Genomic DNA, 57,671 nt, shown 5'->3' with positions numbered 1-57,671 from the left:
CTGGTACAATACGCTCACGACCACCAGCAATACGGTCAACGTCAAGCCGGGAGGCGATGCCACGCTCGGCCTGCTGCTGAGCCGACAGTACCAGTCGACGACCAATTACGGTGTACGCGCGCGTGAGGAGCTCAAGCTTGTTCCATCGCTGACCGCGGCGGTGGGCATCGGCTGGGAAACGACGACCTTGAATGGCGTCAATACGGCGTTCGCATACCCAGTCATCAACAACCCGTCAGTCGTGGTCCCGACAGTTACGAGAGCCGCACCACAATTCACCAACACCGCGCCGGAATTCGCGCTGATCTATCGGCCGGATAGTGAATGGCAGTGGCGCGCGCGCGTCGCGACCGGCTATGGCACACCGCAGGTCAGCAACCTGTTTGTCCTGCCCAACGGCCTTCCGGGCAACAACACCGCGCTCAAGTCGCAGACCAACCTGGGCTACGATCTCGGCGCCGACTGGACTCCGAACAAGGACGTGACGTTGAGCGCGACAGCGTTCTACGAATTCTTCACGAACGAACTGGTGTCACAGGCAACACCGGTCGCCGGCATGAGCTTCTTTTTCAATGCGCCGCGTTCGGAACATCGCGGCGTCGAGCTCGCCGCGGGCTGGAAATTCCTGCCCGGCTGGCGGTTCTCCGCCGCCTACACCTATCTCGATGAGGTTTATACCGACTACGTCGAGAGCATCAGCGGGTTCAGCTTCAACCGCGTCGGCAACAAGATCCCCGGCATCTCACCGAACGAGCTCACCGCCCGGCTCGGCTACGATCAAATGTGGGGCCCGCTGCAGGGGCTCGGCGGCTTCGTCGAGGTGCAGTGGAAGGATGCCTTCTACATGGACAACGCCAATCTGTTGAAGGCGCCGGGATACGAGCTCGTCAATCTCAACGTCCACTACACGACCGATCTCATCTCCGACTACTTCAGAAGCCTGAACCTGTATCTCGAGGTGCGGAACGTGTTCGACCGGACCTATGTGGCTTCGGCCAACAACATCGCGAATTCGGTGACGGCGGCCGGCGTTCAAAATCCCGCGAGCGTACTGGCGAACACGACCGGCTCGATCTATGCCGGATCGCCGCGCGCGTTCGTGGCCGGCATGAAGATCGCGTTCAAATGAGGAGCGCATCGATGGGTCATCGCAACCCTCTGGTTCGAACCGCACTGGCGGCGATCATGCTGGTGGTGCTGCCCAGCCTTACCGCAGCGCAGATGAGCCATCAGCACGCCTCTGAAGCGGCATGCGAGGAGACTGATCTGCATTGCGCGACCAAGGTCACACCCGCCTTCGCGCCGGACGGCACATTGTGGCTCGCCTGGATGGCCGGCGGGCACATCTCGGTCGCGAGCTCGAAGGATCAGGGGGCAACCTTATCGACGCCGGTGCAGGTGACACGGGAGCGGCTCAATCTGGATTGGGGACCGGATGCGCGGCCGAAGCTTGCGATCGATGCCAAGGGCGACATCGCCCTGGCGTTCTCGATCTTCCGCGATCGGGCCTTCAACGGCCAGGTGCTGACCACGCGGTCGAGCGACGGCGGCCGCAGTTTCGATCCGCCGAAGCCGATCACTGCGAGCAATGAAAGCCAGCGGTTCGAGACGATCGGCTTCGATCCGTCCGGCGCGGTGTTCGCGGCCTGGCTCGACAAGCGCAACCGCGTGCCGGCGCAGCAGCGCGGCGAGAAATACGACGGCGCCGCGCTGTTCGTCGCGACCTCCAAGGATGGCGGTCGCAGCTATTCCGATGCGAAGCTGGTGGCCGACAATACCTGCGAATGTTGCCGGCTCGCCCTTGCCTTCGACGGCGCCGGCCGTCCGGTGGTCGTGTTCCGCAACATCTTCGAGGGCGGCGTGCGCGATCATGCGATCGTGACGTTCAGCGATCTGGCGACGCCCGGCGAGGTGCACCGGGTAAGCCGTGACGACTGGCAGATCGCGGCCTGTCCGCATCACGGTCCCAGCCTGAGCATCTCGCCCGCCGGCACTTACCACGTCACGTGGTACACCAACGGCAAGGCGCGCAAGGGATTGTTCTATGCGCAGTCGCGCGACGGCGGAAAGACCTTCTCCGATCCGCTGCCGATCGGACAGGCGAATCGCAGCCCGTCGCGGCCGCAGATCGCGGCGGGACCGCAGGGGCTGGTGATGGTCTGGAAGGAGTTCGACGGGCAGAAGACGACGGTCAATCTGATGATGTCGCGTGACGACGGGGCGACCTGGTCGAAGCCCGCGCCGATCGCGGACACGGCCGACAGCTCCGACCATCCGCTGCTCGTGTCGGACCGCCGGCATACCTACCTGTCGTGGATGACCAAGGCCGACGGCTATCATTTCCAGGCGATCGGGAGCGAACCATGATACGTCATTTGCTCGCAGCCCTCATCCTGCTCGGCTCGCTGGCGGCTGCGCCGGCGGCGGACGAGGGCGCGCTGAAACCATTTGAGCGCGGCAGCTGGCAGCAGCTGCTGCGCGCACATGCCGGGCATCCGACCCTGGTGCATTTCTGGGGCGTGACCTGCGGGCCGTGCAAGGTCGAACTGCCGCAGCTTGGCCAGTTCATGAAGGATCATCCCCAAATCGACGTCGTGACGATCAGCGCAGACCTGGTCCCCAATCTGCCGGACGCGACCCGGTCGATGCTGGATCGCGCCGGGCTGGCGTCGGCCGAGAACTGGATCTTTGGCGACGGCTTTGCCGAGCGGCTGAGATACGAGATCGACCCGGCCTGGCAGGGCGATATCCCGCGCACCATGCTGGTCGCGCGCGACGGAACGATCACCACGATCGAAGGCTCGGCCGAAATCGCCGATCTGAGCAAATGGTCCGACGCGCAGGCCGCAACTATCCGATGACAAGCAACATCAACCTAAAGGAATCCGTTGCCATGAAGACGCTCTCCCGCATCCTCGCGCTCGCCGCGCTGACAGCCGCGGTCGTGTCCACAGCCGCGCACGCCGAAGACGTTAAGGCCGGCGATCTCGTCATCACCCAGGCCTGGACACGGGCCACGCCGAACGGCGCAAAGATCGGCGGCGGTTACCTCACCATCGAGAACAAGGGATCGGCGCCGGATCGCCTGATCGGCGGCTCCGGCGACATCGCTGGCCGCGTGGAAATCCACGAGATGGCGATGGACAACGGCGTCATGAAGATGCGCCCGCTCGACAAGGGCCTCGCGATCGAGCCCGGCAAGACGGTGAAGCTTGCGCCCGGCGGCCTGCATCTGATGATGCTCGACCTCAAGAACCCGCTCAAACAGGGCGACAAGGTGCCGGTCACGCTGCAATTCGAGAAGGCGGGCAAGGTGACGGTCTCGCTCGACGTGCAGTCGGTCGGCGCGCAGTCGCCCGGCGGCGACCATTCCGGCCATGGCGGGCACAAGATGTGAGGCGGTGATGCGGACAGTAACATTCGTCGCCGGGGCGGTCGCCGCGCTCGCTGCATCGCCCGCGCTGGCGCACATTACGCTGGAAGGAAAGCAAGCGGCGGTCGGCTCGTACTACAAGGCCGTGTTCGCGGTGCCGCATGGCTGCGCGGGCTCGCCGACGGTCAAGATCCGCGTGCAGATTCCGGAGGGCGTGATCGGGGTGAAGCCGATGCCGAAGGCCGGCTGGACCCTCGACACGGTCACCGGCGCATACGCCGCGCAATACGACTATCACGGCGCCAAGCTCTCCGAGGGCGTGAAGGAGGTGACATGGAGCGGCGGCAAGCTCTCGGACAAGAACTACGACGAGTTCGTGATGCAGACCTTCCTCACCGATACTCTGAAGCCGAACACCGTGTTGTATTTCCCCGTCGTGCAGGAATGCGAGCAGGGCGTCAGCCGCTGGATCGACATCCCGGCCGAAGGGCAGGGCGGCGGCCACGGTCACGGCAGCAAGACGCCGGCGCCCGGCGTCAAACTGCTGCCGAAGACGTAAGCCGTGCGCCTCGTCGCAAGTCTCGCCGCGCTGCTGATCACGGTGTGTCTTGCGACCACGGCACATGCGCATGCCGTGCTGATCGGCGCCGAGCCGGCCGACGGCAGCGTGCTGGCCGAGGCGCCCAAGATGGTGGTGCTCCGCTTCAACGAGCCGGTTGCCCCGAGCGCAGTCAGCCTGCTCGACGCTGCAGGCAGGCCGCGCGACGTCGCTGCCCGCGCGGTCGACGAATCCGTTATGGTGACCGTGCCGGCCGGGCTGCCGCGCGGCACCCAGGTGGTCAGCTATCGCGTGGTGTCGCAGGACGGCCATCCCGTCGCCGGCTCGCTGCTGTTCTCGATCGGCGAGGTGACCGGCTCGGCGACGCCGTCCGGCGACCGCGTGGTTGACGCGCTGATCTGGCTGGCGCGGCTCGGGCTCTATGTCGGACTGTTCGCGGGCGTTGGCGGCGTGTTCTTCGCCGCCTGGATCGGGCAGGGCCCGGCGGGTGGACGGCTGATCACGTGGGCGCTGAAGATCGGCCTTGCCGGCGCAGTTGCCTCGCTCGGCTTGCAGGGTGTCGACCTGTTGAACCTGCCGCTCGCGGGCATCCTGACATGGGCGGCATGGGCCAGCGCGGCGGGCACCAGCCTGTTTCCGGCCTTGCTGCTCGCGATCGCCGCCATGCTGATCGCGGCGCTGGCCTGGCGCAGCCCGTCGTTCGGCGCGGCCTTTGTGCGCACCGCGATCGCCATGATCTGTGTCGGGCTGTCGTTTGCGGTCAGCGGCCATGCCGCGTCAGCGTCGCCGCAATGGCTGACCCGGCCCGCACTGTTCATCCACGGCATCGGCCTCGCGTTCTGGATCGGCGCGCTGGCGCCGCTGGCGGCGCTCGCCTGGCAGCGCAAGGATTCGCTGCTGCGGGTGCTGCGGCGCTTTTCGACGCTCGCGGTGCCGGCCGTCGCCTTGATCGCACTGTCGGGCTTTGTGCTTGGGATCGTGCAAGTCGACAGTGTCCGCGCGCTGATCGACACGCGTTACGGCAACATCCTGGTCTGGAAACTGGTGCTGGTGTCGCTGCTGCTGGTCTTCGCTGCGCTGAACCGGCTGGTCTTCACGCCGATGATCGAACGCGAATTCCACCGGACGCGGCCGCTGCAGCGCTCGATCGCGGTCGAGTTCGTGCTGATGATCGCGATCCTCGGCCTCGTGGCAAGCTGGCGCTTCACGCCGCCGCCGCGCGCGCTGGCGATGTCGACGGATGTTCCCCTCGCGGTCCATATCCACACCGATGCGGCGATGTTCCAGGTGCTGATCGCGCCGGGCCGGATCGGGCCGAATGATTTCACGCTGCAGTTGATGAACGGCGACGCCAGCCCGTTCGCCGCCAAGGAGGCGACGCTGACATTGAGCCTGCCGGAACGCGGCATCCAACCGATCGAACGCAGCGCCACGCTGGGGCCGGACGGCTACTGGCACCTGAGCAAGGTGCCGCTGCCGTTCCCTGGCCGCTGGCACATGCAGATTGACGCCCTGGTGAGCGATTTCAAGAAGGTGACACTGGAAGACGAGTTCGAAGTCAGGTAACGCAGGGCCCATGCGCCCGATGGCCGGTGCGGAGCGCAAGCCGCTCAAATGGCCGAAAATCGCCGGATTTGAAGGGTTTTTGATCTGAAGCGGCCTTGTGTTTTCGCACCCGATCCGGTTTCACTGCAGCTCTTCTGAAACACCCCTGATTCTCCGAGTAACCCCATGCGATTGTCGCGGTTTTTCCTGCCCATCCTGAAAGAGAACCCGAAAGAGGCGGAGATCGTCTCGCATCGGCTGATGCTGCGCGCGGGCATGATGCGGCAGGAGGCGGCTGGCATCTATGCCTGGCTGCCGCTCGGCTTCCGGGTGCTGAAGAAGATCGAGCAGATCGTCCGCGAGGAGCAGGACCGCGCCGGCGCGCTCGAGCTGTTGATGCCGACGCTGCAGCTCGCCGACCTCTGGCGCGAGAGCGGACGCTACGACGCCTACGGCCCGGAGATGCTGCGCATCGCCGATCGGCACAAGCGCGAATTGCTGTACGGGCCGACCAACGAGGAAATGGTCACCGAGATCTTCCGCGCCTACGTCAAGTCGTACAAGAACCTGCCGCTGAACCTCTATCACATCCAGTGGAAATTCCGCGACGAGCAGCGTCCGCGGTTCGGCGTGATGCGCGGCCGCGAATTCCTGATGAAGGACGCCTATTCGTTCGATCTCGACGAGGCCGGCGCGCGGCGCTCCTACAACAAGATGTTCGTCGCCTATCTGCGCACCTTCGCGCGAATGGGGCTGAAGGCGATCCCGATGCGCGCCGAGACCGGCCCGATCGGCGGCGACCTCAGCCACGAATTCATCGTGCTGGCGGAGACCGGCGAGTCCGGCGTCTACATCAACCGCGACGTGCTCGATTTGCCGGTGCCGGGCGAGGATGTCGACTATGATGGCGACCTGACGCCGATCATCAAGCAATGGACCTCGGTCTATGCGGCGACCGAGGACGTGCACGAGGCCGCGCGCTTCGAGAGCGAAGTGCCGGAAGCCAAGCGGCTCAACACCCGCGGCATCGAGGTCGGCCAGATCTTCTACTTCGGCACCAAATATTCCGACACCATGAAGGCGCTGGTGGCCGGTCCGGACGGCGTCGATGTGCCGATCCATGGCGGCTCCTACGGCGTCGGCGTGTCGCGGCTGGTCGGCGCGATCATCGAGGCCTGTCACGACGATGCCGGCATCAAATGGCCGGAAGCGGTGGCGCCGTTCCGCGCCGCGATCCTCAACCTCAAGCAGGGCGACAGCGCGGTCGATGCCGCCTGCGAGCAGCTTTATCGCGATCTCTCGGCCAAGGGCGTCGACGTGCTTTACGACGACACCGACCAGCGCGCCGGGGCGAAATTCGCCGCGGCCGACCTGATCGGGATTCCCTGGCAGATCCTGGTCGGGCCGAAGGGCCTCGCCGACGGCAAGGTCGAGATCAAGCGCCGCAGCGACGGTTCGCGCGACAACATGACTGCTGCCGACGTGGTCGCGAAGCTCGCGGTGTAAACATTATTCGCGGCGCGCTATCCCGCGGGGTAATACGGCCACATTTGCCCCGAATCATGGGATTATCGACAAATGGATGAGACCATGACCGAGCCAGTCCGGACCCCGCCGTTTGCGCCATTCGAATGGCTGCTGTCGGGACGCTATTTGCGCGCGCGCCGCAGGGAAGGCTTCATCTCGGTCATCGCCGGCTTCTCGTTCCTCGGCATCCTGCTCGGCGTCGCCACGCTGATCGTGGTGATGGCGGTCATGAACGGCTTCCGCAAGGAGCTGCTGGACAAGATCCTCGGCCTCAACGGCCACATCCTGGTGCAGCCGCTGGAATCGCCGCTGACCGACTGGAAGGACGTCGCCGACCGCATCAGCCAGGTCCCGGGTATCCGGCTCGCCGCGCCTGTCGTGGACGGGCAGGGGCTCGGCTCGTCGCCATTCAACGCCGCCGGCGTCTTCATCCGCGGCATCCGCGCCGACGACCTCAACAATCTCACTTCGATCGCCAGGAACATCAAGCAGGGCTCGCTCGAGAACTTTGACGAGGGGCAGGGCGTTGCGATCGGTCGTAGGCTCGCCGATCAGCTCTCGCTGCACGCCGGCGACATGATCACCCTGGTGGCGCCGAAGGGGGCGGTGACGCCGATGGGCACCACGCCGCGCATCAAGCCGTACAAGATCACCGCGGTGTTCGAGATCGGCATGTCGGAATACGATTCGACCTTCGTGTTCATGCCGCTGGCCGAGGCGCAGGCCTATTTCAACCGCAACAACGACGTCTCCTCGATCGAGGTGTTCACCACCAACCCCGATCGCATCGACACGTACCGCAAGCTGGTGACAGAAGCGGCCGGGCGACCGGTATTCCTGGTCGACTGGCGGCAGCGCAATTCGACCTTCTTCAACGCGCTGCAGGTCGAGCGCAACGTCATGTTCCTGATCCTGACCATGATCGTGCTGGTGGCGGCGCTCAACATCGTCTCCGGCCTGATCATGCTGGTGAAGGACAAGGGCCAGGACATCGCGATCCTGCGCACCATGGGCGCCTCGCAGGGTTCGATCATGCGGATCTTCCTGATCACCGGCGCCTCGATCGGCGTGGTCGGCACGCTGACCGGCTTCGCGGTCGGCATGCTGATCTGCCTCAACATCGAGTCGATCCGTCAGTTCCTGTCCTGGCTCACCAACACCGAGCTGTTCTCGCCCGAGTTGTACTTCCTGTCCAAGCTGCCGGCCGAGATCGATTTCGGCGAGACGCTCGCCGTCGTGATCATGGCGCTGACGCTGTCCTTCCTAGCGACGCTCTACCCGTCGTGGCGCGCCGCGCGCCTCGATCCGGTCGATGCGCTCCGGTACGAGTGAGGCCGGGCATGACGGAGGGGGCGGAAGATACGCCGGTCATCTATCTCCACGACATCAAGCGGGAGTACCGGCAGGGCGAAGCGACGCTGACGGTGCTGGACGGCGCCAAGCTCGCGCTGTGGCCGGGTCAATCGGTGGCGCTGGTGGCGCCGTCAGGTTCGGGCAAGTCGACGCTGCTGCACATCGCCGGCCTGCTGGAGAGCCCCGACGACGGCGAGGTCTATGTCGCGGGCGCGCCGACCTCGCAACTGTCCGACATCGAACGCACCCAGATCCGCCGCACCGACATCGGCTTCGTCTACCAGTCGCACCGGCTGTTGCCGGAATTCTCGGCGCTGGAAAACGTCATGCTGCCGCAGATGATCCGCGGCCTGAAACGCTCGGAGACCGTCAAGCGGTCGACCGAGATCCTCGGCTATCTCGGGCTCGGCGACCGCATCACGCATCGTCCGGCCGAGCTCTCGGGCGGCGAGCAGCAGCGCGTCGCGATCGCGCGCGCGGTGGCCAATGCGCCGCGGGCGCTGTTGGCGGACGAACCGACCGGCAACCTCGATCCTGCGACCGCCGACCATGTCTTCAACGCGTTGATGCAGCTGGTGAAGGCGACGCGGGTCGCGATGCTGATCGCGACCCACAACATGGAGCTCGCGGCGCGGATGGACCGCCGGGTGTCGCTCTCGGGCGGACAGGTCGTCGAGCTGGAATAGGCGCGCGCCGCCAAATACCTAAAAACAACCCCATGCAAAGGAGCCGGCGGCTGCCGGCTTCAGCAGGGCAGCTTGCGACAAGGCAGCTTGACGCGTTGGGCAACTCAGGGGTATTATTCCAATATTCCGAAATGGCGCGAGCGCGGCCCTCGCGATCACCATTCAACCCAATCTCATCGCGCTTCAGTAGGCCTGACGGGGCCGCCGCGCCCGGCCCGGCGGCCGATCTGCAGCGGCGCGGCCGGCGTAATAGGGGTTGTTGAAGCAGATCGCCCCGACGCCCGTGGCCGCCGCCCGGCACTGCTCCAGCGACGCGTACCCGCAGTCGGTGTCTTCGCCGCCCCATCGGTAGTTGGTCTTGCAGACCGGTGACGTCGAATCGTACTTCTGCGCGTTCGCCGGCGTCGCTGCGACGGCGCCAAGGACCAGCAGTGCCAGAGTAGAACCGCGCATCGGAGGTCTCCTGTCGATCGGGGCGTCCGCAGCGCATCATACGCAAGACCATGCGCGCAAACATGCCCTTGGTGCGCAGCTCTGCCCGGCTTGTGCGCCCGATCGCGGATCGAGTCAGTGGATGAACAGGTCGAAGAAATTGCCTTCGCGGCGCTGACGCTCGGGAATGTTGAGGTAGGAGCGCGGATCGTCGTCGCCGGCGTAATAGGGATTGGCGATACAGGTCTGTCCGATGCCGGAAGCGGTGGCGAGGCACGCCTGATAGGAGGGATACGAGCAGTTGCTGAGGCCGGGATAGCGGTCGCCCTGAATGCAGAAGGGGTAGCGGACGCCGACCGCCTGCGCGGGAGCAGTTCCATAGGCCGCGAGCGCGAACACCGACGCCGCCGCGAGAATCATCGTCCGCATGTGCATTTCCTTCGCTGCGACCTCAGATCTTGATGATGATCCAAATCGAACAAGCGGGTTCCCGTCAACACGCATCTCACGCAATCGTGCACACCGCCCTGAATTGTGAGATTTGTGCGGCAGCGATGTGGCGAAAAGCGCAAGAGGTGCCTGTAACGCAGCATTAACTTACAATTTGAACGAAGTCGTTTGGGGGGCTCTGTTGCACCGAAGTTACAGCAATTTGGATCGAGACTGCTATGACGATGTCTCGCGGCCTTGGGGGCCAGTTACAAAAGTTGGAACGGGAAAAATGAAAAAGGTTTTGCTTGTCACGGCCAGCCTGATCGCGCTCGGCGCGGTCGCTCCGGCCTCCGCAGCCGATCTCGCGGCGCGCCCTTACACCAAGGCTCCGCCGCCCATGGTCGCTGCCGTTTATGATTGGACCGGCTTCTACATCGGTATCAACGGCGGTTGGGGCACGAGCCACAACAGCTGGACCAACACCGCGGTGGGTGGCGTTCCGTTCGCTCCGCTCGGCGAAGGCAGCCATGACGCAGACGGCGGCACGGTCGGTGGTCAGATCGGCTACCGCTGGCAGGCTGGCGGCTGGGTGTTCGGCCTGGAAGCTCAGGGCAACTGGGCTGACTTCAAGGGCTCCAACCCCAGCGCAGCGTTCCTGCTGACCAACCGCACCAAGATCGAAGCGTTCGGCCTGTTCACCGGCCAGATCGGCTACGCCTGGAACAACACCCTGCTCTACGTGAAGGGCGGTGCTGCGGTGACCGACAACAAGTACAGCGGCATCTCGGCTGCCGGCGCCCTCGTCGACAGCGCCAGCGACACCCGCTGGGGCGGCACCGTCGGTGTCGGTCTCGAATACGCCTTCGCTCCGGGCTGGTCGGCCGCGGTCGAGTACGACCATCTGTTCATGGACAACCAGACGTACACCCTGGTTACCCCGGCTGGCGTGAACAGCCGTACCGACACCATCAAGCAGGACGTCGACCTCGTCACCGTCCGCCTGAACTACAAGTTCGGCGGCCCGGTCGTTCCGCGCTACTGATCGCTCGCTTCGCTGCAAGCAATCTCGAGAACCCCGGGCCTCGGCCCGGGGTTTTTTGTTGGCCGTGCGCGATCCCGCGCGGCCTGCCGGAATATCAGCGCGTCAGAAGCCAGGCCACGCTGCCGATCAGGGCCGCGAACGACAGCGCTGCAGGCAACCTCGACGCCGTCTGGATGATGATTGGTTCTCACCGGCATGGTCGGCCCTCCTAGACTAGATCGGCACCCGTGGGCCGGATGACATCAGCCATTCTGTCAAATGCGCAGCTGTTTCTTCCTGCCGCGCCTTCTTCAACAGGTTCTCGCGCTCTCGGCTCGGGGGAAGCTTTCTGGCCCGTTCGCGCAGCGCTTGGGCTTCTCTGGTGAGGCGTTCTTCAAGGGGGAAAATCTGCTTAACCCGGCGTCGTCGCTTCATGGCTCCTCTCTCCAGAGCTGACGTTGCCCGCCCCAAAAACGGAATCATAAAGGCGGCAAGGGCAGCGGAAGTTCCATGGACCCCTTCATTTGCGAAGTTAACCAAGAGGACCGGTTTCCGAAGCTGAGCACCGCTCCGTCCCCGACGCTCGCTTGACTCCTAGAACAAAAAAGGAACAATGTTCTGTATACGTTCCAGTTCAGGGAGGCGGCCATGTTGAAGATTTTCGTGGAAGAGGCGGCGGCACTGGCGTCCATCACGCTGTTCGTCGGAATGATCGCGGTGTGGGCCCAGCTGATTCCACAGTTCTGAAATCTGGTAAGAAGAACAGGGGCATAGGCGCGCCTGTTGAAAACCGGGAGGAGCGGCGGTGATGCCGCCTCCGGCATGGACTTGGCGGGGCCGAGGCCCCACGATGGGGCAAGCGAGTCGGGCCTGACGCATCGAAGATGTCCGGCTTTGGCGCTCGCTCCACCCCTGACGCAGAGACGCTTCGCGCCGCCATGTCGAATCCCGGATTCGTTCATCTTCACGTCCATTCGGCGTATTCGCTGCTGAAGGGCTCGATCAAGATCGCCAAGCTCGGCGAGCTCGCCAAGGCCGACCGCCAGCCGGCGCTGGCGCTGACCGACACCGACAACATGTTCGGGGCGCTGGAATTCTCCGACAAGATGGCCGGCTATGGCATCCAGCCGATCGTCGGCTGCGAGATCGCGGTCGATTTCGGCGACGTCGATCCCAACGTGCGCAGCGTGCTGGCGGCGGGACCTCAGCGCATCGTGCTCTTGGCGGCGCGCGAGCGCGGCTACCAGAACCTGATGCGGCTCAACTCGCGGGCGTTCCTGGAGACGCCGGTCAACCAGACTCCGCACATCAAGTTCGACTGGCTCACCGACCATGCCGAGGATTTGATCGCGCTGACCGGCGGGCCCGACGGGCCGATCGCGCTGGCGCTGCGCGCCGACCAGGCGCAACTCGCCGCCACCCGCTGCGACCGTTTGGCCAGCCTGTTCGGCGATCGGCTCTACATCGAATTGCAGCGCCATGGCGTCGACAAGGAGCGGCGCAGCGAAAGCGGGCTGATCGATCTCGCCTACGGCAAGGGCCTGCCGCTGGTCGCGACCAACGAGCCGTATTTCGCAACCGCCGACGACTATGAATCGCACGACGCGCTGCTCTGCATCGCCGGCGGCCATCTGATCGCCGACACCGAGCGCGAGCAGTTGACGCCGGATCACCGCTTCAAGAGCCGCGCGGAAATGGCGGTGCTGTTCGCCGACATTCCCGAAGCGCTGGCCTCGACGGTCGAGATCGCCGAGCGCTGCTCGTTTCGGCCGAAGACGCGCAAGCCGATCCTGCCGTTCTTCACCGTCGGCGCCGCGCAGAGCGCCGATGCCGCCGCCGACGAGGCCGCCGAGCTGAAGCGGCAGGCCGAGGAGGGGCTCGCCAAGCGGCTGCGCGTGCACGGCCTGTCGCCGGGCATGACGGAAGAGGATTACAGCAAACGGCTCGCCTTCGAGCTCGACGTCATCACCCGCATGAAATATGCGGGCTACTTCCTGATCGTCTCCGACTTCATCAAATGGGCCAAGGCGCAGGGCATTCCGGTCGGGCCGGGCCGCGGCTCCGGCGCCGGCTCGCTGGTCGCCTGGGTGCTGACCATCACCGACCTCGATCCGATGCGCTTCGCGCTGCTGTTCGAGCGCTTCCTCAATCCGGAACGCGTCTCGATGCCAGACTTCGACATCGACTTCTGCCAGGACCGCCGCGGCGAGGTGATCCAGTATGTGCAGGAGCGCTACGGCCGCGACCAGGTGGCGCAGATCATCACCTTCGGGACGCTGCAGGCGCGCGGCGTGCTGCGCGACGTAGGCCGCGTGCTGCAGATGCCGTACGGCCAGGTCGACAAGCTGACCAAACTGGTGCCGCAGAATCCGGCGGCGCCGGTGACGCTGGCGCAGGCGATCGAGGGCGAGCCGAAGCTGCAGGCGTTCCGCGACGAGGATCCGGTGGTGGCGCGCGCCTTCGACATCGCACAGCGCCTCGAGGGCCTGACCCGCCATGCCTCGACCCACGCCGCCGGTATCGTGATCGGCGACCGCCCGCTGAGCGAGCTGGTGCCGATGTACCGCGATCCGAAATCGGACATGCCGGTCACCCAGTTCAACATGAAATGGGTCGAGCCCGCGGGCCTGGTGAAGTTCGACTTCCTCGGCCTGAAGACGCTGACGGTGCTCGACGTCGCGGTGAAGCTGCTGAAGCAGCGCGACATCCATGTCGATCTTGCGACGCTGCCGATCGACGATGCGGCGAGCTATCAGATGCTGGCGCGGGGCGATGTGGTCGGCGTGTTCCAGGTGGAAAGCCAGGGCATGCGGCGCGCGCTGATCGACATGCGCCCGGACCGGTTCGAGGACATCATCGCGCTGGTGGCGCTGTACCGCCCCGGTCCGATGGCCAACATCCCCACCTATTGCGCGCGCAAGCATGGCGACGAGGAGCCGGAATATCTGCATCCGATTCTCGAGCCGATCCTCAAGGAAACCTTCGGCGTCATCATCTACCAGGAACAGGTGATGCAGATCGCGCAGCAGATGGCCGGCTACTCGCTCGGCCAGGCCGACCTGCTGCGCCGCGCGATGGGCAAGAAGATCCGCGCCGAGATGGACAAGCAGCGCGACATCTTCGTCGCCGGCGCGATGAAGAACGGCGTCACCAAAGGGCAGGCCGAGACGATCTTCGAACTGCTCGCCAAATTCGCCGACTACGGCTTCAACAAGAGCCACGCGGCGGCCTATGCGCTGGTGTCGTACCACACCGCCTACATGAAGGCGCATTACCCGGTCGAGTTCCTGGCGGCGTCGATGACGCTCGAACTCAACAACACCGACAAGCTGTCCGAATTCCGTGCCGAGGCGCAGCGGCTCGGCATCAAGGTCGAGGCGCCGAACATCAATCGCTCCGGCGCGACCTTCGAGGTCAGCGAGAACACGATCTATTACGCGCTCGCCGCGCTGAAGGGCGTCGGCATGCAGGCCGTCGAGCAGATCATCCAGGAGCGTAACAACAAGGGCGCCTTCACCTCGCTCGCCGATTTCGCCTCGCGCGTCTCGCCGCGCGCCATCAACAAGCGCATCATCGAAAGTCTTGCGGCGGCGGGTGCCTTCGACACGCTGGAGCCGAACCGCGCGCGGGTGTTCGCCGGCGCGGACGCGATCCTCGCCGCGTGCCAGCGCAGCCACGAGGCCGCGACCTCAGGACAGAACGACATGTTCGGCAGCGCGCCGGATGCGCCCAGCATCATGCTGCCGCAGGTCGAGCCGTGGCTGCCCGCCGACCGGCTGCGCCGCGAATACGACGCAATCGGCTTCTTCCTGTCGGGCCATCCGCTCGACGATTACGCGACCGCGCTGAAGCGGCTGCGCGTGCAGTCCTGGGCGGAGTTCTCCCGGGCGGTCAAAACCGGCGCGACGGCGGGGAAGGTGGCGGCGACCGTGGTGTCGCGGATGGAGCGGCGCACCAAGACCGGCAACAAGATGGGCATCATGGGCCTGTCGGACCCGACCGGCCATTTCGAGGCGGTGCTGTTCTCCGAAGGGCTCGCGCAATATCGCGACGTGCTCGAGCCCGGCGCGGCCGTGCTGCTGCAACTCGGCGCCGAATTGCAGGGCGAGGACGTGCGGGCGAGGGTGCTGCATGCCGAGCCGCTCGATCACGCCGCGGCCAAGACGCAAAAGGGCCTGCGCATCTTCGTGCGCGACACCAAGCCGCTCGATTCGATCGCGCGCCGCCTCAACATGCCGGAGGCCGCGCCGGCATCAGGGGGCGCCGGCAAGGCGCCGGCGGCGAAGCCGGTGCCCGCGGCTGCACCGCTCGCGGGGGCGGACGGCGACGTCTCGCTGGTGATGATGCTCGACCTCGAAACCGAGGTGGAGATGAAGCTGCCCGGCCGTTACAAGGTCTCGCCGCAGATCGCGGGCGCGCTCAAGGCGGTGGCCGGCGTCGTCGACGTGCAGACGCTGTAAACTGGCTCAATCCGGCGCCATTTCGGCCGGAATCCGGCCGTTCGGGCCGGCATAACCGGCCGTATTTCCTTGCTTCTGGCGCAAATCGCGCTATATAGCGCGCCATCTCACACGGAAACATGGCTCTAAAGGCCGTCCGGTGGCAACCGGGCCAGTCAGGCCCGTTTGCTCACACGTTTCCGGAGGAACCAACCGGAGAATTAAAACCTATGGCGTTGCCCGATTTCAACATGCGTCAGCTCTTGGAAGCTGGCGTTCACTTTGGCCACCAGGCCCACCGCTGGAACCCGAAGATGCAGGATTACATCTTCGGCGCCCGCAACAACATCCACATCATCGACCTCGCGCAGACCGTGCCGATGCTGCACACCGCCCTGAAGGCGGTCAGCGATACCGTCGCCAAGGGCGGCCGCATCCTGTTCGTCGGCACCAAGCGTTCGGCGCAGGACGGCGTCGCCGAGGCGGCCAAGCGCTCGGCGCAGTACTTCGTCAATTCGCGCTGGCTCGGCGGCACGCTGACCAACTGGAAGACGATCTCCGCCTCGATCAAGCGCCTGCGTCACCTCGACGAGGTGCTGTCGTCGGGCGAGGCCAACTCCTACACCAAGAAGGAGCGCCTGACGCTGCAGCGCGAGCGCGACAAGCTCGACCGTTCGCTCGGCGGCATCAAGGACATGGGCGGTCTGCCCGACATGATCTTCGTGATCGACACCAACAAGGAAGACATCGCGATCCAGGAGGCCCAGCGCCTCAACATCCCGGTCGCCGCGATCGTCGACACCAATTCCGACCCGAAGGGCATCACCTATGTGGTGCCGGGCAATGACGACGCCGGCCGCGCGATCTCGCTGTATTGCGACCTCGTGGCGCGCGCCGCCATCGACGGCATCTCGCGGGCCCAGGGCGAGTCCGGCATCGACATCGGTGCGTCGGCAACGCCAGTCCAGGAAGACCTCCCGGCCGCGGCGCCGTCCGGCTTCCAGGGGCTGGCCGGTCCGCGCGGCACCGCCGACAACCTCAAGAAGCTGACCGGCGTGTCCGGTACGATCGAGAAGAAGCTCAACGACCTCGGCATCTTCCACTACTGGCAGCTCGCCGAGCTCGACCACGACACCGCGCACAAGATCGGCGAAGAAGTCGGTCTGCCAAGCCGCGCCGACGCCTGGGTCGCCCAGGCCAAGACGCTCGCCGAAGCGGAATAAAAGTTACGCGGCGTGGCCGGAACGCCCGGCCGCCGCTCTCTTCCACGAACAACGATTTCCTGTCGCTGACGGCGGCGCCATCCGGCGCCGCGGTTTCTCTACAGGCAAGAAGGACATTGAACGATGGCGACGATCACAGCAGCGATGGTCAAGGATCTCCGCGAGTCGACCGGCGCGGGCATGATGGATTGCAAGGCGGCGCTGACCGAGAATGCCGGCGACATGCAGGCCGCGCAGGATTGGCTGCGCAAGAAGGGCCTCTCGAAGGCCGCCAAGAAGGCCGGCCGCGTCGCGGCCGAGGGCCTGATCGGCGCGCTGACCTCGGGCACCAAGGGCGTGCTGGTCGAGGTGAACTCGGAGACCGACTTCGTTGCGCGCAACGAGCAGTTCCAGGGCCTCGTCAAGATGATCGCGCAGGTCGCGCTGCATAACGGCGCTGACGTCGACACCATCAAGGCCGCCAAGGTCGGCGACGTCACCGTCGAGACCGCGATCTCGGACGCGATCGCCACCATCGGCGAGAACATGACGCTGCGCCGCGCCGCCTCGCTCGAGGTCGGCAAGGGCGTGGTGTCGAGCTACGTCCACAACGCGGTGGTCGAAGGCGCCGGCAAGATCGGCGTCATCGTGGCGCTGGAGTCCACCGGGAAGACCGACGAGCTCGCGGTGCTCGGCCGCCAGCTCGCGATGCACGTCGCGGCGGCCAAGCCGCTGGCGCTCGACCCGGCCGGGCTCGATCCGGAGACCGTCAAGCGCGAGAAGGACGTGCTGGCCGACAAGTACCGCCAGCAGGGCAAGCCGGAGAACGTCATCGAGAAGATCGTCGATTCTGGCCTGAAGACCTATTACAAGGAAGTTTGCCTGCTGGATCAGGCCTTTATCCACGACAGCGGTAAGTCCGTCGCGCAGGCGGTGAAGGAAGCTGAGGGTAAGGTCGGCGGCCCGATCAAAATTGCGGGCTTTGTGAACTATGCTCTCGGTGAGGGAATCGAGAAGCAGGAAAGCGACTTCGCCGCCGAAGTCGCCGCCGCCAGCGGCAAGAAGTAACCGCTGACGCCATCAAAGCCATCCGGCGCATTCGCTGGATGGCTGTCCGCGCGGATAGGAAAGCGATCGCATCATGGCTGAGCCGGTCTATCGTCGCGTGGTGATCAAGCTGTCCGGCGAATATCTCGCCGGCTCCCATGCCTTCGGTATCGACCAGCCCACCGTCGACCGCATCGCCGACGACCTGATCGCGGCGCAGAAGCTCGGCATCGAGGTCGCGGTGGTGATCGGCGGCGGCAACATCGTCCGCGGCGTCGAAGTGTCCTCGCGCGGCGTGTCGCGGCCGACCGGCGACATCATGGGCATGCTCGCCACCATGATGAACTGCCTCGCGCTGGAGGCGGCGATCGAGCGCAAGGGGACGCCGGCGCGCACGCTGTCGGCGTTCGTGATGCCGGAGATTTCCGAGCTGTTCACCCGCACCGCAGCGCACAAATATCTCGCCGAGGGGCGGATCGTCCTGCTCGGCGGCGGAACCGGCAACCCGTTCTTCACCACCGACACCACCGCCGTGTTGCGTGCCGCCGAGATCGGCGCGGCGGCGGTGCTGAAGGCCACCAATGTCGACGGCGTCTACACGGCGGACCCGAAGAAGGACCCCAAGGCCAAGCGCTTCGACCGCCTGACCCATTCGCAGGCCATCGAGGGCGGCTACAAGGTCATGGATGCGACCGCTTTCGCGCTTGCCCGCGAGACGTCGCTGCCTATCATCGTGTTTTCGATCGCCGAGCCCGGTTCGATCGGCGCGATTCTGCGCGGGGCCGGACACGGCACGGTCGTTGCCGGCTGATTTGTCGCCTCGAGGGCGATGACAACCGGATATCTTGAGAAGGGAGAACGTCATGGCCGCACCTGGTTTTGACATCAATGAATTGAAGCGCCGCATGCAGGGCGCCACCCAGTCGCTGAAGCACGAGCTCGGCGGTCTGCGCACCGGCCGTGCCGCGGCCTCCATGCTGGAGCCGGTCCAGGTCGAGGCCTATGGCTCGCATATGCCGCTGAACCAGGTTGCGACCATCAGTGTGCCGGAGCCGCGCCTGCTGTCGGTGCAGGTCTGGGACAAGTCGATGGTGAAGGCGGTCGAGAAGGCGATCGTCGATTCCAACCTCGGCCTGTCGCCGGCGACCGAAGGGACGGTGCTGCGGCTGCGGATCCCCGAGCTCAACCAGGAGCGCCGCAAGGAGCTCGTCAAGGTCGCGCACAAATACGCCGAGGCGGCCAAGGTCGCGGTGCGCCATGTGCGCCGTGACGGTCTCGACATCATCAAGAAGCTCGAGAAGAATCACGAGATCTCCGAGGACGATCAGGAGCGCCTGTCGAACGAGGTGCAGAAGGCAACCGACGGCGTGATCCACGAAATCGACCAGCTGCTGGCCGCCAAGGAAAAGGAAATCCTGACGGTCTGACGCCCATTTTGTTTGACGCGCTTTCGTCTCGCGAACCGTTATCAGATCGCCTGAAAGCGCCACGGAACCTGCCATGCCGAACGCCGCAGCCCCTGCAACCGATGGACCGGATCGCTCCGCAAGTCCGCTGCATGTGGCTGTCATCATGGACGGCAACGGGCGCTGGGCCGCTGCGCGCGGCCTGCCGCGTGCCGAGGGCCATCGCCGCGGCGTCGAGGCGCTGCGCCGCGTGGTCCGTGCCGCCGATGAGCTCGGCATTCTCTATCTTACGATCTTCTCGTTCAGCTCGGAGAACTGGTCGCGGCCGGCGACCGAGATCGGCGACCTGTTCGGCCTGCTGCGGCGCTTCATCCGCAACGATCTCGCGACGCTGCACCGCGACGGGGTGAGGGTGCGGGTGATCGGCGAGCGCGACGGCCTCGAGCCCGACATCTGCGCGCTGCTGAACGAGGCCGAGGAGCTGACCAGGAATAACACCAAGCTCAACCTCGTCGTCGCCTTCAACTACGGCTCGCGGGCGGAGATCGCCTCCGCAGCGCGGCGGCTCGCGCGCGAGGTCGCCGAGGGCAAGCGCGATCCGGATACGATCGACGCCGACACGCTCGGGCAATATCTCGATGCGCCAGATATTCCCGATCCCGATCTGATCATCCGCACCAGCGGCGAGCAGCGCCTCTCGAATTTTTTGATGTGGCAGGCTGCCTATAGCGAGCTCGTGTTCGTGCCGATCCACTGGCCCGATTTCGACAAGGCGGCGCTTGAGAGCGCGATCGCCGAATACGGCAGGCGCGAGCGCCGCTTCGGCGGCCTCGCTGCGAAAACCGGCTCGTGAGCGAGGGCGAAGCCGCGCCGGCGGCAGCACGCGAGCAGCCGCCGGCAGCAAGCGAGCAAGGGTCGCGCAATCTCGTGATGCGCGTCGCGGCCGCGCTGGTGCTGGCGCCGGTCGCGATCGCGCTGGCCTATGTCGGCGGTCTCGCCTGGTCGCTGCTGGTGACGCTGGCGGCGATCGGACTGTTCGTGGAATGGCTGATGATCACGGGCCTCGTGCGCGAGCTTCGCGTGCTGGTGCCCGGCGTCGCGGCGCTGCTGCTCGCGGGGCTTTGCCTGATCGCCGGCCGGCCCGATGCGGCCCTTGTCGTCGTTGCTGTCGGCATGGTCGCACTGGCGCTGCTCTCGGGCGCGCAGCGCATCTGGGCGATTGCGGGCCTGCTCTATGCGGCGGCGGCCGAGCTCGCGTCGGTGCTGGTGCGGCTCGATGCGGCCAAGGGATTTGCTGCGCTGATGTTCGTGCTGCTGGTGGTCTGGGTCACCGATATCGGCGGCTATTTCGCCGGCCGCAGCATCGGCGGGCCGAAGCTGTGGGTGCGGGTCAGCCCAAAGAAGACCTGGGCCGGCGCGATCGGCGGCTTCGTGGCGAGCCTGCTGGTTGCCGCGGCCTTTGCCGCCTTCGAGATCGGCACGGCCGGGCCGCTGCTCGCGCTCGGCGCGGTGCTGTCGGTGGCGTCACAGCTCGGCGATCTCTTCGAATCCGCGGTCAAGCGGCGGTTCGGGGTGAAGGACTCGAGCCACATCATTCCCGGCCATGGCGGCCTTTTGGACCGCCTGGACGGGTTTGTCGCGGCCGTGATTGTTGCGGCGATTTTAGGTTTCGTTCGCGGCGGCGCCGATGGCGTCGGGCGCGGTCTTATGCTTTGGTGATCAGATGAGCGCAGTTCCGTTGCGTAACAACAAGGCCGCGGCCTCGGCCGTTCGGTCTGTGACCGTCCTCGGTGCCACCGGCTCGATCGGCGACAGCACCATGGACCTGTTGCGCGGCGCGCGCGACCGCTACCGGGTCGAGGCACTGACCGCCAACGGCAATGTCGAGGCGCTGGCCAAGCTCGCGAAGGAATTCGGCGCCCGGTTTGCCGCCATCGGCGATCCCGCAAAGCTTGCCGCGCTGAAGGACGCGCTGGCCGGCACCCGCATCGAATGCGGTGCGGGCGAGAGCGCGATCATCGAGGCGGCGGCTCGGCCTGCCGACTGGGTGATGGCGGCGGTCAGCGGGGCTGCCGGCTTGAAACCCGCGCTGGCGGCGGTCGATCGCGGTGCGTCGGTCGCTCTGGCCAACAAGGAATGCCTGGTCTGTGCCGGCGATTTCTTCATGGAGCGCGCCAAGAAGGCGGGCGCCTGCATCCTGCCGGCGGATTCCGAGCACAATGCGCTGTTCCAGGCGCTGGGCTCCGGCAACCGTGAAGAGCTGGTGCGGGTGATCATCACTGCCTCCGGCGGGCCGTTCCGAACCTGGGCGCCGGCCGATATCGAGCAGGCCACCCTGGAACAGGCGCTGAAACACCCCAACTGGAGCATGGGGCAGAAGATCACCATCGATTCCGCGTCGATGATGAACAAGGGCCTCGAAGTGATCGAAGCGTCCTATCTGTTCGCACTGTCGCCGGACGAGATCGACGTGCTGGTGCATCCGCAGTCGATCATCCACGGCATGGTCGAGTTCTCGGACCGCTCGGTGATGGCGCAGCTCGGCACGCCCGACATGCGGATTCCGATCGCCCACTGCCTCGGCTGGCCGGATCGCATTGTCGGCCCGTCGGCGCGGCTCGATCTCGCCAAGATCGGCCAGCTCACCTTCGAGGTGCCGGATTTCGCCCGCTTCCCCGGGCTGCGGCTGGCCTATGAGGCGCTGCGGACCGGGAAGGGCGCGACCACCGTCTTCAACGCCGCTAATGAGGTCGCGGTCGCTGCGTTCATCGCCGGCAAGATCAAGTTCGGCGCCATCGCCCGCCTGGTCGAGGCGACGATGAACGATTGGATTCGAACCGGGAATCGGTCACCGCTGCAGTCGGCGGATGATGCGATTTCCGTTGACCATGTTGCGCGAAATAGAGCTGCCGCCCTATTGCCTCAAATTGCCTTAAAGGCAACCTAGAGGGTTGGGGACGGAGCCTTTGGCTTTGTCGAGGGAAATCGGATGTCCGAATTTTTTCTTCATTATTTCAATACGTTGAGTCATGGGCTCGTCGGCTACATTATCCCGTTCCTGTTCGTCCTGACGATCGTCGTGTTCTTTCACGAGCTCGGCCACTTCCTGGTTGCACGGTGGGCCGGCGTGAAGGTTCTGACCTTCTCGCTCGGCTTCGGGCCGGAGCTCGCCGGCTTCAATGACCGCCACGGCACGCGCTGGAAGATTTCCGCGATTCCGCTCGGCGGCTACGTCAAGTTCTTCGGCGACGACACCGAGGCGTCGACCCCCTCGACCGAGACGCTCGCCGCAATGACGGCCGAGGAGCGCGCCGGCAGCTTCCATCACAAGAGCGTCGGAAAGCGCGCCGCGATCGTCGCCGCCGGTCCGTTTGCCAACTTCATTCTGGCGATCGTGATCTTCACCTGCCTGTTTACCTTCTTCGGCAAGCCGAGCACCACCGCGCGGGTCGACAAGATCGAGGCCAGCAGCGCCGCCGCGGCGGCCGGGTTCCAGGTCGGTGACATCGTGGTCGCGATCGATGGCTCGAAGATCGGCAGCTTCTCGGACATGCAGCGGATCGTCAGCATCCACGCCGGCGATACGCTGAACTTCACGGTCAAGCGGGGCGATTCCACCGTCCAGCTCCGCGGCACCCCGGAACTGCGCGAGGTCAAGGACCCGTTCGGCAACGTCCACAAGCTCGGCGTGCTCGGCATCACCCGTGCGGCCTCGCCCGGCGACGCCGTCACCGAGAAGGTCGATCCCGCGACCGCCCTTTGGCTGGGGGTCAAGGAGACCTGGTTCGTAATCGACCGGACCCTGGCCTATATCGGCGGCGTCTTCACCGGCCGTGAGGCCGCCGACCAGGTTGGCGGGCCGCTGCGAATCGCCCAGATCTCGGGGCAGGTGGCGACCATCGGCGTAGGGGCATTGATTCACCTGGCTGCCGTACTGTCGATCTCGATCGGCCTCTTGAACCTGTTCCCGGTTCCATTGCTCGATGGCGGCCACCTTCTGTTCTATGCGGTGGAGGCCATCCGGGGACGTCCGCTTTCCGAGCGGGCGCAGGAGATGGGGTTCCGGATTGGACTCGGTTTGGTGCTGATGTTGATGGTATTTGCGACCTACAACGACATCCTGCATCTGGCCGCGTCCTGATGGTGGCTTTTTTGAGGCGTTGCCGATGGGCAACGTCTTGGAACGAATTGGAAATACGGCTCCGTACTAAGTTTGCCGCCGTGGCAAATTTGGTTACAAGCTGGGCTCAAGTTGGGAATCTGTCGGGCTGTTGGGGAATGGTCCGGCATCTGAAGGATAGGGCGCGTTGCGCATGATGTTGGGAATGCGAGTGAGGGGGGGCTTGTTCGCTGCCCTGGTCATGTTCGCCGTGCCGGTGGCTGCCACCTTGGCGGCCGTAGCTGTGTCTGCGCCTGCGGTCGCCCAGACCGTCAATTCGATCACAGTTGAGGGCAACCGGCGTGTTGAACTCGAGACCATCCGCTCCTATTTCCGGCCTGGGCCGGGCGGCCGGCTCAGCCAGGCCGATATCGACGACGGCCTGAAAGCGCTGATCGAGACCGGCCTGTTCCAGGACGTCCGCATCGACAATCGCGGCGGACGCATCGTCGTGGTCGTGGTCGAGAACCCGGTGATCGGCCGCATCGCCTTCGAGGGCAACAAGAAGATCAAGGACGAGCAGCTGACGGCTGAAATCCAGTCCAAGCCGCGCGGCACCTTTTCGCGCCCGATGGTGCAGTCGGATGCGCTGCGCATCGCCGAAATCTACCGCCGGTCGGGCCGCTACGACGTGCGGGTCAATCCGCAGATCATCGAGCAGCCGAATAACCGCGTCGACCTGGTGTTTGAGATCAATGAGGGCGTGAAGACCGGCGTCCGCTCGATCGAATTCATCGGCAACAACGCCTATTCGGCGTCTCGCCTGCGCGACGTCATCAAGACGCGGGAATCGAACCTGCTCAGCTTCCTCGGCGGCAACGACGTCTACGATCCCGATCGCGTCGAGGCCGACCGCGACCTGATCCGCCGCTTCTATCTCAAGAACGGTTATGCCGACGTCCAGGTGGTCGCCGCGTTGACCGAATACGATCCGGAAAAGAAGGGCTTCCTGGTCACCTTCAAGATCGAGGAAGGCCAGCAGTACCGCGTCGCCTCCGTCAATTTCACCTCGTCGATCTCGACGCTTGATCCGAACGCGCTGCGCTCGTGGTCGCGCGTCAATGTCGGCTCGCTCTACAACGCCGAGGCGCTGGAGAAGTCGGTCGAGGAGATGCAGATCGAGGCGTCGCGCCGCGGCTATGCCTTCGCCGTGGTGCGGCCGCGTGGCGACCGCAATTTCGAGAATCACACGGTGTCGATCACCTTCGCGATCGACGAGGGCCCGCGCACCTACATCGAGCGCATCAACGTCCGCGGCAACACCCGCACGCGCGACTACGTGATCCGCCGCGAATTCGATATCTCCGAGGGCGACGCCTACAACCGCGCGCTGGTCGATCGTGCCGAGCGCCGGTTGAAGAACCTCGACTTCTTCAAGTCGGTCAAGATCACCACCGAGCCGGGTTCTTCCAGCGATCGCGTCATCCTGATCGTCGATCTCGAGGAAAAGTCGACCGGCGACTTCTCGGTGTCGGGCGGCTATTCGACCACCGACGGTGCGCTGGCCGAAGTCTCGGTCTCCGAGCGTAACCTGCTCGGCCGCGGCCTGTTCGCCAAGGCGTCGGTGACCTACGGCCAGTATGCGCGCGGCTATTCGCTGTCGTTCGTCGAGCCCTATCTGCTCGACTACCGCGTCGCGCTCGGTCTCGACCTGTACCAGCGCCAGCAGCTGTCCAACAGCTACATCGCCTACGGCACCAAGACGCTGGGCTTCAGCCCGCGGCTCGGCTTCAGCCTGCGGGAAGATCTCTCGCTGCAGCTGCGCTACTCGATCTACCAGCAGGAAATCTCGCTGCCGTCGACGCTGAACAACTGCGACAACACACGCTTCCTCGCTGATGGTGTAACGCCCAATCCTGCGTTCAACCCGAGTCCCGCATTTGCAAATCTGAACGGGATTGATCTGACGTCGACCAATGGTCTCGGCTGCTTCTACGACGGCGAAGCATCTCTGCCGGTGCGCAAGGAGCTATATGGTGGCAAGACGCTGACTTCGGCGCTCGGCTACACGCTGAACTACAACACCCTCGACAACAACAAGAACCCGACCGACGGCCTCCTGGTCGACTTCCGTCAGGACTTCGCGGGTGTCGGCGGCGACGTCAGCTACATCAAGACCGCGATCGACGCGAAGTACTACACCCCGCTGGTGTCTGATATCGTCGGCGTGATCCGCGCCCAGGGCGGCATCCTGAACAAGCTGGGCAGCACCGAACTGCGCATGTTGGATCACTTCCAGATGGGCCCGAACCTGGTCCGCGGCTTCGCGCCGAACGGCATCGGCCCGCGCGACATCAATCCCTACAGCACGCAGGATGCGATCGGCGGCACCAAATACTGGGGCGTGTCGGCGGAACTGCAGATGCCGTTCTGGTTCATGCCGAAGGAAGTCGGCCTCAAGGGCGCGGTCTACGCGGACGCCGGCGGTCTGTATGACTACCAAGGGCCGACCTCGTGGGATAAGACAGGCGAAGTCAACGTGCCCGGCTGTATCAAGCCGACGCAGAACCCGCCGACCCCCGGCACGTGCCTTGGTCTGCAGTACAACGACAGCAAGGTCGTCCGCACCTCGGTCGGTGTCGGCCTGATCTGGCAGTCGCCGTTCGGCCCGCTGCGCTTCGACTATGCGATCCCGCTGACCAAGGGCCAGTTCGACCGCACACAAGAATTCAGGTTTGGCGGCGGTACTTCGTTCTAAGACCGTTTGTCTGCCGGACTGCGACGGATGGAATGGCGCAGCCGATCTTCTTCAAGAGTCCTCCTTCGTCGACGCTGGCTGACATCGCCGCGCTGACGAAGGCGCAACTGGTCGACCCCTCACGGGGGGCGCAGGAGATCAGGGGGCTGGCTTCGCTTGACGAGGCCGGTCCGATGCACCTCGCCTTCTTCGATAATCTCAAATACGCCGACGAGCTCGCCGCGACCAAGGCCGGCGCCTGTCTGGTGCATCAGCGTTTCGAGGCGCGCGTGCCCGAGGGCGTCGCCGTGCTGCGGACCGCCAAGCCGTTCCACGCCTTCGTGGCGATCGCCCGCGAGTGGCACGCCGATGCGCTGCGGCCGCAATCCTGGTTCAATACCGAAGGCATCGCGCCGTCGGCGATCATCGATCCGACCGCGCGGCTTGAGGACGGCGTCATCGTCGATCCGCTGGCCGTGATCGGGCCCCGGGTCGAGATCGGCGCGGGCACCATCGTCGGGGCCGGCGCCGTGATCGGGGCCGACGTCAAGATCGGCCGCGATTGCAATGTCGGCGCCAAGACCACCATCCAGTTCGCGCTGATCGGCAACAACGTCCTGATCCACCCGGGCTGCAATATCGGCCAGGACGGCTACGGCTTCATCTTCTTCGGGCCGTCGGGCCACGTGAAGGTGCCGCAGACCGGCCGCGTGCTGATCCAGAACAATGTCGAGGTCGGCGCGGGTTCCACCATTGACCGCGGCTCGCTGCGCGACACCGTGATCGGCGAGGGCACCAAAATCGACAATCAGGTCCAGATCGGCCACAATGTGACGATCGGCAGGCACTGCCTGCTGGCGGCCCAGATCGGGCTCGCGGGCAGCTTGACGATCGGCGACCATGTCGCGCTCGGCGCCAAGGTGGGCATCAACAATCACCTCACCATCGGCGACGGCGCGCAGGTCACCGCGATGAGCGCGGTCAAGGACGACATTCCACCCAATGGTCGTTGGGGCGGACATTTCGCCAAGCCGACCAAGCAGTGGTTCAGGGAAATCATCGCGGTGGAGCGCCTGGTGCGCGACAACGAAGCGAAGGGTAAGGAAGAGGAGTGATGGAGGAATCCCCGGTCAGGTTCGAGCTCGTGGATATCAACGATATCCTGAAGACGCTGCCGCACCGCTTTCCGATGCTGTTGATCGACCGGGTCATCAATATCCGCGCCGACTACAGCGGCATCGGCATCAAGAACGTCACCTTCAACGAGCCGCCGTTCCAGGGGCATTTCCCCGAGCGCCCGGTCTATCCCGGCGTGATGATGATCGAGGCGATGGCGCAGACCGCCGGCGTGATCGGCATCAAATCGGTCGAGGGCACCGAGAAGCCGCGCGCGGTGTATTTCCTCACCATCGACAAGTGCAAGTTCCGCAAGCCGGTGATGCCCGGCGACACCGTCGAGTACCACATGCGTTCGCTCGGCCGCCGCAAGACGATGTGGTGGTTTCACGGCGATGCCAAGGTCAACGGCCAGGTCGTCGCCGAAGCCGATGTCGGCGCGATGCTGACGGACTAACAGCTCATGAAGTTAGGTCGAGTCGGTTTGGCCGCTCGGCTTACCTCTTCCCGAAGGGGAGAGGTCGATTTGCGGAGCAAATCGGGTGAGGGAGCCGCAGCACCAACGAGAGTCCGTAATCCCCTCGCCCGGCGCTGCGCGCCGACCTCTCCCAAGGGAGAGGTGGACCTACGATGCCGCTCCAGCTCAACCCAAATCTAGGTAGGGCAGGCGTAGCGGCCGTCGGCGCCCGCGATTCGCAACACGCGGTTGACGAAGATGCCCATCGACGGCGCATTCATCAGCGCGTCGAAGGTCGCAAGCGGCACGCCGCAATAGTGCTGGTAGTTGCCCCTGACCGCGACCAGCAGCGCGCGCTGGGCGGCGTCGTAGCAGACGCGCTGGACCATCGTGCTGCGATTGATGTCACGGCACTCGAAGGTCGAAAGATCGATCCTGCCATGCCGTCCGAGGTCGACCGTCTCCGGGCCGACCGGGGCGGCGAGCAGACCGAGGAGCAGCGTGGCGGCACGGACCATGGATCGGCAGCGACCCCGTTCGTTGCAACAGGCGGTCATGATACGTCACTGGACAGGGCAGGCAAAGTCGCGCTAACGACCCGCCGAGCCGGCGCCGTAGCGCCTTGGCGCCGTTAACGAATTCCGGACCGCAACTTCATGAGCATGATCGATCCCACCGCGCGCATTGCCGATGGCGCCGTGATCGGGGCCGGCACCGAGATCGGTCCGTACTGCATCATCGGCCCCAATGTCGTGATCGGCGAGAACTGCAAGTTGACGGCGCATGTCACGGTCAGCGGCCACACCACCATGGGCGCCGGCTGCATCGTCTCGCCGTTCGCCGCGCTCGGCGGGCCGCCGCAGGATCTGAGCTATCGCGGCGAGCCGACCCGTCTCGAGATCGGCGAGGCCTGCACGATCCGCGAGGGCGTCACGATGAATATCGGCACCGTCAAGGGCGGCGGGCTGACCCGCGTCGGCAGCCGCGGCTTCTTCATGAACAACAGCCATGTCGGCCACGACTGCACGGTCGGCAACGACGTGATCTTCGCGACGTCGGCGACGCTCGGCGGCCACTGCGAGATCGGCGACTTCGTCTATATCGGCGGCCTGTCGGCGGTGCACCAGTTCACCCGCGTCGGCCCGCAGGTGATGATCGGCGGCGTCTGCGGCGTGCGCGGCGACATCATCCCGTTCGGCCTCGCCAACGGCCAGTATGCCGTGCTCGATGGCCTCAACATCATCGGCATGCGGCGCCGCCACTTCACCAAGCAGCGGCTGGCGGCGGTGCGCGCGTTTTACCAGAAGCTGTTCCACGGCCCCGGCATCTTCGCCGAACGGCTCGCGGCGGTGCAGCCGCTCGCCGGCGAGGATCCCGCGATCGCGGAGATCCTCGCCTTCATCGGCGGCGCCAAGCACCGCGCGCTCTGCCTTCCCGCCAACACCAACTGAGCCCTGGATGGCCGCCCCCATGACGTCAGCGGCTTCCTCGCTCTCTTCGCCGGTCGGCGTGATCGCCGGCGGCGGCGGCATGCCGTTCGCGGTGGCGGATTCGCTTGCCGCGCGCGGCATCACGCCGGTGCTGTTCGCGCTGCGCGGTGCCTGCGATCCCGCCCGCGTGCAGAAGTTTCGCCATCGCTGGATCTCGGTCGGCCAGCTCGGGCGGGCGACCCGGCTGTTCCGCGACGAGGGCTGCCGCGACCTGATCTTCATCGGCACTTTGGTGCGTCCGGCGCTCTCGGAAATCCGGCTCGACTGGGGCACGCTGCGCCTGCTCGGCCATGTCGTGCGCGCGTTCCGCGGCGGTGACGATCATCTGCTGTCCAGTGTCGGCCGCATCCTCGAGCAGCAGGGCTTTCGCATGGTCGGGATCAAGGACGTCGCGCCCGATCTGTTGATGCCGGAGGGCGCGATCACGCGTGCTGCTCCCGATGGCGATGCACTCGCCGACATCGCGCGCGGCCGCGGTGTGCTCGACGCGCTCGGCCCGTTCGACATCGGCCAGGCCGCCGTCGTGATCGACGGCCACGTGGTTGCCGTCGAGGACATCGAAGGCACCGACGGGCTGCTCGCGCGCGTGGCGCGGCTGCGCGCCGAAGGCCGCATTCGCGCCAAGGCCGGCCGCGGCGTGCTGGTGAAGGCGCCGAAGAGCCAGCAGGATCTGCGCTTCGATCTGCCGACCATCGGCCCGCGGACGGTCGAGGGCGCGGTCGGCGCCGGGATCGCGGGCATCGCCGTGATCGCCGGCAACACGCTCGCCGCCGAGCCGCAGGCCCTGATCGAGACCGCCGACGCCAAGGGTCTCTTCGTCATCGGACTGGCCGGCTGATGCCCGCGCGCATGCCCACTGCCGGCCGCAAGATCTTCCTCATCGCGACCGAGGAGTCCGGTGACCGGCTCGGCGCCGCCCTGATGAAGGTGCTGCGCCAGCGCCTCGGCGACGCCGTGCAGTTCGCCGGCGTCGGCGGCCGCGGCATGACCCGCGAGGGCATCAACTCGCTGTTTCCGATCGAGGAGCTCTCGATCATGGGGTTTGCCGCGGTCGTCAAGCAGCTGCCAAAGATCCTGCAACTGATCCGCCGCACCGCGGATGCGGTGCTCGATGATGCGCCAGACATGCTCGTCATCATCGACAGCCCCGATTTCACCCATCGCGTTGCGCGCCGCGTCCGCGCACGCAACCCGAACATCCCGATCGTCGACTACGTGTCGCCATCGGTCTGGGCGTGGCGGCCGGGCCGGGCGCGCGCGATGCGGCGCTATGTCGACCACGTGCTGGCGCTGCTGCCGTTCGAGCCGGAGGAATACCGCAAGCTGCGCGGCCCGCCATGCAGCTATGTCGGCCATCCCCTGGTCGAGCAATTGGCTTCGCTGCGGCCGAACGCCGAGGAGCAGAAGCGCAGGGATGCCGAGCCGCCGGTGCTGCTGGTGCTGCCGGGAAGCCGGCGCAGCGAGATCAGGCATCACCTGGCGCTGTTCGGCGCGGCGCTTGGCCAGCTCGACCGGCGCACGACGTTCGAGCTGGTGCTTCCGACCACGCCGCATCTCGAGAAGATGGTGCATGACGGCGTCGCCGGCTGGCCGGTGGTGCCGCGGATTGCGGTCGGCGAAATCGAGAAGCGCGCCGCGTTCCGGCTCGCCCGCGCGGCGCTGGCGAAGTCCGGCACCGTGACGCTGGAGCTCGCGCTGTCGGGGATTCCGATGGTGACGGCCTATCGGGTCGGCGCCGCGGAGGCGTTCATCCTGCGCCGCGCGATCCAGGTGTCGTCAGTGATCCTCGCCAATCTCGTGATCGGCGAGGAGGTGATCCCGGAGTTCCTGCAGGAGAACTGCACGCCGGAGAAGCTCGCGCAGGCGCTCGGCGACATCCTCGGCGATACGCCGGCGCGCCGGCGGCAGGTCGAGGCGTTCGCGACACTCGACGCCAGGATGTCGACCGGGAACCAGCCGCCGAGCGCGCGCGCGGCCGATATCGTGCTGGCAACCGTGGCGCAGCGGCCTCGCTAGTCTAAGGGCGTTCCGGCTGCCGAAGCTCGACGCACTCGCCACCGAGATCGCCCGCGGCAAACGAAAACGGCGCCCTCAGCAATGAGGGCGCCGCTCTTGATCAGATCACAGATGCGACTTACTTGCGCTTGTCGATCGCGACATAGTCGCGGCGCGCGACGCCGGTGTAGAGCTGGCGCGGACGGCCGATCTTCTGCTGCGGATCCTCGATCATCTCGCTCCACTGGCTGATCCAGCCGACGGTGCGGGCGACCGCGAACAGCACGGTGAACATCGAGACCGGCAGGCCCATCGCCTTCAGCGTGATGCCCGAATAGAAGTCGACATTCGGGTAGAGCTTGCGATCGATGAAGTAGGGGTCGTTGAGCGCGATCTTCTCGAGCTCGAGAGCGACCTTGAGCATCGGATCGTCGCCGTGTCCGGTCTCCTTGAGCACCGCGTGACACATCTTCTGCATGATCTTGGCGCGCGGGTCGTAGTTCTTGTAGACGCGGTGGCCGAAGCCCATCAGGCGGACTTCGCTGTTCTTGTCCTTCACCTTGGCGATGAAGTCCGGAATGTTTTCGACCTTGCCGATGCCATAGAGCATGTTGAGCGCGGCTTCGTTGGCGCCGCCATGCGCCGGGCCCCACAGGCAGGCGATGCCGGCCGCGATGCAGGCGAACGGGTTGGCGCCCGACGAGCCGGCGATGCGCACCGTCGAGGTCGAGGCGTTCTGCTCATGGTCGGCATGCAGGATCAGGATCTTGTCCAACGCGTCGGCAAGCACCGGGTTGATCTTGTAGTCCTCGCACGGCACCGCGAAGCACATGTTGAGGAAGTTCTCGGCAAATGACAGCGAGTTCTTCGGATACACGAAGGGCTGGCCGACCGTGTACTTGTAGGCCATCGCCGCCAGCGTCGGGATCTTCGCGATCATCCGGATCGAGGCGATCTCGCGCTGCTTCGCATCGTTGATGTCGGTGGAGTCGTGATAGAACGCGGCGAGCGCGCCGACCGCAGCCACCATGATAGCCATCGGATGGGCGTCGCGGCGGAAGCCCTGGAAGAAGCGGGCCATCTGCTCGTGCACCATGGTGTGGTGCGTGACGGTGTAGTCGAAGTCCTTCTTCTGCTGCGGGGTCGGAAGCTCCCCGTAGAGCAGCAGGTAGCAGGTCTCGAGGAAGTCGCCGTGCTCGGCGAGCTGCTCGATCGGATAGCCGCGGTATTCGAGGACACCGGCATCGCCGTCGATGTAGGTGATCTTGGACTGGCAGCTGCCGGTCGAGGTGAACCCGGGGTCGTAGGTGAACACCCCGGCCTGTCCGTAAAGCTTGCCGATGTCGATGACATCGGGCCCAACCGTGCCGCTCAGGATCGGGAAATCATAATTCTTGTTGCCGATGGTGAGTGTGGCTGTCTTGCTGGATTTTGCGTCCATCGTGAGATCCCCGATGAATTCGTTGCGAAAACCGACCTTGCCCAGTCGCTGATTTGCGGCCCGTGCGGGGGCGGAACGGCTTGTGGAGAAAGCGTCCGGGGATGGGTAGCTTATTGCAATGTGCGCTGCAAGATGGACCCTCGGAGGGGTCCATGCAGGATCATGCCGCCTGATCGGCGAGGCGGGCAAGGCACTCCTGGCGTCCCAGCACCGCCAGAACGTCGAATATGCCCGGCGACGTCGTCCGTCCGGTTAGCGCCACCCGCAGCGGCTGGGCGACCGCGCCGAGTTTCAGATTGTTCTGCTCGGCGAAATTCCGCATGGCGGTCTCGGTGGTCTCCGCGGTCCAGTCGGTCACGGCGTCGAGCGCGGTGCGCAGCCGGCCGATCAGGGCGCGCGCTTCCGGCGTCAGCAGCGCCGCAGCCTTCGGGTCGAGTTCGAGCGGGCGGTCGGCGAAGATGAAATAGGCGCCCGAGATCAGCTCGATCAGCGTCTTGGCGCGTTCCTTTAGATTCGGCATCGCGCGCAGCAATTGCGCACGCGTGGTGTCGTTGAGCTTGGCCTTCAGCGCCGCACCCTCGGGAATATAGTCCAGCACGCTCTCGAACTGGGTCACGAGGGATTGATCGTCGCTCTGGCGGATATAGTGACCGTTGAGGTTCTCCAGCTTGGCGAAATCGAACCGCGCCGCGGAGCGGCCGACGCCGGAGAGGTCGAACGCGTCGATCATCTCCTGGGTCGAAAAGATCTCCTGATCGCCGTGGCTCCAGCCGAGCCGGACCAGGTAGTTGCGCAGCGCCGCCGGCAGGTAGCCGAGCGCACGGTAGGCGTCGACGCCGAGCGCGCCGTGACGCTTCGACAACTTCGAGCCGTCCGGGCCGTGGATCAGCGGAATGTGGGACATGCTCGGCAGCTCCCACTCCAGCGCGTCGTAGATCTGCTTCTGGCGCGCCGCGTTGATCAGATGATCGTCGCCGCGGATGATGTGGGTGACGCCCATGTCGTGGTCGTCGACCACGACGGCGAGCATGTACGTCGGGGTGCCGTCGCCGCGCAGCAGGACGAGATCGTCGAGGTTCTCGTTCTGCCAGACCACGCGGCCCTGCACCTGATCCTCGATCACGGTCTCGCCGGTCTGCGGCGCCTTCAGGCGGATGGTCGGCTTGATGCCTGATGGCGCCGTCGCCGGATCGCGGTCGCGCCACATGCCGTCATAGAGGCGGGTGCGGCCCTCGGCGCGCGCCTTCTCGCGCATCGCCGAGAGCTCCTCCGGAGAGGCGTAGCAGTAATAGGCGCGCCCGGCGGCGAGCAGGCTCTCGGCGACCTCGCGGTGGCGGGCGGCGCGGCTGAACTGGTAGATCACCTCGCCGTCCCAATCGAGCTCGAGCCACCGCAAGCCGTCCAAGATGGCGTCGATCGCCTCCTTGGTGGAGCGCTCGCGGTCAGTGTCCTCGATCCGCAGCAGCATCTTGCCGCCGTGCTTCCGGGCGAACAGCCAGTTGAACAGCGCGGTGCGGCCACCGCCGATATGGAGGAAGCCGGTCGGCGAGGGGGCGAAGCGGGTGACGACGGAATTGGTCATGAGCAACAAGGCGTATGCGTGAACGGCGGTGGTGTATAGCAGGAACCGGACATAACTAAAGCCTTAGCTGGACGATTTGGCCGGCCGGCAGGCTTGGCCGGACCGCACGAATTTGGCAGAACGTCCACCTGACTCCTCCAGGGAACCCTTTGATGACGAACGACACGGCGACGGCAGAGGCAGGGCGCGACTTCATCCGCGACATCGTCCAGGCCGATCTCTCCTCCCACAAGCACAGCCGGATCGTGACGCGCTTCCCGCCGGAGCCGAACGGCTATCTGCATATCGGCCACGCCAAGTCGATTGCCCTGAACTTCGGCATTGCCCAGGAGTTCGGCGGCCAGTGCAATCTGCGCTTCGACGATACCAATCCGACCAAGGAGGAACAGGAATACATCGACTCGATCCAGGCCGACGTGCACTGGCTCGGCTATGACTGGGGCAACAACCTGTTCTATGCCTCCGACTATTTCGACCAGCTCTACGACTGGGCCGAGGGCCTGATCAAGGCCGGCTACGCCTATGTCGACGACCAGTCGCAGGAGGAGATCCGGCTCGCCCGCGGCACGCTGACCGAGCCGGGCAAGAACTCGCCGTTCCGCGACCGTTCGGTGGAGGAGAATCTCGACCTGTTCCGCCGCATGAAAGCCGGCGAGTTTCCGAACGGCGCCCGCGTGCTGCGCGCAAAGATCGACATGGCGTCCGGCAACATCAATCTGCGCGACCCCGTGCTGTACCGCATCCTACACGCGCATCATCCGCGCACCGGCGACGCCTGGTCGATCTATCCGAGCTACGACTATGCGCACGGCCAGTCGGACGCCATCGAAGGCATCACGCATTCGATCTGCACACTGGAGTTCGAGGATCACCGGCCGCTCTATGAGTGGCTGCTCGACAAGCTGCCGGTGCCCTCGAAGCCCCGCCAGTATGAGATGGCGCGGCTCAACCTGACCTACACGCTGCTGTCCAAGCGCGTGCTGACCCAGCTCGTGCGCGACGGCCATGTCTCGGGCTGGGACGATCCGCGGATGCCGACCATCGCCGGGCTGAAGCGGCGCGGCGTGCCGCCGGCCGCGGTGCGCGAGTTCATCAAGCGCATCGGCGTCGCCAAGGCCAACAGCGTGGTCGACGTCGGCATGCTCGAATTCTGCATCCGCGAAGAACTGAACCGCACCGCGCTGCGCCGCATGGCGGTGCTGCGGCCGCTCAAGGTGGTGATCGAGAACTATCCGGAAGGGCAGGTCGAGGAGCTCGAAGCGATCAACCATCCCGACAATCCGGAGGCCGGCACCCGCAAGATCGCGTTCGGCCGCGAGCTCTATATCGAGCAGGACGATTTCATGGAGAACCCGCCGAAGAAGTTCTTCCGCCTGTCGCCCGGCAACGAGGTGCGGCTGCGCTATGCCTACTTCGTCAAGTGCACCGGCGTGGTGAAGAACGATGCCGGCGAGATCGTCGAATTGCGCTGCACCTACGATCCCGCGACCAAGGGCGGCAACGCGCCCGATGGCCGCAAGGTCAAGGCGACGATGCACTGGCTGTCTGCTGGGCAGTCGAAGCCGGCGGAGATCCGCGTCTACAACCAGCTGTTCGCCAACCCGAGCCCGGACGCCGGCAATTTCGCCGCCGACCTCAATCCGCAGTCGCTCGAAGTGCTGACGGATGCGCGGGTCGAGCCGGCGATCGCCGAGAGCAATTCGCCCGATGCAATGCAGTTCGAGCGGCAGGGCTATTTCGTGCGCGATCCGGATTCGACGCCGGACAAGCTCGTGTTCAACCGCACCATCGGCCTGCGCGACACCTTCGCGAAGGAAGTGGGCGGCAAGGGTTAGGGCGTCCGATTCGGCCATCAACGGAGGCGATCAATGCCAAGCGAAGCCGACGATATCGCCTCCGCCGCCATCGCCAGATGGTCGGCCGGCTTCAGCAAGCTCGACGCCGACGTGCTCTCTGCGCTCTATTCGAAGAGCGCGTTCTTCTTCGGCTCGAACCCGACGCTCTATCGTGGCCGCGACGGCGTTCGATCTTATTTCAGCGGCCTGCCGCGGTGGCGCGCCCAGCGCGTGCAGTTCAGCGACGTCAGAACCGAACGGGTGAACCCCGACCTCGTCAACATGGCCGGCATCGCAACCTTCTTCCTCGACAGCGATGCGCCGTCGCTCGCCGTCAAGATCACCTGGGTGATCGTGCGCGAGGACGGCGACTGGAAGATCGCCTGCCACCATGTCTCCTCGCAGACGCCGCTGATCTAGCCGCACACCCTGGTAGTGTTGTTGCGCCGCAAGCTCTGGCGAGCGCACCACATTCACAGCCTCGGGTAGAGTGTTTCGGTTCCGTTCACCTGTCGGCTGTCTGAGCCATCCGCTAGTTTCGTCTCCCGGCAGGGATCGCAAGCGGAATGGCGGAGCAGGGCATTACCCCGGGCGGCAAACGCGGCTATGCGGGGACGTGGCCGCCGCGCGCGGCTGCGCCGGCCGGCGGCTATGTGCCGGCGCCCGCCAGCATCTGGCCGCCGATCATCGAGACGCTGCGGCAATGGGCGCGCGCGGAGGCGGGCGCCGGCCGGTTACTGCCTTGGGTGCCGGTCGCGTTCGGCACCGGCATCGGGTTCTATTTCGCGGCCGAGCATGAGCCGATGCTGTCGGTTGCGGGCACCGTCGCGATTGCGCTCTGCGTGGTCGCGCTGCTGCTGCGGCGGCACAGAATGTTCGCGGCCGTCGTGCTGCTGGCGGCGGCTGCTGCAGGCTTTGCCACCGCGACCTGGAAGACGGCGCGCATCGCGCACGGCGTGCTGGCTCGGCCGATGTTCTCGGTGTCGCTGACCGGCTTTGTCGAGACGCGCGACATCAGGGAGAAGACCGACCGCTTCGTGCTGCGCGTGGTCACGATGGAGAGCCCGCGCGATACGACAAAGCTGGAGCGCGTGCGGCTCTCGGTACGGAAGGGCACCGCGCCCGAGGTCGGCAGCTTCGTCGAATTGAAGGCGCGGCTGCTGCCGCCGCTCGGGCCGCAGCGGCCGGGCTCCTATGATTTCGGCCGCGACCTGTATTTCCAGGGCATCGGCGCCTCCGGCTTCGTGATGGGCGCGGTCAAGACCACCGAGCCGCCGGCGAGCGGCGGCTGGAAGCTGCGTTACGCTGCGACCATGCAGGGCCTGCGCGACGCTATCGATGCGCGGATCCGCACCGCGCTCGATGGCGACCAGCGCGCGATCGCGACCGCGCTGCTCACCGGACGGCGCGATGCGATCTCGCCGCCGGTCAACGATGCGATGTTCATCTCCGGGCTCGGCCATGTGCTGTCGATCTCCGGCTATCACATGGCGGTCGTCGCGGGCGTGGTGTTCTTTGCGGTGCGCGCGCTGCTTGCGCTGTTTCCGGCGCTGAGCGCGGGGCATCCGATCAAGAAATGGGCGGCCGGGGCCGCGCTGGTTGCCGCGGCGTTTTATCTGTTGCTGTCGGGCGCGGAGGTCGCGACGCAGCGATCCTTTTTCATGACGGCGGTGGTGCTGATCGCTGTCATGGTCGATCGCCGCGCGATCACGTTCCGGACGCTCGCGGTCGCCGCCCTGATCGTGCTCGCGATCGCGCCGGAGGCGCTGGTGCATCCGAGCTTCCAGATGTCGTTCGCGGCGACGCTGGGCCTGGTGGCGCTGGTGCAGATCGGGATGCCGAGCCTGCTCGCATCACCGGACCATTCGGTGACCGCGCGTGTCGCGCTGTGGGGCGGGCGCGAGCTCGCGGTGCTGGTGCTGGCCTCGCTGGTCGCGGGGCTCGCCACCACGCCCTATGCCGCGTTCCACTTCCACCGGGTGACGCCCTATGGGCTGCTCGCCAATCTCGCGGCGATGCCGGTGGTGTCGGCGATCGTGATGCCGGCGGGCCTGCTCGGGCTGGTCGCGATGCCGTTCGGGTTCGACGGCGTGTTCTGGGCGATCATGGGCATCGGCATCGACTGGATGATCGTGGTGACACAATGGGTCGCCGCGCTGCCCGGTGCGGTCGGCCGGATGGCGGCGTTCGGCAGCGGGCCGCTGATCGCGGCGAGCGCGGGGATCATCCTGCTAGGGCTGCTGCGCACGCCGCTGCGCTGGTCCGGCGTGGCCCTGCTCGTGGTGGCGCTGGTCTGGGCGGTGCGGGCGCCGCAACCGGACGTGCTGATCTCCGCCGACGGCCGCAACGTCGCGGTTCGCGGCGGCGACGGGCGGCTGCATCTGATGCACGGCGGCAAGGATGCGTTTCTGGTCAAGGAGTGGCTGGCGGCGGATGCCGATGCGCGGACGGCGGCCGATCCCTCGCTCGGGGTCGGCGTCTCCTGCGACGGCAGCGGCTGCGTGACCCAGGCGGCGGGCGGCGGCATCGTTGCGCTGGCGAGCCGGCCGGACGCGCTGGCCGACGATTGCGAGCGGGCGGTGCTGATCGTGACGGCGCGGCCGGCTCCCGAGGGCTGCGCGGCCTCGGTGATCGATGCCGAGCGGCTGCGGCGCCACGGCGCGCTGGCGCTGCGCCGCATCAGCGGCGGCGGCTTTGCGATCGACGCGGTCAAGCCCGGCGGCATCGACCGTCCCTGGTCGCCAGCGGTTCCTGGCGACGGCGAGAGCGAGACCGTCCTGCGGCCGCCCGCCGCCACGTCGCGGCCGGCGGTCGACGCGACGCCCGCCGAGGCCGACGTCCGGGCGGATGATTAACGCATGATCCGGAAAGGCGCGAAGCGGTTTTCCGAAAAGATCATGCTCAAACAAAGAGCTAAAGCGCGATGACGATTCAACCAAATCTCATCGCGCTTTAGTGTTTTTCGGGCGAAGGGCCGGCCGGCAGCTCGAACAGGCCGAGATGATACTCGTCCGTGTCGGGGTCGGCGTCGGGCTTCTTGACGAGGGTGAAGACGGCTTCGGGAAACTGCTGCCAGACCTTGAGGTCTTCCGCCGTCACCGTCAGCCAGCCGAACCGGAACAGATAGCGGCCCGGTTTCGTGACGCGTCCAGCCTTTTGCCATGTGACCTTGTCGACCACTGCGCAGCTTTCCGAGAGTGCACGCGCGCCGATGATGCGCCAACGCGGCGCTCCGTGCAACAAGGCGGGCCGGACGCAATTCCCCAAGCTGCGCCCCGGAACCCTCACGGTCCGGGGTCGCTTGAAATCGCTTTGGTCACCTGCCGCGCAATGACAACTCATCCCGCGGCGATGATGCGCTCAACCCAAAAACAGTGATGCGAACGCGGAGGGCCGCCGCTCCACGGCCTTGGGCTTCTGCTGTTCGACGGGCGGATGCAGCGCCGGCAGTTGCAGCACGGTGCAGCGCTGGCCTTCGACGAGCTGGGTCACCAGCACATGGGTGCCGTCGGGGAATTCGATTGCGTCGTGATGACGGTCGGGCACGTCGGGCTCGACTTCGTTGAACACGCCGACGCGGAAGCCGATCGTCTTGGTCCAGATCCAGCGGCTGTCGTAGCGGACGTTCTCGGCGAAGGCGAGCTCGGTGCCCGGCAGCATGCAGACCGCGACGTTGGGATCGTTCTCCGAAGCAAAACCGCGGGTCGACGTGCCGCGGAAAGTCGTGCTGATCAGCGTCTCTCCGACCACGGCGGGACGCGATTGCACCGCATGCAGGCTATAGTCACACATCGGATGGCTCCTCTGTCGAGGTAGCGACCCATGCCTCTCCTTGAGGCGCAGGCCTCTACCAGAGTGGACGATAGCGAACGAGTGTTTCCTCGTTTCTTGGCGATTGTACGACTGGCCGTGAAAGGCCTCAATCACAAACACGCTATGGCGCAGCGCGTTGGTGGTATTGGGGCGCATCCGGGTGAAGTCACGCGTCGCTATCCGTCAAAGCAACGGTCCGATGTGCAGCTCTGTTCCTTCCCGCGCTCAGTATTTGCGATAGAGCCCGATCAGCTTGCCTTGGATGCGCACGCGGTTCGGCGGCAGGATGCGCACTTCATAGGCAGCGTTGGCCGGCTCGAGTGCGATCGATGCACCGCGGCGGCGGAAGCGCTTCAGGGTAGCTTCCTCCTCGTCGATCAGCGCCACCACGATGTCGCCGGTATTGGCGGTGTCGTTGCGCTGGATCAGGGCCATGTCGCCATCGAGGATGCCGGCCTCGACCATGGAGTCGCCGCGCACTTCCAGCGCGTAATGCTCGCCGGAGCCGAGCATGTCCGGCGGCACGCTGATGGTGTGGCTGCGGGTCTGCAGCGCCTCGATCGGGGTACCGGCCGCGATGCGGCCCATCACGGGGACGGCGACCGGACGATTGCCGTCGTCCTCGGCGACCGGCGGTGTCGCGGCGCGTCGGCCGAGCGTGCCTTCGATGACGCTCGGCGTGAAGCCGCGGCGGCCGTTGCCGCCGCCGGCGGACAGTTCGGGCAGCTTGATCACCTCGATCGCGCGGGCGCGGTTGGGCAGGCGGCGGATGAAGCCACGCTCTTCCAGCGCGGTGATGAGCCGATGGATACCGGATTTCGAGCGCAGGTCGAGCGCATCCTTCATCTCGTCGAAAGAGGGGGGCACGCCGGCCTCTTTCAGACGTTCATTGATGAAACGCAGAAGTTCGTACTGTTTGCGCGTGAGCATCTCGAGTATTCCCCCGGTTTGATAGCGTCGTTCGATTCCGAGACCTCGGCAGACCCGATCCTCAGGAGCGCTGTGCTCGCGATGATCTCGGGTGGTCTCCCGATTATGGACACCAGTACTCGAAACAAATCATGAACGGACACTATATGTTCGATATGTGTTCCGCAACCACTTAATTTCAGGTGAACGCGAAGGGCAATGCTTCAATCACGGTGCCGGCGACGCCTTATTCCGGCACGATCAGAATCTCGCAACTGTCACCCTTGAGGGCGGCGGGCGCGAATGGCGGACGGATGAGAAGTGCCCGTGCCGCAGCGAGATTCGCGAGCAGCGAGCTGTCCTGTTTCGTTACGGGCGTCGCGATCAGTGCGCCGTCCTCGCGCTCCGCGAGATGCGCGCGCAGATAGTCCTCGCGCTGGTCGTTGGCGGCGAGATCGCGGCCGAGCAGCGCGCGCTCGCGGACGTGATGAATCGCCTTGCGGCCGCTCAGGGCCCGAATCAGCGGCACCAGGAACAGGTACGCGCAGACATAGGACGACACTGGATTGCCGGGCAGGCCGATCACCCGCATCGCGCCGAGACGGCCGTGCATCATCGGCTTGCCGGGCCGCATCGCGATCCGCCAGAACGCCATGTCGACGCCCTCGGCCTCCAGCGACTGCTTGACGAGGTCGTGGTCGCCGACCGAGGCGCCGCCGGTGGTGATCAGGATGTCGGCGCCGGCCTCCCTCGCGCGGCGAATGCCCGACGTGGTCGACGCCACCGTGTCGGCGGCGATTCCGAGATCGATGGTGTCGGCGCCCTCGGCGCGCGCCAGCGCCCGCAGCGCATAGCCGTTGGAGTAGACGATCCGGCCGGGGCCGGGTTCGGTGCCCGGCATCACCAGCTCGTCGCCGGTGGCGAGCACTGCGACCCTGGGACGGCGGTGCACGGCGAGTTCCGGATAGTTCATCGCGGCGGCGAGCGAGAGCGCGCGGTCGGAGAGGCGGCTGCCGCCGGTCAAGAGCACGTCGCCTTCGCGGAAGTCGACGCCGGCGGGCCGGATATGCCGCCCGGGCGCCGCCGCCTCGGTGATGGTGATGTGGCTGCCGTCGACCCTGGTGTCTTCCTGAATGATGACCGCATCGGCGCCGGCAGGGATCACGCCGCCGGTGAAGATGCGCACCGCTTCACCCGGACCGACGGTCCGCTCGAACGGTCGGCCGGCGGCGACTTCGCCGATCACCTTCAGCCGCGCCGATAGGTCCGACGCATCGATCGCGCGGACGGCGTAGCCGTCCATTGCCGACATCGCCTCGGGGGGCTGGGTGCGGCGCGCCGCGAGATCGCGCGCCAGCGTGCGGTGGTAGGCGGCATCGAGCGCGACCATCTCCTCAGGCAGCGGCTCTGCACCGGCGAGAACGGCTGACAGGGCATCGGCAACCGGCATCAGGGCCACGCTGAGACCTCCTCGATCAAAGAGCTCAAATTCCAGAAGCTGAAATTCCAAGCGCGGTCAGCGCCTTTGCCACGTCATCCATCGATGTCACGTGGACGGCATGAAGGCCGCGCGCCCGCGCACCTTCGATGTTGGCGGCCGAGTCGTCGAAGAACAGGATCCGCGACGCCGGCACACCGATCTCTCTTACCACATGATCGAAGGCCTCTGCGTCGGGTTTGCGGAATCCGATGGTCGAGGACAGGAAGACGGTGCGGAAGTGGCTCAGCACCTCGGCATATTCCCTGGAGAAATATGCGATGTGAGCCGGATTGGTGTTGGAGAAGGCGTAGAGCGGCAGCCGCTGGCCGGCGGCCGCAAGCATGGCCGCGATCCCCGGCATCTCGCCGGTGAAGATCGCGTTCCAGCCTTCGAGGAACTGGGCGTCGGTGAGGCCGACGCCGAGCGTGCCGCGCAGGTTGGCGAAGAACGCCGCATCGTCGATCCGGCCGATCTCGTGATGCTTGAAACTGTCGTCGACGATGAAGCGCCGGGCGAGGTCCGCCGGCGCGCAGCCGGCATGCGTAGCCCAATTCGCCATCACCTTGTCGAAGCTGATGTCGAGCACCACGCGGCCGATATCGAACAGCAGCACGTCGACGGAATTGGCGGACAGCGAGGAGGTCATTGCGGGACCGGTGTACGAAAATTGCGGGCAGGCGGCAATGGTTGCGATGGGACGGGATGCTGACGATCTTTTGGCGCCCGAGCAAAACGGATGGATGGCACACGTGCGACCAGTCACAGCGTCGTCCTGTCGAAAGCCAGGACCCATAACCACCGAATCTGATTGCGAGCGGGATCGGGGCCTCCATTCCCGGTCATTCCGGGTATCGCGGAGCGAGAGCCCGGAATCCATCAGGCCGCATGTTCGGCGGTTCAATGGATTCCGGGCTCGCGCCAAGTGGCGCGCCCCGGAATGACGAGGGGATTGGAATCGGCAGAGCCAAGACTGGTCCGAGCAGAGTCCGTCCGATAGCATCGCTCGGATGGGACCGAACAGCCTCTACGACCGCCCGGACCTGTATGACCTGATGGCGCCGCGTGATCCGGTGCTCGAACGCTTCTACGTTGAGACGGCGCGCGAAAGGGGCGGCCGGGCGCTCGATCTCGCCTGCGGTAGCGGCCGTCTCAGCATTCCGCTGGCGCAGGCCGGCTTGCAGGTGACCGGCGGCGATCTGTCCGGCGCAATGTTGCAGCATGCGCGGCGCTTTGCCGAGGCCGCCGCGGTCGAGCTCGATCTGGTTCAGCTCGACATGCGCGATTTCGATTTGAACGGGCGAACGTTCGATACCATCATCGTCGCCGTCAACTCCATCCTGCACCTCCACAGCCTTGATGATTTCGAACGCTTCTTTCGATCCGTCGCGCGGCACCTGGCCGTGGAGGGCAGGCTGGTGTTCGACGTATTCCTGCCGAGCCTCGCCTTGCTCGGCCGCGTCCCGGGTCAGCGCCAACTGGTCGGCACAGCCGTCCATGACACGCTCGGCAAGGTCACGGTCGAGGAGGCGCTTGCCCGCTACGATCCGCTCGCCCAGATCAGCCACGTGGATTGGTACTGGTCGACCGACGAGCGCAAGGATTTCCTGAAGAACTCCTGGCAGATGCGCAGCATCTTCCCGCAGGAGATGCCGCTCCTGATCGCCGCCGGCGGAATGCGTCTCGTCGAGCGCTTTGGCGACTTCGACCGGCGGCCGCTGACGACGGAAAGCTGCCGACAGATTTGTGTTTGTGCGGGCCGTTCGCAGGATGGGTAGAGCGAAGCGAAACCCATCAAATCCGGATCCGCGCGATCAGGATTTCGATCCGGCTACGGCGGTCCGCACCTCCAGGTTCCCCGTGCGGCGGCCCGCGTGATCGCTTGCCGCCCAATCGGCGTCGCTGCCGATGCGCCGTCAGAAGCGCGCATCCGTTCACAACAGTTTTATTGCCGCCCGTCGCGCTCTTCGGCGCCCTCAACTGGGCGTCTCGCGCGTGTTGCTGTACCCTCCGGGACAACTGCACGGTTGCCGGGAGGAACTTCCATGACCACCGTCATGCTTAATCGCCGCTATCTTCTCGCCGCCGGCGGCGCCGTCCTGGCAACGACCGGGGCGTCGGGGCTGTTGCTGCCCGCCCGCGCAGAAGGCCTCGCACCGACGGCGTCGATGCCGGGCGGATCGAACAACTACCGCCAGGGCGCGCCGATCGTGGAGCGGATCGGCAAGGGCGGCTTCTGGATGAGCGGCACGGTGCGCCGTGCCGGCGACGGGGCTCCGCTTGCTGGGCAGCGTATCCAGATCTGGGCGCACACCACCGAAGGGCGGGAGCCGGACCCGCAGAGTCATGGCGCCACGCTGACCGACAAGAACGGCGTATTCCGTCTCGAGATGCCGCAGATCGTTCCCGTGTTCGGCCAGCCGCATGGTCATCTCGCCTATGACAGCGGCGAGTTCAAAACCGTGTTCCTGCGTCCCGTGATGGCGAGCGCCAAGGATACCAGCCTGGAGGCGCACTTCGTCCTGCAACCGGCCTGACCGACTTGCACGCGAGGGGTTGGAGATTGGCCCGGGTGGCCCTGATCTGGAGCGCCATCGCTCTGGCCGTCTGCGTGCCGCTTGCCGCCGCAGCGGTGAGCCCGCTCTTGGCGTGGCGCGATCCGGTCTACATCATCGCCGGATTCGCAGGGATCGTCGGACTTGGCATCATGCTGTTTCAGCCGATGCTGATCGGCGGATATCTGCCGGGACTGCCGGCGCGGATCGGACGGCGGGTCCATCTGTGGACCGGGGCCGCGCTGGTTGCAGCGGTGGTGATCCATGTCGGCGGCCTCTGGATCACCGGTCCGCCCGACATGATCGACGCGCTGCTCTTCACATCGCCGACGCCGTTCTCGCCCTTCGGTGTGATCGCGATGTGGGCGATCCTCGCCGTTGCGCTGCTGGCCGCGCTGCGCCGGCGGCTCGGACTGCGACCGCGCACGTGGTTTCGCGCGCACCGACTGCTGGCGATCGTCATCGTCGTCGGGACCGTGGTGCATGGCCTCCTGGTCGAGGGGACGATGGAGACGGTCTCGAAAGTGGCGCTGTGCGCGCTGGTCGTCGCCGCGACCATCAAGGTCATGGCCGATCTGTGGATGTGGCGGAAGCGACGGACGCTGCGCGACCGCATCGACATGGACGCAAGCTCGGCATGAGCCCCGTAGCCCGCATGAGCGCAGCGACATGCGGGACCACACGATCCGCGGATGTGCCGGCCCGGAATGTCGCTGCGCTCATGCGGGCTACGCTGGCGTAACGACGCATTTACCCTGCCAGCGCCTGGATTCGAGTCTGCGGGTGCGCCAGTCGCGCCTGCAAGCAGCGACTTGGCGCCTTTTAGTGCCGGCCTTAAGGGTTCATTTTCGCTGGCTATTTCATCATTCCAGACATGACATTCGCGGAATTCCTCGCAGCAGCCTTCTGGCCGACGGTCGTGCTGTTTGTGGTCCTGTTGACCAGGACGCGAGATTTCGTTCTTCGTCGCGCTTTCTTGACGGCAGCCCTTGTGGTCGGCTTCTTCTACTTCGGCCTGTGGGCCCTCTACGGCCAGAGCTCGATGGCTGCGATCTGGGATTCCTACCTGGTCGGAGCGCTGTTCGGCGTGCTGGCCGCGGCAGTCGCGTCGGTGCGGCTGTTCAAGCAATTCGATGCCAAGACCAGCCTCATGGCATGCGGCGGCTTGGTGATGGCGGCCTTCTTCTTCGGCATGCTGTACCTGGATTTCTTCGGTACCCGAACTGTGCTCGAGGGACGCGTGGAAAATCCACGGTATCAATCGCGCGCCTATGTCGTCGACATTGCCGGGCAAACCGTCAAGGTAACGACGCCGCTCTACAAGCGGCTGCTGTTCAAGCCGTATGTCCGCGCCGAGGTCGGCCGAGGCTCGAACTACATCCTCGGGATCGAACACCTCGCGAATTAGGAAGCCGCCACTCGAATCCCGATGGCCACGATGCGGCCGCGGCTCTATCGGCCCGCGCGCCGCGCGTATATCGTCTCGCGCCAACAGACGATCGGCCCGGCCGCTGCCGGGTAACGACGCCAATCGCGAGGAAGCCGATGACCGATACGCTGCTGTTTTCGCCGATGGCGATCCGCGGGGTGACGCTGAAGAACCGTATCGTGGTGCCGCCGATGCATCAGTATTCGGCCGAGCAGGGCTTTCCGACCGACTGGCATCTGATGAACGCCGGCAAGTTCGCGGCCGGCGGCGCCGGGCTCGTGATCGTCGAATCCACCAAGGTGGAACGGCGCGGCTGCGGCACGGTCGGCGATCTCGGCATCTGGGACGACAAGTTCATCGCGCCGCTGAGCCGGCTCGTGGGCTTCATCAAGCAGCAGAACGCGGTGGCGGGGATCCAGCTCGGCCATTCCGGCCGCAAGGCGCGGGCGAGCCGGCCGTGGGAGGGCGACCGTCCGCTCGAGCGGACGCCCGAGATCGCGGACTGGGACGCCTGGACGCCGGTGGCGCCGAGCGCGATTGCCCATAGCGCGCGCTGGCCGGTGCCGCGCGCGCTGGAGACGCATGAGGTGAAGGATCTGGTCGCGGCCTGGGGGCAGGCGGCACGGCGGGCGCATGCAGCCGGGTTCGAGGTGCTGGAACTGCACGGCGCGCATGGCTATCTCGTGCACGAATTCCTCTCCGAGCGCTCCAACCAGCGCAGCGACGACTATGGCGGCTCGGAAGCCAATCGGATGCGTTTCCTGATCGAGGTGACGGAGGCGGTGCGGGCGCACTGGCCGGCTGAGAAACCGCTGTTCGTGCGGCTGTCGGTCGAGGACAATGCCGGCTGGGGACCGGAGCAGAGCGCGCGGCTGGCGAGGCTCCTCAAGGCCAAGGGCGTCGACGTGATCGACTGCTCCTCGGGCGGCATCACCGAGGCGGCGCCGATCCTCGGCAAGGAGATCAAGTACAGCTACCAGGTGCCGCTGGCGGAATATATCCGCAGCCACGCCGATATCATGACCATGGCGGTCGGCCTGATCATCCACGGCGATCAGGCCGAACAAATCCTGCGTGATAAACAAGCAGATTTGATCGCCGTCGGCCGCGAAATCCTGAATAACCCCAACTGGCCGATGGATGCCGCGCTCAAGCTCGGCGTCGAAGGGCCGTTCCGCAACGTGCCGCCGCAGTTCGGCTACTGGCTCGGCACGCGGGCCAAGCGCGGCTTCGGCACCGCGCCGTCGACTTGGCAGAATGGGTTGCAGGGCGCGGAGAAGGCAATCGTGACAAGGCCGTAATGCTCCGGTGACGGAGCGGCCTTGATCCGACCAAAAAGCCGGTGTGTGGTGCCCCGGCCCGGGCGAGGCGGCCGCATGTTGCGAAACATTGCCGGCCATAGCGAAAAAGGATCGCAGATGCGCAAGAACGTTGGCTTTTTCCTCGGCACCGTTGCGGGGCGTGTCTGACCCTGCTCGTGACCTCGCCGCAGGGGACGCATCTGATCGACGTCGCCAAGGCCGCCGCGCGCTCCGACAACACCTATTCGCAGCTCAATTTGTTCGGCGAAGTGTTCGAGCGGGTCCGCACCGACTATGTCGAGAAGCCCGAGGACGGCAAGCTGGTCGAGGGCGCCATCAACGGCATGATCTCCTCGCTCGATCCGCATTCTCGCTACATGAACGAGAAGGGCTGGTCGGAGATGCAGGAGACCACGCATGGCGAGTTCGGCGGGCTCGGCATCGAGGTCACGATGGAGGACGGCTTCGTCAAGGTGGTGGCGCCGATCGACGACACGCCGGCCTCGCGCGCCGGCATCCTGTCCGGCGACGTGATCACCTCGATCGACGATGAGCAGATCCAGGGCATGACGCTCGACCAGGCCGTCAACAAGATGAAGGGCGCGCCGAACAGCTCGATCCGGCTCAAGATCGTGCGCAAGGACGCCGACAAGCCGATCGAGGTCGCGATTACCCGCGAGATCATCCGCGTCCGCCCGGTGAAGTATCACGCCGAGGGGGGCGACATCGGCTATATCCGCATCAGCTCGTTCAACGAGCAAACCACCGAGGGCCTGCGCAAGGCGATCGCGGATATCCAGAAGCAGATCCCGCAGGACAAGCTCGCCGGCTACGTCATCGACCTCCGCAACAATCCGGGCGGGCTGCTCGACCAGGCGGTCTCGGTGACCTCGACCCTGATGCAGCGTGGCGAGGTGGTCTCGACCCGCGGCCGCAATCCGGAAGAGACGCAGCGCTTCACCGCGCATGGCGGCGACATGACCAAGGGCAAGCCGCTGGTGGTGCTGATCAACGGCGGCTCGGCCTCGGCCTCCGAGATCGTTGCCGGCGCGCTGCACGACCACAAGCGCGCCACGCTGATCGGCACCCGCTCGTTCGGCAAGGGCTCGGTGCAGACCATCATTCCGCTCGGCGCCGGCAACGGCGCGCTGGCGCTGACCACGGCGCGCTACTTCACGCCGTCGGGCCATTCGATCCAGGCCCAGGGCATCAAGCCTGATATCGAGGTGCTGCAGGACGTGCCGGACGAGTTCAAGACCCGCTCGGAGATCAAGGGCGAGGCCTCGATGCGCGGCCATCTGTCGGCCGAAGGCGCCGAGCAGAGCGGCTCGCAATCCTACGTCCCGCCGGACGAGAAGAACGACAAGGCACTGGCCGCGGCGTTCAACCAGCTGCGCGGCGTCACCGTCAACGCCGACGCCAAGAACGCCGACACCAAGACCGCACAGAAGCGCCCGGTACCGAACTAGCCGGTCACGCGCGACCCGTAGCCCGGATGGAGCGAAGCGAAATCCGGGAAGGATTCTCCCGCTTGCAAAGGCCCCGGATTGCGCTTCGCTGCATCCGGGCTACGGGATCGTTCACGCCGCGCCGGCGACCGGCTCGCGCCTGTGGGCGCGGCCCGCACCCGCCGTGGCGCCCTCGCGGTGTGCGGCCAAGAGCTCGCGGATCTGCGCGGCCGGCTTCGGCGCACTGAACAGATAGCCCTGCATTTCCGAGCAGCCGAGCTCGCGCAGCATCTGCTGCTGCTGCGCGGTCTCGACGCCTTCCGCCGTGGTGGTCATGCGGCGCTCGGCGGCGATGTTGACGACGGCGGCGACGATGCCGGCCGAGCCTTGCGGATCGGCGATGTCAGTGACGAAGCAGCGGTCGATCTTGATCTTGTCGAACGGGAAGCGCTTCAGGTAGCTCAGCGATGAATAGCCGGTGCCGAAATCGTCCAGCGCGATTCTGACGCCGATGCCGCGGAGCTGGTGCAGCACGGCGAGCGCCGCCTCGTCGTCGCGGATCAGCACGGCCTCGGTGATCTCGAGCTCGAGCCGGGCGGCCGACAGCCCGGACGCGGCCAGCGCCGCAATCACCTTCAGCGCCAGCGTCCCGCTCTTGAACTGCACCGGCGAGACATTGACCGCGAGGCTGATATGGGCGGGCCAGTCGACGGCCTCCCTGCACGCCGTGGTCAGCACCCATTCGCCGAGCTGGTTGATCAGGCCGGTCTCCTCGGCGATCGGCACGAAATCGGCCGGCGAGATCATGCCGCGCAGCGGATGGCGCCAGCGCACCAGCGCCTCGCAACCGTTGATCTCGTTGGTCCGGAGGTCGAGGCACGGCTGGTAGTAGACCTCGAGCCCGCTGCCGCCGGCCGCGATCGCCTGGCGCAATTCCATTTCGAGCTCGCGGCGGGCGCGGGCGTCTTCATCCATCGCGGGCTCGAAGAACCGCGACGTGCGCCGGCCGGCCGACTTCGCCGCATACATCGCAAGGTCGGCGTTCTTTAGGATCTGGTCGAGGTCGGTGCCGTCCTGCGGCGCCAGCGCGATGCCGATGCTGGCGTCGGTGGAGACCTGGTGGCCGAGGCACTGATAGGGCGTGCGGATCGCCTCGTAGATCCGGCTGACGAGATCGCTGACCTCGTCCAGGCTCTTCACGGCGGTCTGGATGATCGCAAATTCGTCGCCGCCGAGCCGCGCGACGAAATCGCCGTCCCCGATCACGCTACTCAGCGTCTTGGCGACCGATTTCAGGAGCTCGTCGCCGACCATATGGCCAAGCGAGTCGTTGACGCCCTTGAACTCGTCGATGTCGATGTAGAGCACCGCAAGCTGTCTCTCCGGCGTGACATGCGTAAGCTCACGCCGGATCTCCTCGTGGAACAGGGCGCGGTTCGGCAGGTCGGTCAGGGCATCGTAATGGGCAAGATGGGTGATGCGCTCCTCGGTGCGGCGGCGCTCGGTGATGTCCTCATGGGTGGCAAGCCAGCCGCCGTCGGCCAGCGGCTCGTTGACGACCTGGATCGAGCGGCCGTCGGGCGTCGTGATCACCATGATGTTGCGGGTGCCGACGTCGCGCAGCACGAGGTTGACGTAGCGTTCGACGTCGCCCTCGAACGAGCCGGTCTGGTGGCGATGCGCGATGACGTCGTGGAAGCTGCAGCCGGGCCTGATGACGTCGGCCGACAGGCGGTACATGTCGATATAGCGTTTGTTGCAGATCACGAGGCGCTGCGACGAATCGAACAGCAACAGGCCCTGCGTCATGTTGTTGACAGCGGTGTCGAGCCGCAACTTCTCCAGCGTCAGGCGTTGCTGCTGGGCACGATGCTGCTGGATCAGCTTGCGCACCACCAGCGTCAGGAGCAGCGCGATCGCCAGCACCGAGACGCCGGTTATCGCGATCAGGCTGCCGATCTGCTCGCGCCAGTTGGCGAGCGCCGCTGCCGTGGTCGTCGTCGCGACGATCACGATCGGGAATTTGGTCAGCGCCCGCGACGACACCAGGCGGTCCCGGCCATCGATCGGGCTGGTCAGCCGCGCGGTGCTCTTCGGCAGCTCGAACACCGACTGCTGGCTGGGCGCGCCGGTGCGGAAGTTCTTGCCGATCAGCTCCTCGACATGCGGGTAGCGCGCCATTAGCGTCCCGTCGCGGTGGTGCATCGAGATCGAGGCACCTTCGCCAAGCGCGACGGTGGCGAAGAATTTCTCGAAATGCGTCGGCTCGATGCCGCGGCCGACCACGCCGAGGAATTCGCCGTTCGGACCGGTGACCTTGCGGATGATGATAGTGGTCCAGATGCCGGTGACCCGGCTGAGCACCGGCACGACGAGCATTTCGGGCGAATAGGGGCTCGACTTGAAGATCTGGAAGTAACTGCGGTCGGCGATGCGCGCCTGCGGCAGCGGCCAGGGAAGCGAACTGTTGATGAGCACGCCGTCGGCGTCGAACACGTTCAGGGTGCCGACGTTGGACAGCGCGTCCATCTTCGACTTGAGCATGGCGTGGATGTCCGCGCCGGACATCCGCTGCCGATAGCTCTCCGGCGTCGCGATACCGGTATCGCGCATGAAGGCGATCAGGTCCTTCTGGACGACTTCGAGATCGTCGAGGCGCTCGTCGAAATGCCGCGCCAGCAGCAGCACCGTGTTCTCCAGCTCGCGCTCGCTGTTGCGCAGCGCGCGCTCGCGAAAGTTTCCGCCCATCAGCGTCGCGCCGATCGCGATCGCGGCCATCAGCACGCCGCCGCCAAGGATCAGCCAGCGGATCGGACCGCTGCGAAACACCGACGCGATGTTGAACGAGGCGCTGCCGTCTGAACTCATATGTCGCAATCGCTTCCAGGCATTTCACCCGGAAGTAGGTTTGGCGTACCTCCGGCCCGCTGAAGTCGTAACCAATCGAAATGGACCTGCCGTTAGCAAGCTTGGTTAACGAACGGTTGCGGGGACCGGCGAAAGCAGGGCGGTGGGGCCGTCCGATGCAACGCGATCACGCGCCGGCGCGAAAATGCCCGGACTTGCCGCCGATCTTCTCGATTAGATGGATGGCGTCGATGCGCACGCCGCGCTCGACCGCCTTGATCATGTCGTAGATCGTCAGGCACGCGACCGAGACGGCGGTCAGCGCCTCCATCTCGACGCCGGTCGGGCCCGTGACCTTCACGGTGGCGCGGACGATGCAGCCGGGCAGCTTGGTGTCGGTCGCGATGTCGACCGTCACCTTGCTGAGCGCCAGCGGATGGCACAGCGGGATCAGTTCCGAGGTGCGCTTCGCCGCCATGATGCCGGCGATCCGCGCCGTCGCCAGCACATCGCCCTTCTTGGCCTGGCCGGTGGCGATCAGCGCCAGCGTCGCCTTGCTCATCAGGACGCGGCCCTCGGCGACCGCGGTGCGCTCGGTCGCCGGCTTGGCGGAGACGTCGACCATCCGCGCCTCGCCCTTGGCATCGATATGGGTGAGGGCGGCGCCGCTACCTGCGGCTTTGGCCTTCCGCGCCATTGCGTCAGCGCGTGCCGGTGGCGCGGGGCGCCTGCCGCGTCAGCAGCGCGCGGGTCGCCGCGGTGACGTCCTGCTGCCGCATCAGGCTCTCGCCCACCAGGAAGGTCGACATGCCGACGCGTTCGAGGCGGGCGAGATCGTCAGGCGTGAAGATGCCGCTCTCGCCGACCATCAGGCGATCGCGCGGAATCAATGGTGCCAGCGCCTCGCTGGTGGCGAGCGTGGTTTCGAAGGTGCGGAGGTTGCGGTTGTTGACGCCGATCATCGGCGAACGCAGTTTCAGCGCGCGGTCGAGCTCGGCGCGGTCGTGGATCTCGATCAGCACGTCCATGCCGAAGCCGAGGGCGGCGTCCTCGATATCCTCTGCGGCGGCATCGTCGAGCGCCGCCATGATGATCAGGATGCAGTCGGCGCCGTGCGCGCGGGCCTCCGCCACCTGGTAGGTGTCGAACATGAAGTCCTTGCGCAGCACTGGCAGATCGGTCGCCGCGCGCGCCGCGACCATGAAGTCGAGATGGCCCTGGAACGACGGCGCGTCCGTCAGGACCGACAGGCACGCCGCGCCGCCGGCCTCATAGGCTTTTGCAAGGACGGGCGGATCGAAATCGGCACGGATCAGCCCCTTCGAGGGGGAAGCCTTCTTCACCTCCGCGATCAGCGCGTAGTCGCCGCGTGCGTGCTTGTCCCTGAGCGCGCGGACGAAGCCGCGGGGCGGAGAGGCCGATTTCGCCTGCGCCTCGACCTCGGCGAGCGGACGCGCGCGCTTCGCGGCGGCGATCTCCTCGCGCTTGTAGGTCTCGATCTTGGTCAGGATGTCGGACATTGCGTTCTCACCCGTTGGAAACCGCGACCAGATGCTTCAGCCGCGCCGCCGCAGCGCCGCTGTCGAGCGACTGCGTGCCGATCGCGACGCCCTCCTTCAGATCATTGGCGCGGCCGGCCACGATCAGCGCCGCGGCGGCGTTGAGCAGCGCGACGTCGCGATAGGCGCTCGGCTTGCCCGCCAGCACGCTCGACAGCGCGACCGCGTTGGCGTCGGCATCGCCGCCCTTCAGCGCCTCACCCTCGACGCGGCCGAGGCCGGCGTCGTCGGGCGTCACCTCGAAGGTCCTGATCTCGCCGTTCTCGAGGCTCGCGACGAAAGTCGGGCCGGTGAGGGTGATCTCGTCGAGGCCATCGGAGCCGTGCACGACCCAGATCTTGTCGGCGCCGAGATTCTTCAGCACCTGGGCCAGCGGCTGCACCCATTGCCGAGAGAACACGCCGACCATCTGCCGCTTGACCCCGGCGGGGTTCGACAGTGGGCCGAGCAGATTGAAGATGGTGCGGGTGGCGAGCTCGACGCGGGTTGGGCCGACGTTCTTCATCGCCGGATGATGCGCCGGCGCGAACATGAAGCCGATGCCGGCCTCCTTGACGCAGCGGCCGACCTGATCCGGCGTCAGATCGATCCTGACCCCGAGCGAGGTCAGCACGTCGGCCGAGCCGGATTTCGACGACAGTGCGCGGTTGCCGTGCTTGGCGACCGGCACACCGGCGCCGGCGACGATGAAGGCGGCGCAGGTCGAGACGTTGACCGAGCCGGAGCCGTCGCCGCCGGTGCCGACGATGTCGACGGCCTCCGCCGGCGCCTTGACCCGCAGCATCTTGCCGCGCATCGCGGCGACCGCGCCGGTGATCTCCTCGACGGTCTCGCCGCGCACCCGCAGCGCCATCAACAGGCCGCCCATCTGCGAAGGCGTGGCCTCGCCGGACATCATGGCGTCGAAGGCGGACGCCGCCTCCTCACGCGTCAGCGTGGCGCCAGTGGCGACTTTTCCGATGATCGATTTCAGGTCGTCCATTCGCTGGCTCAGTCTGTTGTTGCAGCTCGATCTCCGCGCGAGGCCATCGCGTCGGCCGCGCGGAGAAGACAGTCTCTCCCGCGACGAACGCGAGGCGTTTGCGCTGGCATCATGCTCAATTATTGGCGCCTGTCACCTGTGCGAAGGCGGCCTGGTTGACGGTCACGCCGATGTCGGACTCGATCTTGGTGACGTATTGCGCCACCTGCTCGTCGCTGAGCGAGCGCCGCACCGCTTCCTTGAGCTGCTTGACCTCGTTGGACTCGAAATCGACCGCGGGCACCGTCACGTCGGTGACCCGGAATACGATCCACTGGCTGCCGCCGGCAGCCGGGGTCTGCCCGTCGCTGTCCTTGGCGGTGCGGAAGGCGGCGGTGATGACAGCCGCGGGCACGCCCGCCGGCTGGGCATCGCGGCGGAAGTTTGCGGCGGTCTCGACCTTGACGCCGAGTGCGGCCGCCTCGTCGGCGAGCTTGCCGCCGGCGTCGAGCTTCTGCACCAGCTCGGTCGCCTTGCTGCGCAGTCTATTCGAGATCTGGTCTTCGCGCCATTTCGCCTCGACCTGGGGACGAACCTCGTCGAGATTGCGCTCGCGCGACGGCGTGATGCCCAAGACGTCATACCAGACCCATCCGCCGGCAAACTGGATCGGATCGTTGTCGACGCCGACGTCGCTGCCGAACGCCTGCGACACCACGTCGAGGCCCTGCGGGATGTTGGGGACCGGCTGGCCGTTCGGCTGGCGGCCGGAGCGGTCGACGGCGTCGATGGTGACGGCGGTCAGGCCGAGCTTCTGCGCGGCCTCGACGACGCTCGAACCGCCGCCGCGTTCGTCTTCCATCTTGTCGCGCAGCTCGGCGACCTTGTTGCGGGCGCGCTCAGTGGCGATCTCGCTCTTCACCTGCGCGGCGACGCTTTCATAGGTCGGGGTCACGCCGGGCTCGATCTTGCCGACCTTGACCAGCGCCACGCCAAAGCGGCCCTGCACCGGCTGGCTGACCTCGCCCGACGGCAATTGGAAGGCGGCGTCGCTGACCGCGGGATCGAGAATCGCCGACTTCGCGACCAGGCCGAGATTGACGTCGGCCGCATTGAGGTTGCGCTCCTTGGCGATGTCGTCGAACGAGGTGCCCGAGGCGATGCGGGCGCGCGCGGCTTCGGCGTCGCCGAGATTCGGAAACACGATCTGCGATACCTCGCGCTTCTCCGGCGTGCTGATGCGGTCCTTGCGCTCCTCGAAGATCTTCTTGGCGTCCTCGTCGGAGACGGTCTCCCACTTGCCGATGGCTTCCGGCGTGATCGCGACGAAGGAGATCTTGCGGTATTCGGGCGCGCGGAACTGGACCTTGTGATCCTCGAAATAGGCGGCGAGCGCCTCGGGCGAGGGCGGGTCGATGGTGCCGGCCTGCGCGGCGCCGAGCGTGATGTAGTCGATCGAGCGCTGCTCGTTCTGGAAGCGCGTCAACGCCTCGATCATCGCTTTCGACGGCTCGACCCCGGCCGAGACGGTGCCGGCGATCTGGCGCCGCAACCCGACCCGGCGCTGCTCGGCGATGTAGCGGCCTTCGGTATAGCCGTAGTTGCGGATCACGGCCTGGAAGCGCTGCGCGTCGAACTGGCCGTTGAGGCCCTTGAAGTTCGGGTCGTTGTAGATCTGGCGCAGCACCTCGGCATCGGACTCATTGAGGCCCATGCGGCGCGCTTCCTCGTCGAGCGCGGCTTCGGCGAGCGTCTGCTGCAGCACCTGGCGGTCAATGCCGAAGGTGCGCGCCTGCTCGGGCGTCAGTGGACGGCCGAACTGGCGACCGACCTGCTGCAGGCGGTCGGTATAGATCTGGCGGAATTGCTCCGCCGAGATCTCGGTTCCGCCGATCTTGGCCAGCGACGACTGGCCGAATCCTTTGAAGATGTCCGCGATGCCCCAAATGCCGAAACTGACAATCAAAACGCCCATCACCACGGCCATAATCGTCTTGCCGAGCCAGTTTGATGAGGCTTTCCGCATTCCTCGAAGCATGGGTCCAACTTGTTTTGCAGGAGGGGAACCGGCTCGTGCCCAATGGCGGGATCAGGTCCCGCAGCAGGGCGTCACCGAATTGAAAACCCATCATAAAGTGGCCGCCGTCCCCCCGCAACCTTGACCGCGCGGATGGGTTGCAGCGGTTAATCGCCGCGCGGCGCGTTGCGGCTCTCTGGAAGTCGCCGCTTACCTCTGCTAGCGCAGGACCGCGCTTGATCGATGGGGAATTCTGACATGACCGACGCCGTCCGGCCGCTGATCACCGGCAACTGGAAAATGAACGGCCTGACATCGTCGATGGCCGAGTTCGAGGCGATGCTGGCGGGCGCCGGCCCGCTCGCCGCAAAGGCCGACCTTCTGGTCTGCCCACCGGCGACGCTGGTCGGAGCCTTCGCCGCCAAGGCGCGCGGCGGCAAGGTCGCGGTCGGTGCCCAGGATTGCCACCCGAAGCCGTCGGGCGCCCATACCGGCGACCTCTCGGCCGAGATGTTCAAGGATCTGGGCGCGACCGCCATCATCGTCGGCCATTCCGAGCGCCGCGCCGATCATGGCGAGACCGACGCGCTGATCCGGCAGAAGGCGGAGGCCGTCTGGCGGGCCGGACTGACCGCGATCGTCTGCATCGGCGAGACGCGCGAGCAGCGCGATGCCGGCAAGACACTCGATATCTGCAGCACCCAGCTCAAGGGCTCGCTGTCCGACGGCTCGACCGCGGCGAATCTGGTGGTGGCTTACGAGCCGGTCTGGGCGATCGGCACCGGCCTGACGCCGACCACAGCCGATGTCGAGGAGGTGCACCGGTTCATCCGCGGCGTGCTCACCGAGCGGTTCAAGGCCGAGGGCGCGAAGGTCCGCATTCTCTACGGCGGCTCGGTCAAGCCGTCGAATGCGGCGGAACTGATGGCGGTCGCCAACGTCAACGGCGCACTGGTCGGCGGCGCGAGCCTGAAGGCGTCGGACTTCCTGGCGATTGCTGCGGGCTGTTGAGGAGCCGGCGGCCGCGCATTTGCGCGGAGATGACGGAGATGCGGAGCCCTCCCCACGTGTCGTCCCGGCGAAGGCCGGGACCCACTACCACAGGGTTGTGTTGTTGAAGAATGCGGTGGCCCCAGCGTCGCGTAACCATGACCTTCGGTGGTTATGGGTCCCGGCCTTCGCCGGGACGACACCGAGTGTTTAGCGCCGCTCGTGAGGCATACATTCGCATTCTCTCAGGATGACGGGATTGGCAGATGTGAACTTGTCGCTGCTGCCGCCCCGATCCGCTTCCAGTAGATCAGCGTGCCCGTCAGGCCGCCATGTGGCTTCAGCGCGTAGTCCGGGATGAGGCCGGTGAGCTGGAAGCCGAGCCGCTCGTAGAGCCTGGCGGCACCTTCCTCTTCCGCGGTGTCGAGCACCAGCAGCGTGCGGCCATGCGCGATGGCCAGCCGCTCGGCGGCCTGCATCAGCGCCGTCGCGACGCCGCGATGGCGGTGGGCGACGTGCGTCATCATCTTTGCGATTTCCGCGCGATGCGGCTGGTTTGGCGGCAGTTTTAACAGCAGCGTTACGGTACCG

The 57,671-nt window shown here is 65.9% G+C and carries 51 protein-coding genes and 1 pseudogene (2 of these 52 cut by a window edge); 35 read left to right on the top strand and 17 right to left on the bottom strand.

Annotated features, from left to right (window positions below; translation table 11 throughout):
- From J6500_RS01545 to J6500_RS01505, 9 genes are all read left to right on the top strand, one after another.
- Positions 1–1,129 carry the 3' end of a TonB-dependent receptor family protein gene (locus tag J6500_RS01545; RefSeq protein WP_225710903.1) on the top strand. Its footprint begins 1,262 nt before the window's first position, so only the last 1,129 of its 2,391 coding nucleotides appear in the window; its start codon lies off the left edge, out of view; it ends in the stop codon at positions 1,127–1,129.
- Positions 1,130–1,140: 11 nt separating this feature from the next.
- Positions 1,141–2,367, top strand: a complete 1,227-nt coding sequence (locus J6500_RS01540) for a sialidase family protein (RefSeq protein ID WP_376707740.1) — start codon at positions 1,141–1,143, stop codon at positions 2,365–2,367.
- Complete coding sequence (locus J6500_RS01535; protein WP_225710902.1) at positions 2,364–2,861, top strand: TlpA family protein disulfide reductase; 498 nt, start codon at positions 2,364–2,366, stop codon at positions 2,859–2,861. The genes J6500_RS01540 and J6500_RS01535 overlap by 4 nt, the downstream gene beginning before the upstream one ends.
- A gap of 32 nt (positions 2,862–2,893) precedes the next feature.
- Entirely contained in the window at positions 2,894–3,397 is a 504-nt protein-coding gene (locus tag J6500_RS01530; protein WP_225710901.1) for a copper chaperone PCu(A)C, read from the top strand.
- Positions 3,398–3,404: 7 nt separating this feature from the next.
- Positions 3,405–3,932, top strand: coding sequence for a YcnI family copper-binding membrane protein (locus tag J6500_RS01525; RefSeq protein WP_225710900.1), 528 nt, complete (start codon positions 3,405–3,407; stop codon positions 3,930–3,932).
- 3 nt (positions 3,933–3,935) lie between these two features.
- Positions 3,936–5,498: a copper resistance CopC/CopD family protein gene (locus J6500_RS01520; RefSeq protein WP_225710899.1), complete on the top strand. Its 1,563-nt coding sequence runs from the start codon at positions 3,936–3,938 to the stop codon at positions 5,496–5,498.
- 165 nt (positions 5,499–5,663) lie between these two features.
- Positions 5,664–6,983 (top strand): proline--tRNA ligase, encoded by a 1,320-nt coding sequence (proS, locus tag J6500_RS01515; RefSeq protein WP_225710898.1) that lies wholly within the window; start codon positions 5,664–5,666, stop codon positions 6,981–6,983.
- 72 nt (positions 6,984–7,055) lie between these two features.
- A complete protein-coding gene (locus J6500_RS01510; RefSeq protein ID WP_225710897.1) occupies positions 7,056–8,336 on the top strand; it encodes a lipoprotein-releasing ABC transporter permease subunit in 1,281 nt (426 codons plus the stop codon).
- Positions 8,337–8,344: 8 nt separating this feature from the next.
- Positions 8,345–9,043: an ABC transporter ATP-binding protein gene (locus J6500_RS01505; RefSeq protein WP_225710896.1), complete on the top strand. Its 699-nt coding sequence runs from the start codon at positions 8,345–8,347 to the stop codon at positions 9,041–9,043.
- A gap of 183 nt (positions 9,044–9,226) precedes the next feature.
- Here the strand turns inward: J6500_RS01505 and J6500_RS01500 are convergent, their stop codons facing one another.
- Together J6500_RS01500 and J6500_RS01495 are read right to left on the bottom strand one after the other, a co-directional pair.
- Positions 9,227–9,496, bottom strand: a complete 270-nt coding sequence (locus J6500_RS01500; protein WP_225710895.1) for a DUF3551 domain-containing protein — start codon at positions 9,494–9,496, stop codon at positions 9,227–9,229.
- Positions 9,497–9,610: 114 nt separating this feature from the next.
- Positions 9,611–9,904: a DUF3551 domain-containing protein gene (locus J6500_RS01495; protein WP_225710894.1), complete on the bottom strand. Its 294-nt coding sequence runs from the start codon at positions 9,902–9,904 to the stop codon at positions 9,611–9,613.
- 292 nt (positions 9,905–10,196) lie between these two features.
- Between J6500_RS01495 and J6500_RS01490 the strand changes: the two genes are divergently transcribed.
- Positions 10,197–10,949: an outer membrane protein gene (locus tag J6500_RS01490; RefSeq protein WP_225710893.1), complete on the top strand. Its 753-nt coding sequence runs from the start codon at positions 10,197–10,199 to the stop codon at positions 10,947–10,949.
- A 213-nt stretch (positions 10,950–11,162) separates the two neighbouring features.
- On the opposite strand, the gene J6500_RS01485 is transcribed toward J6500_RS01490, so the two are convergent.
- A complete protein-coding gene (locus J6500_RS01485; RefSeq protein WP_225710892.1) occupies positions 11,163–11,363 on the bottom strand; it encodes a hypothetical protein in 201 nt (66 codons plus the stop codon).
- Between the two features lie 503 nt (positions 11,364–11,866).
- Here J6500_RS01485 and dnaE point away from each other — a divergent pair.
- The 12 genes from dnaE (at position 11,867) to fabZ (ending at position 27,431) form a co-directional block, all read left to right on the top strand.
- Positions 11,867–15,388 (top strand): DNA polymerase III subunit alpha, encoded by a 3,522-nt coding sequence (gene dnaE / locus J6500_RS01480; protein WP_225710891.1) that lies wholly within the window; start codon positions 11,867–11,869, stop codon positions 15,386–15,388.
- A 209-nt stretch (positions 15,389–15,597) separates the two neighbouring features.
- On the top strand, positions 15,598–16,590 hold the full coding sequence (locus tag J6500_RS01475; RefSeq protein WP_225710890.1) for a 30S ribosomal protein S2: 993 nt from the start codon (positions 15,598–15,600) through the stop codon (positions 16,588–16,590).
- A gap of 123 nt (positions 16,591–16,713) precedes the next feature.
- Positions 16,714–17,637, top strand: coding sequence for a translation elongation factor Ts (gene tsf / locus J6500_RS01470; RefSeq protein ID WP_225710889.1), 924 nt, complete (start codon positions 16,714–16,716; stop codon positions 17,635–17,637).
- Between the two features lie 73 nt (positions 17,638–17,710).
- Complete coding sequence (gene pyrH / locus J6500_RS01465; RefSeq protein WP_225710888.1) at positions 17,711–18,427, top strand: UMP kinase; 717 nt, start codon at positions 17,711–17,713, stop codon at positions 18,425–18,427.
- Positions 18,428–18,479: 52 nt separating this feature from the next.
- Entirely contained in the window at positions 18,480–19,043 is a 564-nt protein-coding gene (frr, locus tag J6500_RS01460; protein ID WP_225710887.1) for a ribosome recycling factor, read from the top strand.
- A gap of 73 nt (positions 19,044–19,116) precedes the next feature.
- A complete protein-coding gene (locus J6500_RS01455; protein WP_225710886.1) occupies positions 19,117–19,875 on the top strand; it encodes an isoprenyl transferase in 759 nt (252 codons plus the stop codon).
- Positions 19,872–20,741 carry a phosphatidate cytidylyltransferase gene (locus J6500_RS01450; protein WP_225710885.1) on the top strand — a complete coding sequence of 290 codons (870 nt, stop codon included), beginning with the start codon at positions 19,872–19,874 and terminating at the stop codon, positions 20,739–20,741. Before J6500_RS01455 ends, J6500_RS01450 begins: the two co-directional genes overlap by 4 nt.
- Before the next feature lie 4 nt (positions 20,742–20,745).
- Positions 20,746–21,969, top strand: a complete 1,224-nt coding sequence (gene dxr / locus J6500_RS01445) for a 1-deoxy-D-xylulose-5-phosphate reductoisomerase (RefSeq protein WP_225710884.1) — start codon at positions 20,746–20,748, stop codon at positions 21,967–21,969.
- 42 nt (positions 21,970–22,011) lie between these two features.
- Entirely contained in the window at positions 22,012–23,163 is a 1,152-nt protein-coding gene (gene rseP / locus J6500_RS01440) for an RIP metalloprotease RseP (protein WP_225710883.1), read from the top strand.
- 172 nt (positions 23,164–23,335) lie between these two features.
- Entirely contained in the window at positions 23,336–25,879 is a 2,544-nt protein-coding gene (bamA, locus tag J6500_RS01435; RefSeq protein WP_225710882.1) for an outer membrane protein assembly factor BamA, read from the top strand.
- A gap of 32 nt (positions 25,880–25,911) precedes the next feature.
- Positions 25,912–26,973 carry a UDP-3-O-(3-hydroxymyristoyl)glucosamine N-acyltransferase gene (gene lpxD / locus J6500_RS01430; protein WP_225710881.1) on the top strand — a complete coding sequence of 354 codons (1,062 nt, stop codon included), beginning with the start codon at positions 25,912–25,914 and terminating at the stop codon, positions 26,971–26,973.
- Positions 26,973–27,431 (top strand): 3-hydroxyacyl-ACP dehydratase FabZ, encoded by a 459-nt coding sequence (fabZ, locus tag J6500_RS01425; RefSeq protein ID WP_225710880.1) that lies wholly within the window; start codon positions 26,973–26,975, stop codon positions 27,429–27,431. The genes lpxD and fabZ overlap by 1 nt, the downstream gene beginning before the upstream one ends.
- Positions 27,432–27,628: 197 nt before the next feature.
- Here the strand turns inward: fabZ and J6500_RS01420 are convergent, their stop codons facing one another.
- Positions 27,629–27,949: a KTSC domain-containing protein gene (locus J6500_RS01420; RefSeq protein ID WP_225710879.1), complete on the bottom strand. Its 321-nt coding sequence runs from the start codon at positions 27,947–27,949 to the stop codon at positions 27,629–27,631.
- Positions 27,950–28,087: 138 nt separating this feature from the next.
- Here J6500_RS01420 and lpxA point away from each other — a divergent pair, with 138 nt between their 5' ends.
- The 3 genes from lpxA to lpxB are packed head-to-tail and all read left to right on the top strand — an operon-like array spanning position 28,088 to position 30,937.
- Positions 28,088–28,882 carry an acyl-ACP--UDP-N-acetylglucosamine O-acyltransferase gene (lpxA, locus tag J6500_RS01415; RefSeq protein ID WP_225710878.1) on the top strand — a complete coding sequence of 265 codons (795 nt, stop codon included), beginning with the start codon at positions 28,088–28,090 and terminating at the stop codon, positions 28,880–28,882.
- A gap of 19 nt (positions 28,883–28,901) precedes the next feature.
- Complete coding sequence (locus J6500_RS01410; RefSeq protein WP_225710877.1) at positions 28,902–29,759, top strand: LpxI family protein; 858 nt, start codon at positions 28,902–28,904, stop codon at positions 29,757–29,759.
- An 11-nt stretch (positions 29,760–29,770) separates the two neighbouring features.
- Positions 29,771–30,937: a lipid-A-disaccharide synthase gene (lpxB, locus tag J6500_RS01405; RefSeq protein WP_225710876.1), complete on the top strand. Its 1,167-nt coding sequence runs from the start codon at positions 29,771–29,773 to the stop codon at positions 30,935–30,937.
- 118 nt (positions 30,938–31,055) lie between these two features.
- On the opposite strand, the gene gltA is transcribed toward lpxB, so the two are convergent.
- Entirely contained in the window at positions 31,056–32,357 is a 1,302-nt protein-coding gene (gene gltA / locus J6500_RS01400; RefSeq protein WP_225710875.1) for a citrate synthase, read from the bottom strand.
- 160 nt (positions 32,358–32,517) lie between these two features.
- Entirely contained in the window at positions 32,518–33,939 is a 1,422-nt protein-coding gene (gene gltX, locus J6500_RS01395) for a glutamate--tRNA ligase (protein ID WP_225710874.1), read from the bottom strand.
- Positions 33,940–34,091: 152 nt separating this feature from the next.
- Here gltX and J6500_RS01390 point away from each other — a divergent pair, with 152 nt between their 5' ends.
- The 3 genes from J6500_RS01390 to J6500_RS01380 all read left to right on the top strand — a co-directional run bounded on the left by J6500_RS01390 (position 34,092) and on the right by J6500_RS01380 (position 38,629).
- The gene (locus tag J6500_RS01390) at positions 34,092–35,774 is read left to right on the top strand and encodes a glutamine--tRNA ligase/YqeY domain fusion protein (RefSeq protein WP_225710873.1); all 1,683 of its coding nucleotides are present in this window, start codon (positions 34,092–34,094) and stop codon (positions 35,772–35,774) included.
- A 33-nt stretch (positions 35,775–35,807) separates the two neighbouring features.
- Positions 35,808–36,194, top strand: a complete 387-nt coding sequence (locus J6500_RS01385; protein WP_225710872.1) for a YybH family protein — start codon at positions 35,808–35,810, stop codon at positions 36,192–36,194.
- A 146-nt stretch (positions 36,195–36,340) separates the two neighbouring features.
- Complete coding sequence (locus J6500_RS01380; RefSeq protein WP_225710871.1) at positions 36,341–38,629, top strand: ComEC/Rec2 family competence protein; 2,289 nt, start codon at positions 36,341–36,343, stop codon at positions 38,627–38,629.
- A 97-nt stretch (positions 38,630–38,726) separates the two neighbouring features.
- On the opposite strand, the gene J6500_RS01375 is transcribed toward J6500_RS01380, so the two are convergent.
- The 5 genes from J6500_RS01375 to J6500_RS01355 all read right to left on the bottom strand — a co-directional run bounded on the left by J6500_RS01375 (position 38,727) and on the right by J6500_RS01355 (position 42,622).
- Complete coding sequence (locus J6500_RS01375; RefSeq protein WP_225710870.1) at positions 38,727–38,954, bottom strand: hypothetical protein; 228 nt, start codon at positions 38,952–38,954, stop codon at positions 38,727–38,729.
- A gap of 180 nt (positions 38,955–39,134) precedes the next feature.
- The gene (locus J6500_RS01370) at positions 39,135–39,566 is read right to left on the bottom strand and encodes a hypothetical protein (RefSeq protein WP_225710869.1); all 432 of its coding nucleotides are present in this window, start codon (positions 39,564–39,566) and stop codon (positions 39,135–39,137) included.
- Positions 39,567–39,812: 246 nt separating this feature from the next.
- Positions 39,813–40,517: a transcriptional repressor LexA gene (lexA, locus tag J6500_RS01365; protein WP_225710868.1), complete on the bottom strand. Its 705-nt coding sequence runs from the start codon at positions 40,515–40,517 to the stop codon at positions 39,813–39,815.
- 226 nt (positions 40,518–40,743) lie between these two features.
- Positions 40,744–41,955: a molybdopterin molybdotransferase MoeA gene (locus tag J6500_RS01360; protein ID WP_225710867.1), complete on the bottom strand. Its 1,212-nt coding sequence runs from the start codon at positions 41,953–41,955 to the stop codon at positions 40,744–40,746.
- Between the two features lie 25 nt (positions 41,956–41,980).
- Positions 41,981–42,622: an HAD-IA family hydrolase gene (locus J6500_RS01355; RefSeq protein ID WP_225710866.1), complete on the bottom strand. Its 642-nt coding sequence runs from the start codon at positions 42,620–42,622 to the stop codon at positions 41,981–41,983.
- 361 nt (positions 42,623–42,983) lie between these two features.
- On the opposite strand from J6500_RS01355, the gene J6500_RS01350 reads away from it, so the two are divergent.
- The 6 genes and pseudogenes from J6500_RS01350 (at position 42,984) to J6500_RS01325 (ending at position 48,727) form a co-directional block, all read left to right on the top strand.
- Positions 42,984–43,751 (top strand): class I SAM-dependent methyltransferase, encoded by a 768-nt coding sequence (locus tag J6500_RS01350; protein ID WP_225710865.1) that lies wholly within the window; start codon positions 42,984–42,986, stop codon positions 43,749–43,751.
- A gap of 267 nt (positions 43,752–44,018) precedes the next feature.
- Positions 44,019–44,510: a peptidase associated/transthyretin-like domain-containing protein gene (locus tag J6500_RS01345; protein WP_225710864.1), complete on the top strand. Its 492-nt coding sequence runs from the start codon at positions 44,019–44,021 to the stop codon at positions 44,508–44,510.
- Positions 44,511–44,545: 35 nt separating this feature from the next.
- A complete protein-coding gene (locus J6500_RS01340) occupies positions 44,546–45,169 on the top strand; it encodes a ferric reductase-like transmembrane domain-containing protein (protein WP_225710863.1) in 624 nt (207 codons plus the stop codon).
- Positions 45,170–45,504: 335 nt separating this feature from the next.
- A complete protein-coding gene (locus J6500_RS01335) occupies positions 45,505–45,936 on the top strand; it encodes a hypothetical protein (RefSeq protein WP_225710862.1) in 432 nt (143 codons plus the stop codon).
- A 137-nt stretch (positions 45,937–46,073) separates the two neighbouring features.
- Positions 46,074–47,258, top strand: coding sequence for an NADH:flavin oxidoreductase/NADH oxidase (locus tag J6500_RS01330; RefSeq protein ID WP_225710861.1), 1,185 nt, complete (start codon positions 46,074–46,076; stop codon positions 47,256–47,258).
- Positions 47,259–47,375: 117 nt separating this feature from the next.
- Positions 47,376–48,727 (top strand): annotated as a pseudogene (locus J6500_RS01325) (S41 family peptidase).
- A 111-nt stretch (positions 48,728–48,838) separates the two neighbouring features.
- Here the strand turns inward: J6500_RS01325 and J6500_RS01320 are convergent.
- From J6500_RS01320 to J6500_RS01300, 5 genes are all read right to left on the bottom strand, one after another.
- Positions 48,839–51,574: a bifunctional diguanylate cyclase/phosphodiesterase gene (locus J6500_RS01320; RefSeq protein ID WP_225710860.1), complete on the bottom strand. Its 2,736-nt coding sequence runs from the start codon at positions 51,572–51,574 to the stop codon at positions 48,839–48,841.
- 166 nt (positions 51,575–51,740) lie between these two features.
- Positions 51,741–52,250, bottom strand: a complete 510-nt coding sequence (gene moaC, locus J6500_RS01315) for a cyclic pyranopterin monophosphate synthase MoaC (protein WP_225710859.1) — start codon at positions 52,248–52,250, stop codon at positions 51,741–51,743.
- 4 nt (positions 52,251–52,254) lie between these two features.
- Positions 52,255–53,073: an indole-3-glycerol phosphate synthase TrpC gene (gene trpC, locus J6500_RS01310; protein WP_225710858.1), complete on the bottom strand. Its 819-nt coding sequence runs from the start codon at positions 53,071–53,073 to the stop codon at positions 52,255–52,257.
- A 7-nt stretch (positions 53,074–53,080) separates the two neighbouring features.
- Entirely contained in the window at positions 53,081–54,094 is a 1,014-nt protein-coding gene (gene trpD / locus J6500_RS01305; protein WP_225710857.1) for an anthranilate phosphoribosyltransferase, read from the bottom strand.
- Positions 54,095–54,209: 115 nt separating this feature from the next.
- Complete coding sequence (locus tag J6500_RS01300; protein ID WP_225710856.1) at positions 54,210–56,111, bottom strand: peptidylprolyl isomerase; 1,902 nt, start codon at positions 56,109–56,111, stop codon at positions 54,210–54,212.
- A 237-nt stretch (positions 56,112–56,348) separates the two neighbouring features.
- Between J6500_RS01300 and tpiA the strand changes: the two genes are divergently transcribed.
- Entirely contained in the window at positions 56,349–57,101 is a 753-nt protein-coding gene (tpiA, locus tag J6500_RS01295) for a triose-phosphate isomerase (protein ID WP_225710855.1), read from the top strand.
- Between the two features lie 224 nt (positions 57,102–57,325).
- On the opposite strand, the gene J6500_RS01290 is transcribed toward tpiA, so the two are convergent.
- A protein-coding gene (locus J6500_RS01290) for a GNAT family N-acetyltransferase (RefSeq protein ID WP_225710854.1) crosses the window boundary here: on the bottom strand, positions 57,326–57,671 show its 3' portion. It continues 215 nt past the right edge of the window; 346 of the gene's 561 nt are visible here — the last part of the coding sequence; its start codon lies beyond the right edge, outside the window; the stop codon is at positions 57,326–57,328.

Origin of the sequence: Bradyrhizobium semiaridum (assembly GCF_020329505.1) — a bacterium.
Lineage (GTDB): Bacteria > Pseudomonadota > Alphaproteobacteria > Rhizobiales > Xanthobacteraceae > Bradyrhizobium > Bradyrhizobium semiaridum.
The sequence above is the reverse complement of the archived record's forward strand: the minus strand, read 5'-3'. Positions and strand labels throughout refer to the sequence as shown.

Excerpts from the sequence above, each read along its gene's own strand:
- J6500_RS01540 (WP_376707740.1), top strand. The coding sequence starts at position 1,141 with ATGGGTCATCGCAACCCTCTGGTTCGAACCGCACTGGCGGCGATCATG.
- J6500_RS01535 (WP_225710902.1), top strand. The coding sequence starts at position 2,364 with ATGATACGTCATTTGCTCGCAGCCCTCATCCTGCTCGGCTCGCTGGCG.
- J6500_RS01530 (WP_225710901.1), top strand. The coding sequence starts at position 2,894 with ATGAAGACGCTCTCCCGCATCCTCGCGCTCGCCGCGCTGACAGCCGCG.
- J6500_RS01525 (WP_225710900.1), top strand. The coding sequence starts at position 3,405 with ATGCGGACAGTAACATTCGTCGCCGGGGCGGTCGCCGCGCTCGCTGCA.
- proS (WP_225710898.1), top strand. The coding sequence starts at position 5,664 with ATGCGATTGTCGCGGTTTTTCCTGCCCATCCTGAAAGAGAACCCGAAA.
- J6500_RS01510 (WP_225710897.1), top strand. The coding sequence starts at position 7,056 with ATGGATGAGACCATGACCGAGCCAGTCCGGACCCCGCCGTTTGCGCCA.
- J6500_RS01505 (WP_225710896.1), top strand. The coding sequence starts at position 8,345 with ATGACGGAGGGGGCGGAAGATACGCCGGTCATCTATCTCCACGACATC.
- J6500_RS01500 (WP_225710895.1), bottom strand. The coding sequence starts at position 9,496 with ATGCGCGGTTCTACTCTGGCACTGCTGGTCCTTGGCGCCGTCGCAGCG.
- J6500_RS01495 (WP_225710894.1), bottom strand. The coding sequence starts at position 9,904 with ATGCGGACGATGATTCTCGCGGCGGCGTCGGTGTTCGCGCTCGCGGCC.
- J6500_RS01490 (WP_225710893.1), top strand. The coding sequence starts at position 10,197 with ATGAAAAAGGTTTTGCTTGTCACGGCCAGCCTGATCGCGCTCGGCGCG.
- J6500_RS01485 (WP_225710892.1), bottom strand. The coding sequence starts at position 11,363 with ATGAAGCGACGACGCCGGGTTAAGCAGATTTTCCCCCTTGAAGAACGC.
- dnaE (WP_225710891.1), top strand. The coding sequence starts at position 11,867 with ATGTCGAATCCCGGATTCGTTCATCTTCACGTCCATTCGGCGTATTCG.
- J6500_RS01475 (WP_225710890.1), top strand. The coding sequence starts at position 15,598 with ATGGCGTTGCCCGATTTCAACATGCGTCAGCTCTTGGAAGCTGGCGTT.
- tsf (WP_225710889.1), top strand. The coding sequence starts at position 16,714 with ATGGCGACGATCACAGCAGCGATGGTCAAGGATCTCCGCGAGTCGACC.
- pyrH (WP_225710888.1), top strand. The coding sequence starts at position 17,711 with ATGGCTGAGCCGGTCTATCGTCGCGTGGTGATCAAGCTGTCCGGCGAA.
- frr (WP_225710887.1), top strand. The coding sequence starts at position 18,480 with ATGGCCGCACCTGGTTTTGACATCAATGAATTGAAGCGCCGCATGCAG.
- J6500_RS01455 (WP_225710886.1), top strand. The coding sequence starts at position 19,117 with ATGCCGAACGCCGCAGCCCCTGCAACCGATGGACCGGATCGCTCCGCA.
- dxr (WP_225710884.1), top strand. The coding sequence starts at position 20,746 with ATGAGCGCAGTTCCGTTGCGTAACAACAAGGCCGCGGCCTCGGCCGTT.
- rseP (WP_225710883.1), top strand. The coding sequence starts at position 22,012 with ATGTCCGAATTTTTTCTTCATTATTTCAATACGTTGAGTCATGGGCTC.
- bamA (WP_225710882.1), top strand. The coding sequence starts at position 23,336 with ATGATGTTGGGAATGCGAGTGAGGGGGGGCTTGTTCGCTGCCCTGGTC.
- lpxD (WP_225710881.1), top strand. The coding sequence starts at position 25,912 with ATGGCGCAGCCGATCTTCTTCAAGAGTCCTCCTTCGTCGACGCTGGCT.
- fabZ (WP_225710880.1), top strand. The coding sequence starts at position 26,973 with ATGGAGGAATCCCCGGTCAGGTTCGAGCTCGTGGATATCAACGATATC.
- J6500_RS01420 (WP_225710879.1), bottom strand. The coding sequence starts at position 27,949 with ATGGTCCGTGCCGCCACGCTGCTCCTCGGTCTGCTCGCCGCCCCGGTC.
- lpxA (WP_225710878.1), top strand. The coding sequence starts at position 28,088 with ATGAGCATGATCGATCCCACCGCGCGCATTGCCGATGGCGCCGTGATC.
- J6500_RS01410 (WP_225710877.1), top strand. The coding sequence starts at position 28,902 with ATGACGTCAGCGGCTTCCTCGCTCTCTTCGCCGGTCGGCGTGATCGCC.
- lpxB (WP_225710876.1), top strand. The coding sequence starts at position 29,771 with ATGCCCACTGCCGGCCGCAAGATCTTCCTCATCGCGACCGAGGAGTCC.
- gltA (WP_225710875.1), bottom strand. The coding sequence starts at position 32,357 with ATGGACGCAAAATCCAGCAAGACAGCCACACTCACCATCGGCAACAAG.
- gltX (WP_225710874.1), bottom strand. The coding sequence starts at position 33,939 with ATGACCAATTCCGTCGTCACCCGCTTCGCCCCCTCGCCGACCGGCTTC.
- J6500_RS01390 (WP_225710873.1), top strand. The coding sequence starts at position 34,092 with ATGACGAACGACACGGCGACGGCAGAGGCAGGGCGCGACTTCATCCGC.
- J6500_RS01385 (WP_225710872.1), top strand. The coding sequence starts at position 35,808 with ATGCCAAGCGAAGCCGACGATATCGCCTCCGCCGCCATCGCCAGATGG.
- J6500_RS01380 (WP_225710871.1), top strand. The coding sequence starts at position 36,341 with ATGGCGGAGCAGGGCATTACCCCGGGCGGCAAACGCGGCTATGCGGGG.
- J6500_RS01370 (WP_225710869.1), bottom strand. The coding sequence starts at position 39,566 with ATGTGTGACTATAGCCTGCATGCGGTGCAATCGCGTCCCGCCGTGGTC.
- lexA (WP_225710868.1), bottom strand. The coding sequence starts at position 40,517 with ATGCTCACGCGCAAACAGTACGAACTTCTGCGTTTCATCAATGAACGT.
- J6500_RS01355 (WP_225710866.1), bottom strand. The coding sequence starts at position 42,622 with ATGACCTCCTCGCTGTCCGCCAATTCCGTCGACGTGCTGCTGTTCGAT.
- J6500_RS01350 (WP_225710865.1), top strand. The coding sequence starts at position 42,984 with ATGGGACCGAACAGCCTCTACGACCGCCCGGACCTGTATGACCTGATG.
- J6500_RS01345 (WP_225710864.1), top strand. The coding sequence starts at position 44,019 with ATGACCACCGTCATGCTTAATCGCCGCTATCTTCTCGCCGCCGGCGGC.
- J6500_RS01330 (WP_225710861.1), top strand. The coding sequence starts at position 46,074 with ATGACCGATACGCTGCTGTTTTCGCCGATGGCGATCCGCGGGGTGACG.
- J6500_RS01320 (WP_225710860.1), bottom strand. The coding sequence starts at position 51,574 with ATGAGTTCAGACGGCAGCGCCTCGTTCAACATCGCGTCGGTGTTTCGC.
- moaC (WP_225710859.1), bottom strand. The coding sequence starts at position 52,250 with ATGGCGCGGAAGGCCAAAGCCGCAGGTAGCGGCGCCGCCCTCACCCAT.
- trpC (WP_225710858.1), bottom strand. The coding sequence starts at position 53,073 with ATGTCCGACATCCTGACCAAGATCGAGACCTACAAGCGCGAGGAGATC.
- trpD (WP_225710857.1), bottom strand. The coding sequence starts at position 54,094 with ATGGACGACCTGAAATCGATCATCGGAAAAGTCGCCACTGGCGCCACG.
- J6500_RS01300 (WP_225710856.1), bottom strand. The coding sequence starts at position 56,111 with ATGCTTCGAGGAATGCGGAAAGCCTCATCAAACTGGCTCGGCAAGACG.
- tpiA (WP_225710855.1), top strand. The coding sequence starts at position 56,349 with ATGACCGACGCCGTCCGGCCGCTGATCACCGGCAACTGGAAAATGAAC.